Origin of the sequence: Fibrobacter sp. UWR3, from assembly GCF_900143055.1 — a bacterium.
In the GTDB taxonomy this organism is placed as follows: Bacteria; Fibrobacterota; Fibrobacteria; order Fibrobacterales; family Fibrobacteraceae; genus Fibrobacter.
Window position 1 is genome coordinate 1 of record NZ_FRCW01000012.1, and the last position, 56827, is coordinate 56827.

57 protein-coding genes and 4 pseudogenes (1 of these 61 cut by a window edge) are annotated in these 56827 nt (G+C 51.6%); 43 read left to right on the forward strand and 18 right to left on the reverse strand.

Annotated elements, in window-relative coordinates; all coding sequences use genetic code 11:
• Positions 1-81: 81 nt before the first annotated feature.
• Positions 82-597 (forward strand): hypothetical protein, encoded by a 516-nt coding sequence (locus BUA44_RS13220; RefSeq protein WP_072812945.1) that lies wholly within the window; start codon positions 82-84, stop codon positions 595-597.
• 72 nt (positions 598-669) lie between these two features.
• Here the strand turns inward: BUA44_RS13220 and pyrC are convergent, their stop codons facing one another.
• The 8 genes from pyrC to hisE form a co-directional block, all read right to left on the reverse strand.
• The gene (gene pyrC / locus BUA44_RS13225) at positions 670-1671 is read right to left on the reverse strand and encodes a dihydroorotase (protein ID WP_072812947.1); all 1002 of its coding nucleotides are present in this window, start codon (positions 1669-1671) and stop codon (positions 670-672) included.
• A 107-nt stretch (positions 1672-1778) separates the two neighbouring features.
• Positions 1779-2594 (reverse strand): ABC transporter ATP-binding protein, encoded by an 816-nt coding sequence (locus BUA44_RS13230; RefSeq protein ID WP_072812949.1) that lies wholly within the window; start codon positions 2592-2594, stop codon positions 1779-1781.
• The gene (locus BUA44_RS13235; protein WP_083579628.1) at positions 2594-3466 is read right to left on the reverse strand and encodes an MlaE family ABC transporter permease; all 873 of its coding nucleotides are present in this window, start codon (positions 3464-3466) and stop codon (positions 2594-2596) included. The genes BUA44_RS13230 and BUA44_RS13235 overlap by 1 nt, the downstream gene beginning before the upstream one ends.
• Positions 3444-4082 (reverse strand): ribosome biogenesis GTP-binding protein YihA/YsxC, encoded by a 639-nt coding sequence (gene yihA, locus BUA44_RS13240; protein ID WP_072812952.1) that lies wholly within the window; start codon positions 4080-4082, stop codon positions 3444-3446. The genes BUA44_RS13235 and yihA overlap by 23 nt, the downstream gene beginning before the upstream one ends.
• Positions 4079-4675: a recombination mediator RecR gene (recR, locus tag BUA44_RS13245; protein ID WP_072812954.1), complete on the reverse strand. Its 597-nt coding sequence runs from the start codon at positions 4673-4675 to the stop codon at positions 4079-4081. The genes yihA and recR overlap by 4 nt, the downstream gene beginning before the upstream one ends.
• Entirely contained in the window at positions 4665-5900 is a 1236-nt protein-coding gene (locus BUA44_RS13250; protein WP_072812957.1) for an EAL and HDOD domain-containing protein, read from the reverse strand. Before BUA44_RS13250 ends, recR begins: the two co-directional genes overlap by 11 nt.
• A gap of 1 nt (position 5901) precedes the next feature.
• A complete protein-coding gene (gene hisG / locus BUA44_RS13255; RefSeq protein ID WP_072812960.1) occupies positions 5902-6741 on the reverse strand; it encodes an ATP phosphoribosyltransferase in 840 nt (279 codons plus the stop codon).
• Positions 6738-6998 (reverse strand): phosphoribosyl-ATP diphosphatase, encoded by a 261-nt coding sequence (gene hisE, locus BUA44_RS13260; protein ID WP_072812962.1) that lies wholly within the window; start codon positions 6996-6998, stop codon positions 6738-6740. Before hisE ends, hisG begins: the two co-directional genes overlap by 4 nt.
• 99 nt (positions 6999-7097) lie before the next feature.
• Here hisE and BUA44_RS13265 point away from each other — a divergent pair, with 99 nt between their 5' ends.
• Entirely contained in the window at positions 7098-8057 is a 960-nt protein-coding gene (locus BUA44_RS13265; RefSeq protein ID WP_143152008.1) for a hypothetical protein, read from the forward strand.
• Between the two features lie 122 nt (positions 8058-8179).
• On the opposite strand, the gene BUA44_RS13270 is transcribed toward BUA44_RS13265, so the two are convergent.
• The gene (locus tag BUA44_RS13270) at positions 8180-9550 is read right to left on the reverse strand and encodes a chloride channel protein (RefSeq protein ID WP_143152009.1); all 1371 of its coding nucleotides are present in this window, start codon (positions 9548-9550) and stop codon (positions 8180-8182) included.
• Positions 9551-9639: 89 nt separating this feature from the next.
• Here BUA44_RS13270 and BUA44_RS13275 point away from each other — a divergent pair, with 89 nt between their 5' ends.
• From BUA44_RS13275 to BUA44_RS13300, 6 genes are all read left to right on the forward strand, one after another.
• Entirely contained in the window at positions 9640-11634 is a 1995-nt protein-coding gene (locus BUA44_RS13275) for an FISUMP domain-containing protein (RefSeq protein ID WP_143152010.1), read from the forward strand.
• A 12-nt stretch (positions 11635-11646) separates the two neighbouring features.
• A complete protein-coding gene (locus BUA44_RS13280) occupies positions 11647-13590 on the forward strand; it encodes an FISUMP domain-containing protein (protein ID WP_072812969.1) in 1944 nt (647 codons plus the stop codon).
• Between the two features lie 9 nt (positions 13591-13599).
• Complete coding sequence (locus BUA44_RS13285) at positions 13600-15705, forward strand: FISUMP domain-containing protein (RefSeq protein WP_072812971.1); 2106 nt, start codon at positions 13600-13602, stop codon at positions 15703-15705.
• Positions 15706-16059: 354 nt separating this feature from the next.
• Positions 16060-16938, forward strand: coding sequence for a diaminopimelate epimerase (dapF, locus tag BUA44_RS13290; protein ID WP_072812973.1), 879 nt, complete (start codon positions 16060-16062; stop codon positions 16936-16938).
• Positions 16939-17006: 68 nt separating this feature from the next.
• Positions 17007-18215 (forward strand): LL-diaminopimelate aminotransferase, encoded by a 1209-nt coding sequence (locus tag BUA44_RS13295; protein ID WP_072812976.1) that lies wholly within the window; start codon positions 17007-17009, stop codon positions 18213-18215.
• Positions 18216-18237: 22 nt separating this feature from the next.
• Positions 18238-19758 carry a sigma 54-interacting transcriptional regulator gene (locus BUA44_RS13300; protein ID WP_083579629.1) on the forward strand — a complete coding sequence of 507 codons (1521 nt, stop codon included), beginning with the start codon at positions 18238-18240 and terminating at the stop codon, positions 19756-19758.
• A 14-nt stretch (positions 19759-19772) separates the two neighbouring features.
• On the opposite strand, the gene BUA44_RS13305 is transcribed toward BUA44_RS13300, so the two are convergent.
• Positions 19773-21158: a vWA domain-containing protein gene (locus tag BUA44_RS13305; protein WP_072812981.1), complete on the reverse strand. Its 1386-nt coding sequence runs from the start codon at positions 21156-21158 to the stop codon at positions 19773-19775.
• Positions 21159-21311: 153 nt separating this feature from the next.
• A complete protein-coding gene (locus BUA44_RS13310) occupies positions 21312-22193 on the reverse strand; it encodes a LysR family transcriptional regulator (protein WP_072812984.1) in 882 nt (293 codons plus the stop codon).
• Positions 22194-22807: 614 nt separating this feature from the next.
• Between BUA44_RS13310 and BUA44_RS13315 the strand changes: the two genes are divergently transcribed.
• The 4 genes and pseudogenes from BUA44_RS13315 to BUA44_RS13330 form a co-directional block, all read left to right on the forward strand.
• Entirely contained in the window at positions 22808-23491 is a 684-nt protein-coding gene (locus BUA44_RS13315; RefSeq protein ID WP_072812986.1) for a hypothetical protein, read from the forward strand.
• Between the two features lie 701 nt (positions 23492-24192).
• Positions 24193-27390: a type ISP restriction/modification enzyme gene (locus BUA44_RS13320; RefSeq protein WP_072813186.1), complete on the forward strand. Its 3198-nt coding sequence runs from the start codon at positions 24193-24195 to the stop codon at positions 27388-27390.
• Between the two features lie 69 nt (positions 27391-27459).
• Complete coding sequence (locus BUA44_RS13325; RefSeq protein ID WP_072812988.1) at positions 27460-27732, forward strand: hypothetical protein; 273 nt, start codon at positions 27460-27462, stop codon at positions 27730-27732.
• 146 nt (positions 27733-27878) lie between these two features.
• Positions 27879-28118: pseudogene (locus BUA44_RS13330) on the forward strand (DUF1016 N-terminal domain-containing protein); the annotation flags it as partial.
• Between the two features lie 67 nt (positions 28119-28185).
• Here the strand turns inward: BUA44_RS13330 and BUA44_RS13335 are convergent.
• Both BUA44_RS13335 and BUA44_RS13340 read right to left on the reverse strand, forming a co-directional pair.
• Positions 28186-28494 carry a type II toxin-antitoxin system RelE/ParE family toxin gene (locus tag BUA44_RS13335; RefSeq protein WP_072812990.1) on the reverse strand — a complete coding sequence of 103 codons (309 nt, stop codon included), beginning with the start codon at positions 28492-28494 and terminating at the stop codon, positions 28186-28188.
• Complete coding sequence (locus tag BUA44_RS13340; protein WP_072812991.1) at positions 28495-28740, reverse strand: type II toxin-antitoxin system prevent-host-death family antitoxin; 246 nt, start codon at positions 28738-28740, stop codon at positions 28495-28497. It abuts the gene before it with no gap.
• Positions 28741-28937: 197 nt separating this feature from the next.
• On the opposite strand from BUA44_RS13340, the gene BUA44_RS13345 reads away from it, so the two are divergent.
• Complete coding sequence (locus BUA44_RS13345; RefSeq protein WP_072812993.1) at positions 28938-29477, forward strand: flavodoxin family protein; 540 nt, start codon at positions 28938-28940, stop codon at positions 29475-29477.
• An 80-nt stretch (positions 29478-29557) separates the two neighbouring features.
• Here the strand turns inward: BUA44_RS13345 and BUA44_RS16155 are convergent.
• A pseudogene (locus BUA44_RS16155) lies at positions 29558-29611 on the reverse strand (hypothetical protein); the annotation flags it as partial.
• A 135-nt stretch (positions 29612-29746) separates the two neighbouring features.
• On the opposite strand from BUA44_RS16155, the gene BUA44_RS13350 reads away from it, so the two are divergent.
• The 18 genes and pseudogenes from BUA44_RS13350 (at position 29747) to BUA44_RS13435 (ending at position 44651) form a co-directional block, all read left to right on the forward strand.
• Positions 29747-30892, forward strand: a complete 1146-nt coding sequence (locus BUA44_RS13350; RefSeq protein WP_369806420.1) for an alpha/beta hydrolase — start codon at positions 29747-29749, stop codon at positions 30890-30892.
• A gap of 187 nt (positions 30893-31079) precedes the next feature.
• Positions 31080-32198, forward strand: a complete 1119-nt coding sequence (locus tag BUA44_RS13355) for an AAA family ATPase (protein WP_072812999.1) — start codon at positions 31080-31082, stop codon at positions 32196-32198.
• Between the two features lie 3 nt (positions 32199-32201).
• Positions 32202-33437, forward strand: a complete 1236-nt coding sequence (locus BUA44_RS16010; protein WP_072813002.1) for a YecA family protein — start codon at positions 32202-32204, stop codon at positions 33435-33437.
• A 299-nt stretch (positions 33438-33736) separates the two neighbouring features.
• Positions 33737-33892, forward strand: coding sequence for a hypothetical protein (locus tag BUA44_RS15755; RefSeq protein ID WP_173352310.1), 156 nt, complete (start codon positions 33737-33739; stop codon positions 33890-33892).
• Between the two features lie 2 nt (positions 33893-33894).
• Positions 33895-34506 carry a GNAT family N-acetyltransferase gene (locus BUA44_RS13370; protein ID WP_072813006.1) on the forward strand — a complete coding sequence of 204 codons (612 nt, stop codon included), beginning with the start codon at positions 33895-33897 and terminating at the stop codon, positions 34504-34506.
• 108 nt (positions 34507-34614) lie between these two features.
• On the forward strand, positions 34615-35139 hold the full coding sequence (locus BUA44_RS13375) for a cyclophilin-like fold protein (RefSeq protein WP_255370564.1): 525 nt from the start codon (positions 34615-34617) through the stop codon (positions 35137-35139).
• Between the two features lie 166 nt (positions 35140-35305).
• Positions 35306-36103 (forward strand): hypothetical protein, encoded by a 798-nt coding sequence (locus BUA44_RS13380; protein WP_072813011.1) that lies wholly within the window; start codon positions 35306-35308, stop codon positions 36101-36103.
• 46 nt (positions 36104-36149) lie between these two features.
• A pseudogene (locus BUA44_RS13385) lies at positions 36150-36566 on the forward strand (Rrf2 family transcriptional regulator); the annotation flags it as partial.
• Positions 36567-36597: 31 nt separating this feature from the next.
• Complete coding sequence (locus tag BUA44_RS13390) at positions 36598-37419, forward strand: protein-ADP-ribose hydrolase (protein ID WP_072813013.1); 822 nt, start codon at positions 36598-36600, stop codon at positions 37417-37419.
• Positions 37400-38293, forward strand: a complete 894-nt coding sequence (locus BUA44_RS13395; RefSeq protein WP_218587617.1) for an SIR2 family NAD-dependent protein deacylase — start codon at positions 37400-37402, stop codon at positions 38291-38293. The genes BUA44_RS13390 and BUA44_RS13395 overlap by 20 nt, the downstream gene beginning before the upstream one ends.
• A 92-nt stretch (positions 38294-38385) precedes the next feature.
• A pseudogene (locus tag BUA44_RS13400) lies at positions 38386-38628 on the forward strand (ArsR/SmtB family transcription factor); the annotation flags it as partial.
• A gap of 92 nt (positions 38629-38720) precedes the next feature.
• On the forward strand, positions 38721-39728 hold the full coding sequence (locus BUA44_RS13405; RefSeq protein WP_072813018.1) for an IS5 family transposase: 1008 nt from the start codon (positions 38721-38723) through the stop codon (positions 39726-39728).
• A 299-nt stretch (positions 39729-40027) separates the two neighbouring features.
• Positions 40028-40267 (forward strand): thioredoxin family protein, encoded by a 240-nt coding sequence (locus BUA44_RS13410; RefSeq protein ID WP_072813020.1) that lies wholly within the window; start codon positions 40028-40030, stop codon positions 40265-40267.
• Positions 40264-40683, forward strand: coding sequence for an arsenate reductase ArsC (locus tag BUA44_RS13415; protein WP_072813023.1), 420 nt, complete (start codon positions 40264-40266; stop codon positions 40681-40683). Before BUA44_RS13410 ends, BUA44_RS13415 begins: the two co-directional genes overlap by 4 nt.
• Positions 40661-41650 carry a permease gene (locus tag BUA44_RS13420; protein WP_072813026.1) on the forward strand — a complete coding sequence of 330 codons (990 nt, stop codon included), beginning with the start codon at positions 40661-40663 and terminating at the stop codon, positions 41648-41650. The genes BUA44_RS13415 and BUA44_RS13420 overlap by 23 nt, the downstream gene beginning before the upstream one ends.
• A 26-nt stretch (positions 41651-41676) precedes the next feature.
• Positions 41677-42558, forward strand: coding sequence for a phosphatase PAP2 family protein (locus BUA44_RS13425; RefSeq protein ID WP_083579631.1), 882 nt, complete (start codon positions 41677-41679; stop codon positions 42556-42558).
• 158 nt (positions 42559-42716) lie between these two features.
• Positions 42717-44138, forward strand: a complete 1422-nt coding sequence (locus tag BUA44_RS13430; RefSeq protein ID WP_072813031.1) for an AAA family ATPase — start codon at positions 42717-42719, stop codon at positions 44136-44138.
• Between the two features lie 180 nt (positions 44139-44318).
• The gene (locus BUA44_RS13435; RefSeq protein WP_072813190.1) at positions 44319-44651 is read left to right on the forward strand and encodes a putative quinol monooxygenase; all 333 of its coding nucleotides are present in this window, start codon (positions 44319-44321) and stop codon (positions 44649-44651) included.
• 79 nt (positions 44652-44730) lie between these two features.
• Here BUA44_RS13435 and BUA44_RS13440 read toward each other — a convergent pair whose 3' ends face one another.
• Positions 44731-45486: a class I SAM-dependent methyltransferase gene (locus BUA44_RS13440; protein WP_072813192.1), complete on the reverse strand. Its 756-nt coding sequence runs from the start codon at positions 45484-45486 to the stop codon at positions 44731-44733.
• A gap of 186 nt (positions 45487-45672) precedes the next feature.
• On the opposite strand from BUA44_RS13440, the gene BUA44_RS13445 reads away from it, so the two are divergent.
• Together BUA44_RS13445 and BUA44_RS16015 are read left to right on the forward strand one after the other, a co-directional pair.
• On the forward strand, positions 45673-46755 hold the full coding sequence (locus BUA44_RS13445; RefSeq protein WP_255370565.1) for a DUF3943 domain-containing protein: 1083 nt from the start codon (positions 45673-45675) through the stop codon (positions 46753-46755).
• Between the two features lie 23 nt (positions 46756-46778).
• Complete coding sequence (locus BUA44_RS16015) at positions 46779-47240, forward strand: hypothetical protein (RefSeq protein ID WP_255370566.1); 462 nt, start codon at positions 46779-46781, stop codon at positions 47238-47240.
• Here BUA44_RS16015 and BUA44_RS13450 read toward each other — a convergent pair.
• Together BUA44_RS13450 and BUA44_RS13455 are read right to left on the reverse strand one after the other, a co-directional pair.
• Entirely contained in the window at positions 47229-48041 is an 813-nt protein-coding gene (locus BUA44_RS13450) for a LysR family transcriptional regulator (protein WP_072813033.1), read from the reverse strand. The two genes, BUA44_RS16015 and BUA44_RS13450, sit on opposite strands and share 12 nt — an antisense overlap.
• A gap of 66 nt (positions 48042-48107) precedes the next feature.
• A complete protein-coding gene (locus tag BUA44_RS13455; RefSeq protein WP_255370567.1) occupies positions 48108-49046 on the reverse strand; it encodes an aldo/keto reductase in 939 nt (312 codons plus the stop codon).
• 274 nt (positions 49047-49320) lie between these two features.
• Here BUA44_RS13455 and BUA44_RS13460 point away from each other — a divergent pair, with 274 nt between their 5' ends.
• From BUA44_RS13460 to BUA44_RS13475, 4 genes are all read left to right on the forward strand, one after another.
• On the forward strand, positions 49321-49599 hold the full coding sequence (locus BUA44_RS13460) for a nucleotidyltransferase family protein (RefSeq protein WP_072813035.1): 279 nt from the start codon (positions 49321-49323) through the stop codon (positions 49597-49599).
• A gap of 31 nt (positions 49600-49630) precedes the next feature.
• A complete protein-coding gene (locus tag BUA44_RS13465; RefSeq protein ID WP_072813037.1) occupies positions 49631-50029 on the forward strand; it encodes a HepT-like ribonuclease domain-containing protein in 399 nt (132 codons plus the stop codon).
• Positions 50030-50063: 34 nt separating this feature from the next.
• Positions 50064-50417, forward strand: coding sequence for an aldo/keto reductase (locus tag BUA44_RS13470; protein ID WP_072813040.1), 354 nt, complete (start codon positions 50064-50066; stop codon positions 50415-50417).
• A 192-nt stretch (positions 50418-50609) separates the two neighbouring features.
• Positions 50610-51122, forward strand: coding sequence for a flavodoxin (locus tag BUA44_RS13475; RefSeq protein ID WP_072813043.1), 513 nt, complete (start codon positions 50610-50612; stop codon positions 51120-51122).
• 173 nt (positions 51123-51295) lie between these two features.
• On the opposite strand, the gene BUA44_RS13480 is transcribed toward BUA44_RS13475, so the two are convergent.
• Positions 51296-52180: a substrate-binding domain-containing protein gene (locus BUA44_RS13480; protein ID WP_072813046.1), complete on the reverse strand. Its 885-nt coding sequence runs from the start codon at positions 52178-52180 to the stop codon at positions 51296-51298.
• A 221-nt stretch (positions 52181-52401) separates the two neighbouring features.
• Between BUA44_RS13480 and BUA44_RS13485 the strand changes: the two genes are divergently transcribed.
• The 6 genes in view from BUA44_RS13485 to BUA44_RS13510 are tightly spaced (at most 39 nt apart) and all read left to right on the forward strand, a layout consistent with a single transcriptional unit that may run on beyond the window.
• A complete protein-coding gene (locus tag BUA44_RS13485) occupies positions 52402-53418 on the forward strand; it encodes a hypothetical protein (protein WP_072813048.1) in 1017 nt (338 codons plus the stop codon).
• A 4-nt stretch (positions 53419-53422) separates the two neighbouring features.
• The gene (pstC, locus tag BUA44_RS13490) at positions 53423-54295 is read left to right on the forward strand and encodes a phosphate ABC transporter permease subunit PstC (protein ID WP_072813050.1); all 873 of its coding nucleotides are present in this window, start codon (positions 53423-53425) and stop codon (positions 54293-54295) included.
• Positions 54292-55125, forward strand: coding sequence for a phosphate ABC transporter permease PstA (pstA, locus tag BUA44_RS13495; RefSeq protein WP_072813052.1), 834 nt, complete (start codon positions 54292-54294; stop codon positions 55123-55125). The genes pstC and pstA overlap by 4 nt, the downstream gene beginning before the upstream one ends.
• Positions 55125-55883, forward strand: a complete 759-nt coding sequence (gene pstB / locus BUA44_RS13500; protein WP_072813054.1) for a phosphate ABC transporter ATP-binding protein PstB — start codon at positions 55125-55127, stop codon at positions 55881-55883. Before pstA ends, pstB begins: the two co-directional genes overlap by 1 nt.
• Positions 55883-56569 carry a phosphate signaling complex protein PhoU gene (gene phoU / locus BUA44_RS13505; RefSeq protein ID WP_072813056.1) on the forward strand — a complete coding sequence of 229 codons (687 nt, stop codon included), beginning with the start codon at positions 55883-55885 and terminating at the stop codon, positions 56567-56569. Before pstB ends, phoU begins: the two co-directional genes overlap by 1 nt.
• A gap of 39 nt (positions 56570-56608) precedes the next feature.
• Positions 56609-56827, forward strand: the 5' portion of a protein-coding gene (locus BUA44_RS13510; protein WP_014546373.1) for a hypothetical protein. The gene runs 6 nt beyond the window's last position; 219 of the gene's 225 nt are visible here — the first part of the coding sequence; it begins with the start codon at positions 56609-56611; its stop codon lies beyond the right edge, outside the window.

The following is a 56827-nucleotide window of genomic DNA, read 5'->3' on the forward strand; positions in this document are numbered from 1 at the left end:
AAAAGCAAATTTTTCCCATAAAAGAAAAATTTGCTACAACGCCTTATAAATCAAAGGGTTACGAGAAATTTAGGTACCCAAATGTCATATAGGCCGAATTTCGGTTACGAGTATAAGGCGACCCGTTATGAAGGCATGACGATTGAAGGTGACGGCATTTCGCTCGACGCAGATACCAAGATTGGCGGATGTATCGCTCCGAATCTCGCTTTACATGCGACCATTACGGAGGTTCAGAATTTTGCCTCGCTTGAACTCCATGATGATGATGGGAAAAAGGTGGACGAAAGCAACGATACCGAAAGTTTGCTTTTGTTCGGTATAGGTGTCACCTATTATCTGCCGAGCAATGTGTTTTTCACCGGAAGCATAGGCCTCGCGGATTTTACCATTACCCAGCCGGGTAGCAATTCCGGAGGATCTTCCAAAGCGGGGTTTGGTTTCCAGGCTGGTATAGGTAAGGAATGGTGGGCTGGCGATGAGTGGGGAATGGGCGTCCTGGGAACGTTCACCTACGGGAGCGCTGACGACAAGGACGATATCGGCGAAATGTCCGCATATGCCGTGAGCGTCAAGTTCACATTGACGTTTAACTGATTTGAGATTAGGGAGGGCATACACACGGCTAGCTTTCCCTAAGACCCTCCCGACGCGCGCACCTTCGGTGCGCTATTTTATTTTCCAGTCTAATGTCTGGCCGGCGGCGAGGGGGACGACGCCGTTCACGAGGGGCGGGACGGTCCACTTTTCCTGCACGACTTCGACCTGCTTGGTGGTCCGTGGGAGTCCGTAGAAATCGGCTCCGAAACCGGCGATAAAATCGGGCAGCTTGTCGAGGTGGCCGGCCCGGTCAAATTCTTGGACCAGCAGGGGGAGGGCCACCGGGGCGCTGTAGACGCCCGCCGCCCCGCACGGGCATTCCTTTTTGCCCTGCTGGTGCGGGGCGGAGTCCGTGCCGAGGAAAAACTTCGGGTTGCCGCTGAAGGCGGCCTCGCGAATGGCGGCACGGTCTTCAGGCCGCTTCGGGAGCGGCTTGCAGAAGTGGTGCGGCCTGAGGGCGTCGCCTACGATGTCATCGAGAGTCATCATCAGGTGGTGAACCGTGAACGTCGCCGCCACATTTGCGGGCAGCCGCTTCACCGCCTCGACCGACTTTGCGGAACTCAGGTGCTCAAAGACGATTTTCAATTTCGGGAACTTAGCCGCAAGTGTCTCTACGCGCTTGATGAATGCGGGCTCGCGGTCCAGGCAGAATTCTCCGGGCTCCTCGCCGTGCACGCAAAGCACGAGCCCGAGTTTTTCCATCATCGCGACTACCGGGAAAACCGCCTCGAAATCGCTGATGCCGTCTGCGCTGTTCGTGGTGACGCCCGCGGGGTAGTACTTTCCGGCGACGACGCCTACCGCCATCATGTCCTTCAAATCCTGCTCCGTGTAGTTCGGGTTCAGCTTGAAGGTCATCAGCGGTTCAAAATCGGGCCGCACGTCCTTTGCCGCTTCTAGAATTTGTTTCTTGTACTCGCTTATCGCCTTCGCGCTGGTCATCGCGGGTACGGTGTTCGGCATGATGATGGCGCGGCCAAACTGGCTCGCTAAGTCTCGCACATATCCGGGCATGAGTTCGCCCTGGCGCAGGTGTGCATGAAAATCGTCGGGTAAAGGAAGATGCATACTTTACAAACTCTTATTGATTATGGCACAGAAATTAAATGTGTGATGTGTAATGTGGAATGTGTGATGATTAATTTCTCATTTGTCATTTCACATTTCACATTTTTTTATCCACTGGTCCGCAAGTCGCGGAAGAGTTCCTTCGAAATAGCCGTATCGCTGTGTAGCCACTCGTCAAAGTAACGCGGTTCGGTCAACTGCTTGTGCGTGAGGAAGGTTATCTTGCAGTTCAGTTCCTTGGCCACCATGAGGTTGTGCGTCACGATGATGATGGTCGTCTTGAACAGCGTACGCATGTTGTCGATAAGCGGGAGCAGGTTGCGGCGGTTGTAGTTGTCGAGACCTGCGGTCGGTTCGTCCATCAGCAGTAACTGCGGGCCCATCGCCCAGCTGCGGGCAATCGCCACACGCTTCTGCATGCCCACGCTCAGCATGTGCGGGAAAAAGTCGGCATAGTCGCGCACACGCATCAGGTCCATTGCCATGCGGACCTTGTCCTCGATCTCGGTGGCGGTACCGACCTTGTGGTAGCGCAGCGGGAGCGCGATGTTGTCGCGCACGCGCAGGTTTGAGATGAGTGCCCCGTTCTGGAACACGAGCCCCACCTGGCGCTTGGCGATGTTCAGTGCGGTAAGCCTTTCGGGCGGAATGTATTCGCCGAAGATATACATCTTGCCGGCATTGGGGCGTGCAAGCCCAGAAATCACGCGGAGCAGTGCGCTCTTGCCCTGGCCCGAACCGCCGCCGATGCAGATGGTCTCGCCCTTCTGCACGACAAGGTTTGCGCCCGAGATAAGTTCCTGCTCGCCCGGCTGTATGCCCGATTCGAAGAACCCCAGCGGTCTCGGTTTCGAGATCGAGGTGCCGACCAATCCCCGGTAGGAAAGGTGCAGGTCTTCGAGTCTGAGGGCTTCGTTATACATTAGATGATCTTCGAGATTTCGTTAAAGTAATCGATAAAGTAGAACAGTGACAGGAACACGTCGGCACAGACAATGTAGAAGAAGGACTTGATGACGGACCTGCCGGTAGCCTTCGGCACCTGGCGAATGTCGCGCGGGATATTCATGGCCTGGTAGCAGGCGTTCGTGGTAATGATGCAGCCGAACACGATTGGCTTGACGACGATGAAGATAAAGTCCGTGAATGTCAGGGCTTTCAGGATTTCGGTAGAAAGGTAGTCCCAGGTGAGCTGGAGGTTGAGCGCGTTTCCGGTAAGGGCTATGGCGATTTTCGTCATGAGGTAACCCGCACAGATGGCACTCGTGCTGAACACGATGTTCATGATGAATGTGGCGATGGCGCTTCCGATGAGCCCCGGCATCACGAGGTAGCGCACGGGGTCCACGCCCATCGTGGCAAGCGCGTCCACTTCGGAATTGATGACCATGCCGCCGATGTAGGTGGTGAGCGATGAACCACTACGGCCTGCGATGAGGAATGCCGTGAGGATTGGTCCCAGCTCGCGGATGATGACCACCACCATGAGCCCGCCGACCACGTCGTCGAACCCCATCTTGCCCATCATGGTAATGACTTCGATGATGACGACCGTGCCGAAGAGGGTGGCCACCACAAAAAGAATCGGGAAAAATTCGACACCGGTAAAGAACGTCTGCAATATGATGTTGCGCGAGTCGGTCTTGAAACTACGGCTCTTGTTGAACAGCGACATGATGGCGCGGACAAATAACGCGATTTCTTGCCCCACGGGTCTGCGGAGCAGGAACAAACCCAAGGCGTGGAACTTTCGTCCCACGAGGGTAAGCTTCTTATCGTTCGTCTGTACTTCCATCTACAATGTTCGTCCCGTTTATCGCACTCAGTATGTCTTGCCAGAGCGTTGCAATCCCGTGTCCCTTGACGGCACTTACGCAGAGGGGCTTCTCGGGTAGGGAAAGGCGTTCCTGAATCTGCCTCAGCCCTTTGGCCAGTTCCGACTGGTTTACCTTGTCCCGCTTGCTGGCAATCACCAGCACCGGGCAGCCCGTATTACGGATGCTCTCCACCGTCTCGATGTCGGTGGGGGTGCCTCCGTGGCGTATGTCCACCAGGTACACAAGTCCGCGCAGGTCCTTGCACTTTTCCACGTACTCGCGGATAAATTCGGACATCTGGTCGCGCTTCGCGTTGCTCACCTTGGCAAAGCCTACACCAGGTAAATCTACAAGAAAAAACTGGTTGTTGACTTTGAAGAAATTGATTTCGCGGGTCTTTCCGGGGGTAGAACTGACCTTGACCAGCTTTTTTTGCCCCATGAGGGCGTTCATGAGCGATGACTTGCCCACGTTGGAGCGCCCGAGGAAGGCTACCATCGGGAGCCGTTCTTCGGGGAGGCCCTTGAGGCTGACTGCCGCCTTCACGAATTCTGCGGAGGTGACGGTGAAATCGCCGAACTTTACCGGGTTCACAGGCTTACCCTCCCTTCGAAGGCGCGGAGCATGGTTACCTCGTCCACGAACTCGAGGTCGCTGCCCATCGGGATACCGCGGGCGAGGCGCGTACGCTTGACGTTCGTGCCGGCGAGCATGCGGTCTATCATGAGCGATGTGCTGTCGGCCTCCGGGCTAGACCCGAGGGCAAGTACCAGTTCCTCGATGCCCTCGTCCTTGATGCGCGCTACCAGTTGGGGCAGGTGCAGGCTTTCGGGCCCGATTCCATCCAGCGGGGAAATCACGCCGCCGAGCACGAAGTACAGGCCCTTGAATACGCCCGAACGTTCGAACGGCATGATGTCTGAACTTTTTTCCACCACGCAGAGCGACTTGGCTCCTGCGCGCGATGTGCAGGTGGAGCACGTGTCAAGGTCGGTGAACGCGTGGCACTTGGGGCAGGGGTGCACCCTGTCGGCCGCGTTGGTGAGGCTCGTGGCAAAGCGCTCCACGTCGGCCTTCGGTTTGGAAAGTACGTGATAGGCGAGGCGGCGGGCGGTCTTGTGCCCGATACCCGGCAGGTTCGAAAACTCTGCGATCAATGCCTCGAGGCTTTCCGGTTCAACGCTCATGGGCCCACGTATACGCGTCGTTCACACAACGGTTCAACAAGGTGGAAGAAATTTTCAAGTCCTTCAGGAGTACGAGAATCTTCTGCTGGTCGTCCTGCTCGACGGCGTCGGCAAGCTGGAGCAGTTTGCCCAGGCGGCCGGAACGCTGGAGCAGCGCCTCGCGGATGTCCTCGTCTGCGCCGGATTCGGTAAGGATGCTTTCGAGCGGGGCTCCGACGAGTGCGTCCATGCGGCTGATGAGCCCGACCATGAATGCCTTTGCGGGCAGGTCGTTGTCGGTGCCGCTCACCACGCGGGCCAGTATCTCGAGGAACTTCGCGCGGTGGCTTGCATTCTGGAACAGCGGAGAACTCTGTGGCGTCATGCCCATCTCGGGGCGGGCGTACAGCATGAGCATCAGCCATTCCTGGATGTTCCGCATGCCGATCCACACGATGGCGTCGCGCACGTTCGCGATGTTCTGGCTCCTGAACTGCGCATCGGAGTTCACGAAGCGGAGCAGGTTTGCGGCCACGTCGCCGTATTCCGAGAGGCACTCGCACAGTTCGTCGAGGCTCGGGTGCGTACGGAGCAGGAGCAATATGCGGAGAATTGCCGCGGAGGTCGCGTCAATCTTCTTTCCGGTCACGAGTTCGGGCTTTGCGAAGAAGAACCCCTGGAAGTAGTCGTACCCTGCGGCGAGGCACTTCTTGAAGCTCGCCTTCGTCTCCACCTTCTCGGCGAGAATCTTGATGTTCTTCGCCTTGAAGAACGCGGCGGCCCGCGCCATGTCGTCGTCGCTGTTTTCCACCAGGTCCATCTTCACGTACGAGATGAACGGATAGAGCGGGGCGCAGCGCTTGAGGAACTCGTCATTGAAGATGAAGTCGTCGAGCGCGATTTCGAACCCGCGGGCGTGGTAGTGCGCGACGGCCTTCACGAGGGCGTCGTCGACTTCCACGTCTTCGAGAACCTCGAGCACAAAGCAGCGCGGGTTCAAGAGCCCGAACAGGTTGTCGAGCAGCATGTCGCGGCTGCAGTTCACAAAAGCCTTGTGGTCGCCGATGAGCTTCGGGAGGCCGATGTTGTTGAGCACGTTCTCGAGGACCTGCGCAGTCGCAAGCATGTCGCTCGCGATAACCGCGGTATCGCTCGTGGGCGAGTCGCGGAACAGAAGTTCGTAGGCGAAAATCTTCCCGTCCCGGTCGAGGATGGGCTGGCGTGCTAGGTAGGCAAGAGAATGCATACTAGATTCGTGCGCTCTTGATACCGAACAGGAGGATACTGCGGGCGCCAGCGTCCCAGAGCTTGTCCATGATGGAGTTCGCCTCTTCTTGCGGGACCATCGCCTTCACGGAGTACCATTCGCGGCCGTGCAGCTTGGTCACGGTCGGGGCGTCGAGCCCGGGCGTGAGTTCGCATGCCTTCTGCAGGAGTTCTGCGGGGCAGTCGTACTCGATCATCATGTACGACTGGGCCACGAGCTTGCCCTCGATGCGGCGGATAAGCGTGTTGACTTCTTCGAGCTCGGTCTTCTGCGGGTTGCAGAACAGGGCGGCGTTGCTCCTGAACAGCGGGTCGCCCACGATGCGGAGCCCTGCCTGCTTGAGGGTCGTGCCGGTTTCCACCACGTCGACGATGGCGTCTGCCACGCCGAGGCTCACGGAGATTTCAACGGCGCCCTCGAGCACCACGAAATCCATAGGCTTCTTGTAGAAACCTTCCACGATGTTCGGGAAACTGGTGGCGATGGTCTTGTCCTTCAGTTCGTCGAGGCTCTGCACCGGGCTTTCGTTCGGGACGGCGGCGCACATCTTGGAGGCTCCGAAGGGGAGGTCCAGAACCTTCACCGCGGGGCTCTTCGCTTCGGCGTTGAAGTCGATGCCGGTGATGCCCGCATCGATGATGCCACGGCCCACGTACATCGGGATGTCGCTCGGGCGGAGGAAGAAGAATTCGATTCCGTTCTTGGTATCGAGCTGAGTCAGAGTCTTGTAGGGCTTGGATGCCTTGTAGCCGCAGGCTTTCAGGAGTTCCTGCGTGGGTTCGAAAAGCATGCCCTTGTTCGGGAGAGCTACCTTGATCATAGTTTGGCGTACACCTCTTCGAGAGTTAAGCCCTTTTCGGCCATCATCACGGCCACGTAGTAGAGCACCTGCGAAAGTTCGAGGCACTGCGCGTCGCGGCTTTCGAAGCGTGCGGCCTGCCAGCTTTCGGCGGCTTCTTCCACGAGCTTCTTGCCGATGGCGTGCGGACCCTTCTTGAACAGTTCCGTGGTTCCCTTGCCTTCGGGCATTTCCTTCTTGCGCTGGCAAGCCAGTGCGTACATTTCTTCGAACGTCATGATAGACCTCTTTTATGTTTTCTTTTTTCGCGGTAAAAGATAGTTTTTTAGAAGGGGTGCGAAGGCTGCACGGGCCGAAAATCAAGTTATATTTTGAGCGTGAATAAACGAAACAACAAGAGATTTATCGGTATTGCGGTTGCGGCTTGCGTGGTTGCGGCGGTTGTCTTTGCGGTGCTATGCGCTCGGGGGGCTTCCGCCGACGAAGAACCGCACGAGACCAGGCCGCTTTTCGATGTGCTCGACAGCGCGAACATGATGCTCGTGACCCCGGTGGGGCTTGGCGAACACGCGAAGGGCAGGGTGATTAGCGGGCGCATCTACCAGAACTTTGTTCAGCTGCTGCGCCTTGCCGATGCGAAGGAAACGCTTCTCGATACCTTCCATACGGAATGTGCGACGGGTGTGCGCATACAGCTCTTTCATGATACTTTGTCTGTAGCGGAACTGCGTGTTGCCGACAAAATCGGGCGTGTCGGAGACGATATCGGCGTGTGGGAACCCGAGAAACCTGCCACCATGAAGAAAATCAACCAGTTCATGCGCAATCAGGGCGTGAGCTTCAGACCCTGCGCTATCAAGGATTCTTCCACGGATGTGTCGGGTGTGCTGGAAAGCATGATCCTTGAACAGGATACCGCTATCAGGACGCCGCTCTATGAAATTGCCAAGAATGCGGATCGTGCGGAAATCAGCTGGGGATTGTCCTGCACTCGCCCCAGGACAACGGAATTGACGGAGGAACAGCTTCAAGAGTTTATTTCGCTTTTGCAAAATACCAAGAGGGAATCTTTTTCCGGGGGCTGCCTTTGCCTGCCCCGTGTTACGGTCAGGATGTTTCGTGATTCCGTGGAAATCCTGTACCTGGAAAACTTCGGTGATGGCAAAGGTCTCGAAAAGCACCTTCTCGAAAGCGACTTCGGTGCAGGGGGCTTTTGGGAATCCTCGAATCCGCAGGCGGTCAAGGCGTTCTTTGACCGCCTGAAGAAACAGGTGAAGGACTGCAGGCAAAAGCCGGAGATTCCGGTAGAGCGCCCGGTGCTCATTTTAAATCGCTGACGGACGAATCCTTAAACCCGCAGGCGCTCCGGGCACTCTTTGACCGCATCAGGGCCCCGCTGGAAGAAGCGGAGCGGGGAAAACTCCCGATAGAGACGCCAGTACTGATACTAAAGTGAACCCTACCGAATTCGCAGCTTCTTCTGCTGGTAAATGGACTGCCCGCCGTTGCAGGTGTAAGCCGCTACGCAAACGACAAAGAATGCGGGGAGCATGTCGAACCCGAAAACTTCTGCGCCGATGAGCATCGGGGCAAAGAGCGTGTTGGTCGCAGCCCCGAACACGGCGGCGTACCCGAGTGCCGCGGCAAGCGGGAGCGGGATGCCGACCATTGTCGCGACAAATGTGCCGAATGTCGCCCCGATGGCGAATAGCGGGGTGACCTCGCCGCCCTTGAACCCGACGGCGATGGTCAAAATCGTGAGCGCGAATTTCAGGAACCAGTCAAACGCGTAGATGCCGTTTGTCGCATTCGCCGCAGAACCGGAGAAAATCATGTCGATGAGGTTCGTGCCGAGGCCTGCGTAGCGCCCCTGGAAGAATACGAGAAGCAAAACGCTTATCGCGATGCCCCCGATGGCGATTCGCTTGATGGGGTTAGGGAACTTCTTGCCGAAAAACGATTTCGCGAGCGAGAGAACCTTGGCAAACCCGCCGCCCACAATCCCGAATAGCGCGCCGAGGATTGCAAGTCTCAGAATGATGTTGATATCCAGCCCGTAATCGTTCCAGATGAGCCTCGTGATATCGTCCGGGAATATGCCGTTCATCGTGATGGCCATACCCTCGCCGAACATCTGCGAAACCTTGCAGGCGGCGAACGCGGCGACTGCCGCGGGCAAGAGCGCCGCCAGTTCCAGATGGCCAGCGAGCAGTACTTCGAGGGCGAGCGCTATTGCCGCGAGCGGGGTCTGGAAGAGCCCCGCGAAGCCCGCCGCCATGCCTGCGACAAGCAATACGCGGTTCGCGTTCTCGAAATGGAACTTTGTGCTGATGTTGTGCCCGAGAGTGGCGCCAATCTGCATCGCGACGCCTTCGCGGCCGGCACTGCCCCCGAACAGGTGAGTGAGCCACGTGCCCGCCATCACCATCGGAATCAAGCGGAGCGGAATCTTGTCTTCCTTGCCATGGGCGACCGCGAACACCATGTCCATCCCGCGTTCGGTTCCCTTGCCGAACTTCTTGTATGCAAATGCAATCAATACACCTGCAATTGCGAGTGCCGGAATCCAGTAAAGCGGGTGCGCATCGCGCAGATTGCTGAGATAAAGCAGCCCTGACCCGAAAAATGCGGTAAGCACGCCCACGATGGCACCGAGCACGAGGGCCACCGCCGTAAGGATGGGCGTGGAAAGCCATTTTTGAACAAATTCGCGTGTTTTCGCCTTCATCTGTTCCTTCGCCATCTTCATCATCTGCTCCTTCATCTCGGGAGACATGCCGGCGAATTGTTCCTTGAACTGGTTATACTTTCCAAAATCCCTAAAATTCATGGGTAGACCTCAATTGCGTGTGCAATTTAAAAATTTCGCCTATCTCAAATAATCAAAATTTTATAATTTGTACTACAAAAGGAGGACTTGTGAAAAAGTATCTGTTGCCGTCACTGCTCGTGGCACTTCTCTCTCTTTCTTGTTCAGATGAATCCAGTACCCCTGGGTCTCTTGATTTTCCCGAAGAACTCGACCCCTCCAAGGAAGCCTCTAAGGACACTCTCAAGGAAGGCGCTCTCGTGACGATTCTTGCAGGGAATGTGCAAGGGGAATCGCTCAAGGAAGCAAGTGCTGTGCTGTTTGAGCTTGATAAAAATCTGGTCCAGACGGGGACTGCCATGATGGGGATGCTTGACTCCAAAGACCATTACTCGGTTTCCACTACCGGCTTCACTTCCCCGTATGCAGAACTCATCGTGTCCGGCAAGTCCGTGCAGCCCTGTTCCGGCAAGGAAGTTGATTCCAAGATATCGGTCATTGTCGACCTGTCCAAGGATTCTACCGTAAACTTGAACCTGTTCTCTTACTTTTTTTCGGAACGGTTGAAGGAACTCGTGAAGAACGGAAATATGGAAATTTCGAAGGCCTGGGAACAGGCAGAAAAGGAAATGCGTACGCTCTTTGCCTTGCCCGAAGGTGACGCGGCTCTTGAAGCGTTTGCCGCCTCTGCGCTTATGGATCGTCTTGGAGAAAGGGCTATCGCGAAGAGCGCTCCTCAGTGGCGCAGCGAACTTGCCGAAACCTTCTCGCATGGTGGTGATTTTACCAAGAACGATACTATCCGCGTTATTGGCGGGGTTGCTCTCTTCTATGACATTTCTGCAGGCGAACTGGATTGGTGCCGCGACATCAAGAATAAAGTCTTTGAAAAAAAGGCGGTCCAGGCCTACATGCACACCCTTTGGCTTTCGATACTTGACGCGGAAGAATGTACGGAAGAACGGCAGGGCGAAATCCACCCGGTATTTGACCCGAAGAAATCGCTCACTTACGTGCAGGAGAGTTTTCCCGTCTATAAGTGTGACTCGGGAGCGTGGCACTATGCGTTCGGTTACGAGAGGATGAATGTTACGGATACGGCTGGTCGGGTCGACGGGGACTATCTCAGGCGGGAGGGCTACTCCTATGTCTATGACGAGGTAACAGGATGGCGGTATGCGGATCCTTCCGAGGACCAGTACAAGTCCGGTTGCACAAAGTCCCGCGAAGGGATTTACCTTTCGACTGCGGTATGCATGGGCGGGAGTTGGGTCTCGGTTCCCGAATCGACTTCGGATACCCAAGGTCTTGAATGCGTCGCGGATGACTCGCTGGTCTATGGCCGGTTTACACATGCGGCTTATGTGTGTGAAGGCGGTTCTTTTTACAAGGTTACGGAAATGGACGAGAAGCTTGGCCGCTACTGCACCAAGAAGACTCTCGGCGATACCGCGTATGCCGGGCTCACGCCCTTCCTTTGCAGGGATGACTGGACGCTTATCCCGCCGGATTCCCTGGACGAATGGCTGAAGGATTCCCGTGACGGAAACAGCTACCCGATCGTGCGCATGGGTAGCCAGCGCTGGATGGGCGCGAACCTCAAGTATGTGGATTCGACTGCGAGCCCGAACCTCGCGGGCAATCTCTGGAGGCCTGCGTTCTACTCCTGGACTGCGGCGATGGACCTGCCCGAAGGCACAGACCCTGCTACATACGAGTTCACGTTGCCGCACAGGGGCATTTGCCCCGAGGGATGGCACATGCCTACCAAGGCGGAATGGGATTCCCTCTTCGCGTTTGCCAAAGAGTTTGGCCCGCAGGGCAAGCTCGCGCATAGCCTGATGGGGGGCATCTCGTGGGGCGTCGTGAGCGATGCGATGAAACCCCTGGATACCTTCGGGTTCAACGTTGTCGCTACGGGCCGTCGCGAACTGGACGGAGCGTACAAGAACGACGCGTCGCATGCCTATTTCTGGTTCGTGACTCAGGAAGAGAACAAGTACCAGTACTACTACCTGTGGAACTCGAAGGAAGATGTCTTTGTGGGTAAGTCCGCTGGGCCTGACCTGGGCATAAGCGTACGTTGTGTGGAAGATGCCAAGTAGGGAGGATAGAATATGAAGAAGAGTTTCTTTGCGCGTATTAGTTTGTCGCTTGCCACTGCGGTGGCGCTTTCCGCCTGTTCCGGCGATTCTGCTTCCACGAAGGTTCTCGACAATCCCGAGACTCCCGAGAATCCAGATAATCCGGAAAAGACTTCGTTCTACGCCGGATCTGTCAGTGGCAGCGTCGAAGGCGAAAAGTACCTTGATAGTGCGAAGGTGGAATTGTTTGAACTTTCGGACGACATGGAACGGACTGGCAAGTCGGTTACCGGAAGTATCGATGCCGCGGGGAAATACATGGTCGTTGCAGATTCGTTCACCTCCCCGTATGCGGAGATTATCATATCCGGGATGGCCAAGTGGCCCTGTATGCGGCGTGAATACAAGTCGTCGATTTCTAGCGTTGTCGATCTCGCGAAGGATTCTTCCGTGAACCTGAACATGTTTACCGACCTCGCATCCGCGAAGGCGAAAAAGCTCGTGAAGGACAAGGGCGAGACTTTTGCGGAAGCCTGGGAACAGGCGGAGAAGGACGTGCGCAAGTGGTTCGCGCTTGGGAACGATAGCCCGTCGCTCAAGTCCCTCCACATTGACGGCAGCAACCGCTCGGTGGAACTGCTTACGGCAACGGTGTTGCTCGAGAAATTTTTCCCGACAACAACTGCGCTGGACTTTGGCGAAATCCGCCAGGGCGCATCTAGCCTCTTTGCAACGTTGGACAACCTTTCGGATGACGAGATTTTCTATTCGCTAGGGTTCCTCGCGTATGCGATTGACTTGGATTATGGTCGCGGTCAATGGTGTATGGATGGGTCGGATTTCTATCCGGAATCTAGCGAATTCCGGACGTATGCGCACTTGCTCTGGCTGTCTCTCATGGGCGAAACGGAATGTTCCGTCGACTTGAAGGATTCCGTGCACAAAACAAAATTTGCCGTAACTAATTCTGCCGTGCGAGTGCCGAAGTATTACACCTGCGATGGCACAAAGTGGAAATTTGCCGGGATAGAAAGCATGCCGCTGCGTTACCCCGATGCCGAGGACGGCCTGTTCGTGTACGACGAACTTGGTAAGGCATACGTGTTCGACAAGGAATCTGGCTGGCGCTATGTTACAAAGGCGGAACTCGACCTGGAAGTGGGTTGTATCAAGTCCCGCAAGGGCAAGATTGAAGACGCGTATTTCTGCTCTGACTCCGGCTGGGTAAAAATGCCCAAGCTCGACCAGAATCTCGGAGCCTTCTGCAACAGCGATACCCGCGGCGATACCGTGCCCGTCGGGTATTCTTCCTTCGTTTGCGACAGTGCCTGGAAGGTCTTCCCTGCCGACACGCTGGATGAATGGGTCGAGGACCCGCGCGACGGCAAGTCGTACCTGATTGTACCCATGGGGAGCCAGCGCTGGATGGGCGCGAACCTCAGGTACAGGGATTCCGTAAAGACGCCGAACCTGGCCGGCAACACCTGGTGCTTCGAGAACTGGGAATCGTACTGCTCCGGGCCCTACGGCGTGCTGTATTCCTGGACTGCGGCGATGGACTTGCCCGATGACATCAAGGCCGATACCGTGAAACTCAAGCTGCCGCACAGGGGTATTTGCCCCGAGGGCTGGCACGTGCCCTCCAAGGCGGACTGGGACACGCTTTTTGCCTTTGTCGAGAAGTACGGCCCCGAAGGGAAACTCGCCCTCACGTTGATGGGCAAAAAGGACTGGGCCGGCGGTGCGCATACGCCGACGCTGAACACGTTCGGGTTTGATGCGCTCCCGTCGGGCCGTCGCAAGGTGGACGGAACTTACGAGGGTGAATACCGGAATGCCTATTTCTGGTACACTGCCGAAACATTCAAGAAACTGCCGTATTACTACATGACATACGCTGAGCCCGATATCGGTGAAAGTTCGTTCGGCGATACGGACTGGGGTGCCGCTGTGCGTTGTGTGGAAGATGCGAAGTAGGTGAGGTGCATGATGAATTTGCAGAACAGGATTTTGCCGCTTGTGGCCGCGATGTTGCTTTGTCTGGTGGCCTGCTCAAAGTCGGGCGACGTGACCTCCGAAATCGACGACCCGAACAAGGATGCAGACAAGCAGGTGTCCGAGCAGGTGCCCGCCCGTAGCATCAGGGCTTGGTCCGAACTTTCTTTTTCGGGCCAGACGGCCTCGGTGCATGTCTTGGAACTGGATTCCCTGCTGAACGAGACGGGGCGAGAATTCAGTATGGAGAAGGAAGAGGGTAAGGGATTTTTTGTCGATTCCATCCTGCTGAGGGGGGACTATGCCTTACTGCGTTCCGAGAATTTCGAGATTCGGTACATCCGTGTACCCGGTGCGGAATACAAGTCCGACAGGAAGCTGTCCTTCGACATACTGGTAGACCTTTCGGATACGGTACCGGCGTTCATATCGCTTGCGGGGCATTTCGTGACCGGTCGTGCGCGTTTCCTCGTGGCGCAGGGCGTTTCTCCCGATTCTGCGGTGAGGCTCGCGAATACTGAACTGCTCAACGTGTTCTCTTTCGTTTCTGATTCCGTAGGGGACGAATCGATTCTGTCGTCCGCAAATTATTCCGATGCGAATGAAGCGGCGTATGTCATCCAGAAGGCCTTTGAACCGTTCATTCCGGCGGAAATGTACGACGACGTGAAGTCTGCGTTCGAAGAAGCCTTTTTCTCGACAGGCTCTTTCACGTATTTCGACGTGTTTACCGGCGCTGCGGACAATCTTGCAGATTCCTCCCTGCACAGCTCGTTTATTTACGGTTACGATGACGGAACAATAGAAAAGCGCGTTGTCGCCGGGGAAATTTTTAGGCGGCAGTTCTTCGCGAAGATCCTCGGCCTGGGGGCCTGCAAAAAGGACAACCTTTGTGAAATCAGGACGCTGAAGGATTCCCTGAGTAGGTTCGACGGTGGCGAGTTCGTCTGCGATTCGCTCGGCTGGCACATTTCTTCGAACCTGCTGCGCAATACCTGCAGTTACGGACCCGCGAAAGGCTACGAAATGCGCAGGGGTGCGCTCGATACCACCGAGTGGTTCTATTATCACGATTTTTTCGAGAGGTGGCAGGAATGCGATGAAATAGAAAGCGTCATAGGCATGTGCTATGAGGAACGTGAGGGCGAATACGGAGCCATAAACGACAGTGCCTTCTACTATTGCTATAACCGCTTGTGGCTGGATGTCCCGCGTGACGAGTACTACGCGAATTTTATCAAGTGCGATTCTGCCGAGAGGTACATCACGTTTGCGAGCGATTCCACGACTCCCTTCTACTGCGAGTACGGTACCCTGCGTTCCTTGACGGATGCTGAACGCACCTTGTATTACAACACGAACGGCCTCAAGTGCGATACCGTGCCCGACTTGATGCTGGGTAACGATTCCGTGACCAAGTATGTGTGCGATGCGGGCCACCTGCGCACTGTAACTGACCTGGAGGTGAAGGCGAATCGCGGCTGCACGAGTTACAACTACGACGAAATCGCGAAGATTGAATACTCGATCTACCGTTGCCGTGGGCAGTGGAAGTACTACAAGGATTCGCTCTACCGCGATACGGTTACCGATGCTCGTGACGGGCAGAAGTACCCGCTTATCGGCATGGGCGCGCAGCTCTGGTTTGCGGCGAACCTGAATTATGCGACCGACAGTAGCTGGTGCTTTAACGAGTCGGCTGAAAATTGCGACAAGTATGGTCGCCTGTACCGCCTGGCCGAAGCCGCTGCTGTCAAGGAGGATTCTCTGCTGTGCCCCAAGGGGTTCCATGTGCCGGACAAGGACGAGTTCGAGGCGTTCACTGATTTTGTGTCGCAGTGGCGCCCTTCGGGCGAATCGCTTTCTCCGGTGCTTAAGAGCAAGGCTTCCGGTGGCAATGACTACTTCGGGTTTAACGCGGTGATTCCGGGTTCGCTGGGCTCGGAAGGCTATGCCGGTGGAGCCTTGTACATGTGTTCGAAGGGGCTGCCTACGGCGAATTCCGTGCGCCGCTGGCGCCTGGCTACGGACCTCTCTTTCACCTACGACACAGTATCGAAAACAGCAACCTGCTATATCCGCTGCCTAAGCGATTAGGGGGGGTGTTAGACTAGGGAGGACATACGCACGGCTAGTCCTCCCTAAGACCCTCCTGACGCGCGCATAATAACCTTGAATAGGGAGGAGTGGTTTGGGTGGGGTTATTATACGCACGGGCACACCTTCGGTGTGCCTGGATTTTAAAAGAATTGCGGGAAGGGAATGTTTTACATAAAATGTAAAAGAAAGAGATGTATTTTACATAAAATGTAAAACATGCTGATGCTCTATTTTCATTTATTTTCCGAGAAATTGGCGATTTTTATAAAATTTCGCAATTTTTAACAAATTTTGTAAAAATGGCACGTTCTTTGCATTATAGGGGCAAAAATAGTGTAAAAGGACGTCTTTATGGAATTTTCAAAGTGGACCGGGCTGGGCAACGATTTCGTGCTGCTGGAGCCGGGTCAGAAGGTAGAGTTCGGGCCCGCATTTGAGAGTGAGGTCGTTCGCCTCTGTGACCGCCGTTTTGGCATAGGTGCCGATGGTGTGGTTATCGTGACGCCGATGGATGCCGAGGGTTGCCTGGTGCTTGGCGATGCGGGTGTCGGCGCAAACGTGGGGCCGGCATCCGGTTCCGTTCCGAACGGCGTGGATTTCGAGATGCGCATATTCAATGCCGACGGTTCGGAGGCGGCGATGTGCGGTAACGCTACCCGCTGTGTCGCGAAGTTCATCGTGAGCCGCGGGCTTGCAAAGCCGGGTCAGAAAGTTTTCAACCTGCACACCAGGAGCGGGCTCGTGAAGCCTGCGCTCCTGGACGATGGCCGCGTGTGCGTCGACATGGGAAACCCGAGGGATTTTCTCGGGAGTATCAAGCTTACGGCGGACTGCTATGACTTTACCGCGGAGACGGTTTCGATGGGGAACCCGCACGCGGTTATTTTCGTGGATGACATCGAGAAGATTCAGCTGGAAGACTGGGGGCGCGTGCTCGAATGCGACAGGCAGTTCCCGGACCGCTGCAACATTGAATTCGCGCAGGTTTTGCCAGCAGTTCAGGGGGCGCCCACCCAAATCCGCATGCGGGTTTGGGAACGGGGTTGCGGCGTCACCATGGCCTGTGGAACCGGGAGCTGCGCAACTCTCGTTGCGGCCCAGCGCACGGGCCGCGTGGGCGTAGAAGCCGACGTGATTCTCGATGGCGGAACGCTACACATCAAGCACGAAAACGATGGCCCGGTTCTCATGACCGGCCCCGCCGCAGAGGTTTTCAAGGGAACAATTTGAGTTAACGTGTCATCCTGAGCGAAGGCGCGTAGCGCCGAAGTCGAAGGATCTATTTGAATGGAAAAATTATGAACGAGGCAATCATCAATACAAACTACGACTTGCTGCCTGGTAGCTACTTGTTTTCTACCATCGCAAAGAAAATTTCCGAATACCAGGCAAAGAAGCCCGATGCCGACATCGTGCGCCTGGGTATCGGCGACGTGACTACGCCGCTTATCCCTGAGGTCATCAAGGCCATGCACAAGGCTGTTGACGAGATGGCCGAGAAGGGGAGTTTCCGCGGGTATGGGCCCGAGCAGGGCTACGACTTTTTGCGCCAGGCGATTGTCGCGGGCGAATACACCTCCCGCGGTATCGAGATGGATCCGGACGATATCTTCGTGAGTGACGGTTCCAAGTGCGACGTTGCGAACATCCAGGAACTTTTTACAGAAAATGTAAAAATTGCCATCCCGGACCCTGTCTATCCGGTCTATCTCGACTCGAACGTGATGGCAGGGCGCGCCGGCGTGTTGCAAGATGACGGACATTTTTCTAAGGTCACCTACCTTGCATCGACAGCGGAAAACAACTTCCAGCCCGACCTGCCCAAGAACCCGGTGCAGATGATTTACCTGTGCAGCCCGAACAACCCGACGGGTACGGTGCTCAGCCGCGAGACGCTCCAGAAGTTTGTGGACTACGCGAACGAGAACGGCGCGATAATACTCTTCGACGGTGCCTACAACTGCTATATCCAGGACGAAAGCCTCCCGCATTCCATCTTCGAGATTCCGGGGGCCCGCACCTGCGCCATCGAGTTTAGGAGCTTCAGCAAGACTGCCGGATTTACCGGCGTGCGCTGCGCCTACACGGTAATCCCGCACGAACTTTCCAAGCTCCGCTCCATGTGGAACCGTCGCCAGTGCACCAAGTTCAACGGCGTGAGCTACGTGACCCAGCGTGCAGCCGAGGCCATCTATTCGCCGGTCGGCTGGCAGCAGACGAAGGCCGTTATTGCGGGCTACATGAAGACCGCGGGTGTTATCCGCAAGGAACTTGCCGCGGCGGGCTACACGGTGTTCGGCGGCGAGCATGCCCCGTACATCTGGTGGAAGATTCCTGACGGCGAAAAGTCCTTCGACTTCTTCGACCGCCTGCTTGCCACCTGTGAGGTTGTGGGCACCCCAGGCAGCGGCTTTGGCCCCTGCGGCGAAGGGTATTTCCGCCTGACCGCCTTCGGTGACTACGAACGCACCTGCGAGGCCCTCAAGAGAATCCGGCAAAAATTGTAGGAATTGCTATCTTATGTCACATATGTCAACACCCATAGGTCCAGAAATCTCGGTTATCCAAAAGATTAGCGTTGCGATTATTCACGAACGCAACGTGGAGAAGTTGTTGGAAAACGTTCTTGGTATTCTGGAAACGGAACTCGGCATGTTGCGCGGCACGTTTGCGCTCCTGTTCGGCGACACCCTCAAGATTGAAGCCTCGCGCGGTCTTGACGAATCCGAAAAACAGAAAGGCCTGTACCGCATGGGCGAGGGCATTACGGGCCATGTTGCCGAACGCGGTGTGAGTCACGTGATTCCTGACCTGCGCAAGGATTCCCGCTTCTTGAACCGCACGGGGAGCCGCCATTACGACTTTCAGGTGGCGTTCATCTGCGTGCCGCTCGTTCACGATGGAGAGGTTATCGGAACGCTATCGATCGACCGCCCCGTGGACGGCACGACTGACCTGGACCGCGACGTTGCCCTGCTCGAGATTATCGCGAATATCACGGGCGATGCGGCGAACGAATGCCTCGAGATGCACAAGGAGCACGAGGCCATGCTCGAGGAGAACCGCAAACTCCGCGACATGCTCTCGAACAACCCGGGCGACCTCGTGGGCAACTGCAGCGAGATGCGCCATGTGTACGAGCAGGTGCGCCAGGTGGCCCCGAGCGATGCGACCGTGCTTATCCGTGGCGGTAGCGGTACGGGTAAGGAAATGATTGCCCGCGCGATTGTGAACTTGTCTGCAAGGAAGGATAAGCCTTTTATTACTCTCAACTGCGCGGCTCTTCCGGAAAACCTTGTGGAAAGCGAACTCTTTGGCCACGAGAAGGGCGCGTTTACGGGCGCGGTGAATCGCCGCATTGGCCGTGCCGAAGCGGCAAATGGCGGTACGCTGTTCCTTGACGAAATTGGCGACCTTACGATGCAGACCCAGGTGAAACTCCTGCGTTTTTTGCAGGAACGTACCTTCAGCCGTGTGGGCAGTAACGAGGAACTCCGTTCCGACGTGCGGTTCCTTGCGGCGACAAGCCGTAACCTCGAGGAACTCATCGCGCAGGGCAAGTTCCGCGAAGACTTGTTCTACCGCCTGAACATCTTCCCGATATCGATGCCCGACCTGGCAAAGCGCAAGTCCGATATCATTTTGCTCGCGGAACATTTTATCGAGAAGATGAACCTGCGCTACGGCAAGAAAATCGTGCGTCTTTCTACGACTGCGATTAACCTGCTGATGAGCTACCACTGGCCGGGCAACGTGCGCGAACTCGAAAACTGCATGGAACGTGCTGTACTTACTGCGACGGACGATTGCGTGCACAGTTACAACTTGCCGCCTTCGCTCCAGACGAGCCTGAGTACGGGCAACGTGGCGCGCTTTGGCGAAAAGAACGCGACGCTCGAGGTTCTCATGGAAAACTACGAGCGCGAAATAATTACCGAGGCAATAAAAAGCAACGACGGAAATATTTCCGCCGCTGGCCGTGATCTCGGGGTTTCCCCGCGTATGATGAACTACCGCATGAATAAGCTCGGAATCAAGTCCGGCCGCTAGCGGCTAGATTCCGGTTATTCTGTGTACTTCTTGATAAGGCGAATCATCAGGTCGGCGAGTTTTTCCACTTCGTGGTCACCGACGCTGGCATCGATATGGTCGTTGCCGATTCCGCTGTCGTTGGTGATGAACACGTACGTGCCGCCCGTTGCGACTTCGAAGAAACGCAGCATGAATTCCGTATCCTTGTCGACACCGCTTGCCGCCACCGGGATAATCTTGATACCGTTTTTCGCGAATTCCTTGATGGATTTCTGGAGGCTTTCGATTACGTCGCTCTCGTGGTGCGCGGGTGCATCGAGGATGAGGAACGCGATGCGTGCACGTGCGGATTCGTTCCACGAAAGGTCTTGCAGTGCAGATTCTAGTGCGGAGTGGACTGCTTCGGGGTAGTCGCCGCCGCCGTTTGCGTACTGCTTGGAAATGTATTCGCGGGTCGTGGTGACGTCGCTGGCGAAATTCTGGCCGCGTGTGATGTATGAATCGGTCTGGTCGCGGTAGAAAAGCGCCGCCGTGCGCAGATTCACATTGTTGCCGGTACTGGCGTGGTCGATGATGTATTCGAGGTCGGACTTGAGGAAGGCTATCTCGTCGCCCATAGACCCCGTGGCATCCACGATGAACGCGATGTCTGCAGAGGCTTCGGCCTTCTTGGCGTCGCTCGTGATGATGTTGACATTGATGGTTTCGTCGTCCTTGCTGGTCACCTTGACTGCTGCTTCAGAAACCTTGCCGTCGACCTTCAGCGAGAATTCTTCTTCTCCTGTGGCCTGTGCGTCGTTGCTGAACAGGCTTGCCCAGCAGTAAGCGAACCCGGAGTTGTCGGTCTTGGTGGAGAATTCCACCTTGTCGCCCTTGAGGAGTTCTACACGCACGTTCGCGATGCCCGACTCGCTGCCGTCTATGACCTTCACGGCAACTAGTTTGTTCGGGAAAAATTCCCAGTAATCCGGCATTGTCTTGTAGTTGGTGCTGTCGAGGGTCGCGATCCAGGAATTCCAGTTGTCCAGGTCGTTCCACTCGCCGGCCGTGAGCAGTCCCGACATCCTTTCGTTTGAAACTCCGCCCCAGTGCCCTTCAATGTCTCCAGGCTCTCCAAGGTCGAGGCTAGGTTCAGCAACATCAAAAGAGTTCTTCGCGTCGGTCGAGGGCGCGGCTCCGGCAATATCCGCATCCCTGGACGAGAAATCCGATGTAATTGATTCGCTTATCTCGCCGCCCCAGTCATATTCTTTACCGGTGCCGGGAGTCTCGAATGTGTTGACGGTCTCATTGCCTGCGATTACGGAGCCGTGATCGTCATCGTTGCCGGTAATTGCGTTGCTGGTGCTGTCGTCGCTGCATGCGGCACACAACAACGTGAATGCTGTTGTCAGTATGGGTAGGATTTTCGTTTTCATAAGGCTTCTCCTTCTTGCGTTTTTTATAAATATACCTTGCTTATGAAACAAAATCAATGATTTTAAAGCAAAAATTATGATTTCATTTGTGAAAAATTGATGAAAATGCCTTTGTATGAAACAGTACGTTTCATATACCGGCGAAGGGGGCGCCTATTCCCCCAGCACGTGCCGGAGCGTATCGAGGAAAAGTTCGCCCGCCCGCGTGAACTGCTGGCCCCGCCGCCAAATGATGTACATGTTGGTGGTGAGCTCGGGCATGAGCGGCCTGAAGCACAGGCGCGAACTGCGGCTCGTATCCACCAGGCCGTCGAAAGTGAGCAGGTAGCCCGTGCCCTCTTTGGCAAGCACCGAACCGTTGTACGAAAGATCCAGCCCCACAATCACGTTCAGCTTCGAAATATCGTCGCCGAACCACTTCGGCAAATCCGCCACCATCGCCTGGCGCGACGCCAACAGCGGCTTGTCGAGCAAGTCCTTCGGCTCAATAAAATCCCGCCTGGCCAAAGGGTCGTCACGACGCATCACCACGCCCCAGCGGTCCACCGAACGCACCGCAAGGCAGTTGTACTTCTCCAAATCAACGTTGTCTACAACCACCGCGAAATCGAAAATGCCCTTGTCCAGCTTTTCCAGGGCGCGCTCGCTGTCGCCCGAATATAAGTTGTACTTAATCTTCGGATAGTCGTCCCGGAGAATCCCGATGCACTTCGAAAGAAAGCTCACGTTCCGCGATTCCGCGCAGGCAATGGCGATTTCACCCACCACCTCGTCTTCCTTCAGCGACTTGAAATCCTGCACCGTCCTGTCCGCCATCGAAAGGATATCCTCCGCACGCTCCCGCAAGAGTTCCCCCGCAGGCGTGAGCCGAATCGCGTAATTCGTGCGCTCGAAAAGCTTCTCGCCCAGTTCCTCCTCCAACTCCTTGAGCTGGCGACTCACCGTCGGCTGCGTCACGCAAAGATTATCCGCCGCGCGCGAGACATTCCCCAACCGCGCCGCCTCCAGAAAATACCGTAAAACTCGAAGTTCCATACCCGAAAACTAATAAAATTCAAGCCCCGCAGGTATGAAATTGCGAAAATAAAGCCCAAAAGGAATAACTGATTGATTTGGCGGGGGAGGAGTCCCCCTGCTTGCAGCCTTGCCCTGTTGTCACCCTGGAGCGCAGCGATAGGGTCCAGGGCAAGTCTTCTAGCACCCCCTCGCCTAAGGGGCTCCGCCCCCTAAAACCCCCGGCTTGACCAGGGATCTTCTTTCCATACGTCATCCCCGCGTCTTTTCTCGTCATCCTCGCGTAGGCGAGGATCTTCCTCTCGCATATTTATATATATTTCCCACAGACATAGCCCCTTTCCTTGCGGTCTGGGGCGCGAGTTCAACTTAGAGTTAGCTCTTATTCTCGAAGTGGAAATCTGGTAAATTTTCAAAATACACGAGAGTAAGACGAACACTCACACCCTTTCGGGCGTGGGTCGTTTGTGCTTATTGTGTATTAGGTTTACCAGAGCCTCCATTTCGGTAAGTGCATTCGACGCCACGCCTTTTTTACTCCTAAAAAATGCGCGTGAATAAGGGCAATTCACCCAAACGGCAACATTGGACCTGTTGCTGTTAGGTTTCACAATGGTCCGATAAAGGAGCCTGTTATGGCTGATTATGCAAACTTTCTTAAAGAAGTCGTAAGGAATTATGCTTGCAGAAAGCGAATCGAAGATATTGAGAGCTATCTCGCTAAGCGCCTGTTGCAAGAATTACATATAAAGTATTTAAAACCTCTGATTACGGAAGTTCCCGCGTTTAGGTCTCTTCCGCATCCTTTTGGAGGAGAAATGAGGAACTGGAGTGTCAATCCTGCGGCGGAAATGCTTGATGTGCATGATTTGGCTCAAAGCGTCCTTGATAACGGTAAAGACAGTTCTTTAGTTCAGCTGACGACATATCCCGGTCTGGGAAGTAGGCAATATCTCGATCCTTTCAATTATTACTATCTCAAGCCCATGGTTAAGGGGCATGAATACAAGCATTTCTTGGCCCATAGCCTCCCGTACAATCTTGCATACATTTACGGTCAGAAGGTGTATAATCATGCTAGGCAATCGGAACAGCAACTGTCCAGAAACGATATTGCCATGAAGATAAAGGCTTGGCTCGACTACAAGTATGATCCGGACTACTCCAGATTTGACTTCATGAAGGACCGTGTGGAAGACTTTGACGAATACTTGGATGACATGGAAAACGAAGAAAATATATATTATGGTTGTCCTAGCATTGAAGAGGAACTTTTCGATGATTACAAGATGTTCATTGACGAAATGGATCTTGAGTGAGGCTTTCTTGCTTGCACTCGCCGTGCATCCTGTCGTGAATCAAAAGGACTCGTCTGCTTGCTGCTATACGGATGCGCAAAGCGAACGTTCCATCTTGCGCGATTCATCTTTGACAGACGAACAACGAAAAGTCCATTATCAAAAATTACGCTATCTAAGAGACGAAAAACGGAAGAACTCGGCTACGGACACCTCCAGTGTTCGTAACGACAATTCCGCGAGTCACAAAAAGCCTCAAAAATAGCGGTTGCCGTCCATTTTTGTCGTCCTCGCGATTTCTCTCGTCATCCCCGCGTCTTTTCTCGTCATCCTCGCGATTTCTCTCGTCATCCTCGCGTAGGCGAGGATCTTCCTCTCGCATATTTATATATATTTCCCCATGACATAGCTCCGTACCGAATGGTTCGGAGCGACCGGAAATTTTGAGATTCGTCTCTTATTCTTGGCTCTAAAACTACCACTTTTAAGTCGTACGAGAATAAGACGAACGCTCACGTCCCATCTGGGGCGTGGGTCGTTTGTGCTTATTGTACGACGGGGTGTGGTAGCCCTTAGAGCCAGTAAGCCTACGACTCCACGCCTTTTTTGTTTATGGAAAAGTGTGGAATGTCATTCTGGAGCGAAACCGTTAGGCGTAGCGATAGAATCCATTGCTTAATTATGGCTTAGAATGGAACGACTCTCGCAACGCTGGAGCCACCATGGCCGATTTGGACAAGAGCAAGATTCAAGCCGTCGCACAATACATCGACGAGGTTTCCAAGCAGTTTTCTACGGGCAAGGCGACAGAGCACAGCTACCGCCCGGCACTTGCGAAACTCCTTAGCGACTTGCTCCCCAAATTCACCATCACCAACGAACCGAGCCGCATCCAGTGCGGAGCTCCGGACTACATTATCGCGAAAGGGAAAGGTGCAACATCGATTCCTGTTGCCTTCGTAGAGGCTAAAGACATTGGCGATAGTGACCTGGATGGCAACCGCCAGCACAAGGAACAGTTCAACCGCTATAAGAACTCGCTAGACCATATCCTTTTCACGGATTACCTTGATTTTCATCTTTATGAAAACGGCGAATTCATCAATAGCATTCGTATTGCGGAAATCAAAGGAAATAAGATTGCGCTGATAGACACCAATGTCCCGATGTTTTTGGAAATGGTGGCGCACATTGCAGAATCAACGCCACAGAAGATTACGAGCTCTACGAAGCTGGCGCAAATGATGGCGGCCAAGGCGCGCCTCCTTGCCGAGGTAATTGAAAAGACTCTCGAAACCGATAGCGAAAAGACGAGCGAACTGGCGGGACAATGGAAGTCTTTCCAGAAGGTGCTGATTCACGATTTGACGGAACGGCAATTTGCCGATATTTACGCACAGACAATCTGCTATGGAATGTTTGCGGCAAGACTCCACGACGACACTCCCGACACGTTCAGTCGCGCTGAAGCGGCGGAATTAATCCCCAAAACAAATCCATTCTTACGCAAGGTTTTCCAAAATGTGGCAACCTTTGATGTAGATACAAGCATCGCATGGATTGTAGATGACCTGGCAGAAACATTCCGGGTGACGGATATGCCGAAGGTCATGAAGAATTTTGGAAAGGCTACGGGTCAAGCCGACCCCATGATTCACTTCTACGAAGATTTTCTGCGCTATTACGACCCCAAGCAGAAAAAGGCGTGTGGCGTTTATTACACGCCCGAACCCGTTGTCCACTTTATCGTCAATGCCGTTGATGAAATTCTGAAATCCCGATTCAATTTGAGTGATGGTCTTGCCGACACGAGCAAGGTGACGATTCGTCAAACTTCGAACCTATACACGGACAATCGCACCAAAGACCACAAGAAATACGAAACGCGGGAATACCATAAAGTTCAAATTCTCGACCCTGCAACTGGAACGGGCACATTCCTTGCCGAAGTGGTCCGCAAGATATATTCCGGTATGGAAAATCGGAAGGGCGCTTGGCAAAACTATGTGGAAGAACACCTACTCCCGCGCCTGAACGGTTTTGAATTCATGATGGCTCCATACGCCGTTGCGCATTTGAAATTGGACATGGTGCTGGCGCAGACGGGTTACAAGGCAAGGCAGGACAAGCGACTCCGCATATTTCTTACCAATTCCCTTGAAGAATGTGACCACGATACGGGAACATTGTTTGCACAATGGCTGGCGCAAGAAGCGAACGAGGCAAACCTTGTCAAGCGCGATACACCCGTAATGGTGATGATTGGAAATCCACCGTATAGCGGAGAAAGTTCCAATAATGGCAAATGGATAATGCATTTGTTGGAGGATTATAAAAAAGAGCCTGGTGGAAAGGAAAAATTGAATGAACGAAATCCAAAGTGGATTAACGATGATTATGTAAAATTTATACGTCTTGGGCATTATTTTGTAAAAAAGAATGGAGAGGGTGTTCTTGCATTTATCAACCCTCACGGATTTTTGGATAACCCGACATTTCGTGGAATGCGTTGGAGCCTTTTACAAGCGTTTGATGAAATCTATACACTTGATTTGCATGGCAATTCGAAAAAGAAAGAAACTGCACCCGATGGGGGTAAAGACGAAAATGTTTTTGACATCATGCAGGGTGTAAGCATTAACATTTTTGTTAAGAAAAAACAGAGTGTCATCCTGAGCGAAGCCCGTAAGGGCGAAGTCGAAGGATCTCTAGCTAAAGTATATCACTACGAACTCTTTGGCAAACGCTTTGAAAAATACACATTTTTAGCAGACACTCCATTCAAAAATATTAAGTGGAAAAAATTAAATCCTCAAGGCCCGCAATATTTCTTTGTGCCTAAAAGTGAAGTTGGAAAAGACGAGTACGAAAAAGGATTTGCCGCAAATGAATTGTTTAAGATGAATTCAATGGGCGTTACAACAGGCAAGGACAAAATTCTTGTAAGCGAATCTATAAAAGATTTACAGGATAATATTTCCACTGAATATGGATATTATGGTAAAGAATTTGTGAGAAAAGTTTTGTATAGACCTTTTGACAAACAATATCTTTATTATGATACATCAAAATTGGCAAGAGCAAGAGAATCTCTAGCAAAAAATTTTGAAAAAGATAATTACGGTCTATGTCTTATACGAATTAATAGCCGCGATGAAGGCCTAACCGTCTTTATTACTGATAAAATTACAGATAAAACATTGCTTTCTTCTAAAGATAACGCCAATGTTTTCCCGCTCTACCTTTACCCTACCGAAGGTGAAGAACAACTCGGCGAAACCCGCAAGCCCAATCTAGACGAGAAAATTTGGCATAAGATCGACGCATGCCTAGATGAATGTCATTCTGGAGGCCGAGGGCCGATAGAATCCATGGACCCTATCGAGGCGTCGCCTCTCCAGGGTGACAATCGTTCGCATATTACAACTCCAGAACAAGTATTCGATTACATCTACGGCGTTCTCCATACACCGTCCTATCGTGAAAAATATAAGGAATTCCTTAAAATTGATTTTCCGCGTATTCCTTATCCTGAAAACAAGGAGGATTTTGAACGCATTGCCTCCATTGGCAATAAACTCCGCAAATTGCACCTGATGGAAGAAATTCCACCGCAGGCGACCTCCTTCGACATCGAAGGCGATAATGTTGTAAGCGATATTCGTTTTGAAAAGGAGATCCCCGACCAAGTCGGGGAAGATATTGGCGGAAAAGTCTACATCAACAAGGCGCAGTATTTTGCGAACGTTCCTGAACTAGCCTGGAACTTCTACATCGGTGGCTATCAACCCGCACAAAAGTGGCTCAAAGACCGCAAAAACCGCACCCTTACCTTCGACGATATCTCGCATTACCGCAAAATCATCGCTATCCTTATCGAAACCCACAATTTGATGCAGGAACTCGATAAAAAAGCGTAATTACTTTTTGGAGGAAAGATGAATACTAGCCAAACAAGGCCTGAAAATGTTATATTGCCATCAAGCAATATGATGTACCCCTTCATGACACTTGACGACAACGCGGAAATTGTCCATTCCGAAATGGGCAAGGATGGCCGCGTTAAGGTGTACATCGAAAAGCCCGACGCAAAAGACGGCTTCCATCGGGCGACATGCTATTTACCCTCCTATACATGGGAAGATATATTCGGTTTTTCAGATGAGGAAATCAATCGCTATAAGAAGGTGATTGAATCTACGGCTCATTTGATAATGGAATTTTCTCAGAGAGGTGGGTTCAGCAATGCCGCAAATCTTTAAGATAGGATCTTTCTGGGTTTATTTCTGGTCCAACGAAGGTGTTCCTCTGGAACCGGTACATGTCTTGCAAAATATTCTTCGGATTATTGAAGCTCGTCATGAGGATGTTGTTGCGAAATGGATTGCTCATTTCAACGAAATATCGTATTTCTGCTAGACTTACTGCAAATTATGGTAAGGGATTTTCTATGACGAACTTGAAGCAGATGCGGGATTTCTATCTGACTTATCAAATTGGTCAGACGGTGTCTGACCAATTCGTCTTGAGCTGGTCCCATTACTTGTTCCTGATGCGTATCGATAATCCCGATGAACGGAAATTCTACGAAATTGAGGCGAAAAACTCGAATTGGAGCCTGCGGGAACTCAAAAGGCAGTTCGATTCCAAAAAGAAGGCTCAAAGATGGTGTGTCGTTCCGTAAAATTCTGCCAGTTTTTTTGCCGTTCCCGACATTACAATCCCAGAATCTTCAGGTAATCCATTCGACTGTTCAAAATTCGAATGACAAAAACTTTATCACGTTCGTTCCGGTAAAAGACCAAATACCCGCTGACAGAAAGGCAACGAAACTTCGTCAAGCTATTTACCTTACCTCTTAACGAAGGGCCGATCTCAGGGAAGACGGCTAAGTTGTCAATGGCATCAAGAATTTCAATGAGTTTTTCGTTCGCCGCCTTGGGACTTCCCAGCTCGGTTTCGATATAAGCTTTGATACCGTCTAAATCTTCGACGGCTTTTGGCGAAAATACGACGGAGGGCATCTAGACCTCGTATTTTTTCCGCACATCAGCGGCGGAAAGCCATCGTCCCTGTTCGGCGGAGCGTTCGCCTTCGGCAAGAGCCTTCTGTAGCTTTAGTTCGGCGACCATGCGTTCGTATTCCTTGATATCAATTACAACGTAACAACCGCGGCCGTTCTTAGTCAAAAAGACTGGAGAATCTTCGGTCACGTTCTGAAGAACTTCGTTATAATTGCGCAAATCAGAAACTGGCAAAATACAGGGCATGGGGAACCTCCTTTCCTAAAATACAAAATTTTAAGAATAATTGCAAGTAAAATTCAACGAAGTACGCGCCGTATTGCGAGTTTTCTGCCTTAAATCTATGTCTTGCAGGCATATCTAGTTATGAAAACAAAGTATTTGCAATATCTGAAAAATGAAGGTATATTTGAACATGTAAAGAATTCAACCGAGAGGAACCTATGAAAAAAGTATTGGTCTTGTCCAGCAGCTTGCGCAAGGGAAGTAACTCCGAAACCTTGGCGCAGGAGTTCGCGAAGGGTGCCGCCGAGGCGGGCAACAAGGTGGAATTCGAGTCGCTGCGCGGCAAGAAGATCGGTTTTTGCATGGGCTGCCTCGCTTGCCAGAAGAAGGGCAAGTGCGTCATCAAGGACGACGCTCCCGCCATCACCAAGAAGATGGAATCGGCGGACGTCATCGTGTTCGCCACACCCATTTACTATTACGAGATGAGCGGCCAGCTCAAGACGATGCTCGACCGCGCGAATTCCCTCTATTCCAGCGATTACAAGTTCCGCGAAATATACCTGCTCACTTCTGCCGCCGACACCGACGCGAAGGCCATGAACATCGCGAAGCGCGGCATTGGTGGGTGGATAGCCTGTTTCGATGGCGTGAAGCTCAAGGGCGCCCTCTGCGCCACGGGTGCCGAAAGCGCAGGCGACGTCAAGAAGAATTCCGCGCTCCTGAAAAAGGCGTTCACCATGGGAAAGAAAGTGTAATACAATAAAGTCATTCTCACGAAGGCTGGATTGCTTTTTGTCATTCTCGCGAAGGCGAAATTGCAGTTCGTCATTCTCGCGAAGGCGAAATTGCAGTTCGTCATTCTCGCGAAGGCGAAATTGTAGTTCGTCATTCTCGCGAAGGCGAGAATCTTAAGATGTCCGCCTGCGCGGACATGACGAGATGAGTTGAATTTTTAAATAGGAGATAAATCATGAAATCCAGATTCTTTAAAGCGGCGTTTGCCGTGGTTTCCGCATGCACCCTGATGGCATGCTCCCCCGAAAAAGAAAACAATGCTGCCGCGCAAGGTGCCGCCACGCCGGCCGCGCAGTCCGCAACAGAAGCAGCACAACAGACAAAGGAAGAAAATATGAACAAGCTTACGCTCACCGCCGAATGGGATAAGGTTTTCCCCAAGAGCGACAAGGTCGAACATTCCAAGGTCACATTCAAGAACCACTTTGGCATTGAACTCGCCGCCGACATGTTCGTGCCCAAGGACACGAGCCTCAAGGTGAACGGCAAGTTCCCGGCGATTGCAGTCTCGGGCCCGTTCGGTGCCGTCAAGGAACAGTCCAGCGGCCTTTACGCCCAGCAGATGGCGGAACGCGGATTCCTGACCATTGCGTTCGACCCGAGCTTCACCGGCGAATCGGGCGGCGAGCCGCGCTACATGAACAGCCCGGACATCAACACCGAAGACTTCATGGCGTCCGTGGACTTCCTCTCGACCCGCGACAACGTTGACCCGGAACGCATCGGCATCATCGGCATTTGCGGCTGGGGCGGCATGGCGATTAACGCCGCCGGCATCGACACCCGCGTAAAGGCGACGGTTGCCTCGACCATGTACGACATGAGCCGCGTAACCGCGAACGGCTACTTCGATTCTGCAAACAACGCCGACGCCCGCAACGAGGCTCGCAAGGCTCTGATGGCCCAGCGCACCAAGGACTTCAAGAACGGCACCTACGACCTGGCCGGCGGCGTGGTGGACCCGCTCCCGAACGACGCTCCTTACTTTGTCAAGGATTACTACGCCTACTACAAGACCCCGCGCGGCTACCACAAGCGCTCCCTCAACAGCAACAAGGGCTGGGCCGCCTCCGCAGGCACCTCGCTCATGAACACCAAGCTTCTCGCATACGCCGACGAAATCCGTAACCCGGTGCTCATCATCCACGGCGAAAAGGCCCACAGCCGCTACTTCGGCGAAGGCGCATTCGAAAAGATGACCGGCAAGAAGGCGGACGTCCCCGCAAAACTCGACGCCACCAAGAACTGGAGCAAGACCGTCGGCAACAAGGAACTCCTCGTCATCCCCGGAGCCTCCCACGTGGACCTCTACGACAACCTGGAAAAAATCCCCTTCGAAAAGCTGAACGAATTCTTCAAGACGAACTTGAAGTAAGCAAAAGACACAAAACCGCGACGATTCTCGCTGCTGTCCAAGGTCACAAATGTGACCTTGGTTGCTTTTTGTTGAATTTAAGCCAAACGCCTGGTACACAACCTTGTGGACCACAACTTTGTGTACTTTTTGGTGCACAACCTTGTGTATCGATGAAAAATAATGTATATTATAGGCGGAGGTTCCCATGAACGACGCTTTTATATATGGTTATGCGGTTGAGGGCGAAAACTTTACGGATCGCGAAGCTGAGACCAAAAGGCTCAAGGCGAATTTTGAGCATGGGGTAAACACCTTGCTTATCTCTAATCGCCGTATCGGCAAGACCTCCCTGGTTCGCCATGTCGGCCGCTTGGTGAATCCGAAAAAGGCCCTCGTCGTTTATTTAGACATTTTTGACTGTCGCAGCGAATACGATTTCTACAATAAACTTGCGACCGCAGTCTTGCAGCAGACTTCGTCAAAGATTGATTCTATCCTGCAAAATGCAAAGAATTTTTTGAGCCGGGTTTCGCCTAAAATCAGCATGGGGCCGGATCCGACGTCTGAATTTTCGCTTTCGCTGGGTATCACTCCGAAGGAATACGCTCCCGAGCAAATTTTGGAATTGGCCGAAAATATTGCGAAAAAGCAAAAGAAGCGCATCGTTGTTTGCATTGACGAGTTTCAGCAGATAGGCGAGTTTCCGGATTCGCTCTCTGTCCAGAAACGGCTTCGCGGTGCATGGCAGTTGCAGCAGAACGTTTCGTATTGTCTGTTTGGCAGCAAAAAGCACCTGCTCACAAACATCTTCCAGAACAAGAGCATGCCATTCTATCAGTTTGGCGACGCGATTTACCTGGGTGTCATTTCTACCGAAAATTGGGTTCCCTTTATCTGCGATAAGTTCAAGAAGCATGGACTTCGTATCGACAAGGAACTGGCTTCAAGAATTTGTGGCGAAGTGGAAAATTATTCTTCTTACGTGCAACAGCTTGCCTGGCTGGTAATGTTGCACACGGAACGCGAAGTTACTTCTGAAATAATTGATACCGCCATGAATGAACTCATCGCCCAGAATGCGGCGCTCTTTATGCAGCAGACAGAGGGGCTTTCCAGTTACCAGATGAACATGCTTCGAGCGATAGCCGCAGGAATTCATAACGGTTTCCTGTCGCAGGAGGTGCTGGAGACCTATCGCCTCGGGACTAAATCGAATATTCCCCGAATAAAGAAGGCCCTGATAGACCGAGATATAGTGGAACAGCGTGAAACGGGCCTCTATATCAGCGACCCCATATTCAACAAGTGGTTCAGGAGATTTTAAGAAATGAACATCAATTCTCTGCCGAAAGACTACCGTAGCCGTTTACTCCGTGAAACGAACTGCATCCACAAAGAACCGATTCCGTCTAAGACTCTTGCAAAACTTCTGAATGCTTGCCCAAAGGATTCCGTCCAGGATATTCATTTCTGCACGACGCCGGAACTAGAAAAAGACGAGGTTTGCGAAGAACAATTGCGCAAGGCCGAGTACATCGAAATCCTTAAAAAGCGAATTCCTAAAATATTCGAGAGCTTTGTCAAGTATTCCGGAGACTTTGAATTTTCGCTGTTCTTGGACCTTATGTTTAATGAATACGCAGGTGAGTCTCCCTTCAAGGAAATGTTCCCGGAAGGTTATCCTGCAAGATTCAATTTCCCGAACATTGACGAGCGCATTTTCAAGTTCGTAGAACAGAATTTGTCTATTGGGTTTATGTTCCTTTTCGGAACGGATGAAGACAACTTGACATTGGTTGTTCCTGAGGAATTTATTGAAATTGTGGATGGAACAAAACGGTCTATGGCAGGGTTCCATGACTATTGCAAGGTTTACGCCAACCTTTATGGCGTATGCAATCCCGAGACGGTCATCAGCAAGTGGAACATGGACCATGTCGACCGCACCCTGACCAAGAAACAAGGAGTTGCGGCAATCAACGAGTGCAGTTTGTTTACCCGTTATTTTACGAGCTATGGCGTGTGCCTTTGCGCCTGGAGTGTCGAAACATCTGTAGTGATTGAGCACATTATTGAAGAGCGCAAAATCCATCGCCCCTATAGGCCGACCAATGAGGAATTTAACGAGTGGCTTGACTATACGGACGATATCAATGAAAATCTTGCGGAATTCAAGACCATCCGCGATCACTTTAAAAAGTATTCGGATAAACCCGCCTTTGCTGATTTTGATGCTCACTGCCTTCTGGACGATTTGCGCATGGCTATGGAACATCCTGCTGCAATTGTTGAAAGGTATCGTCGGCAACTCGGCTTTACCCGTATCGATATGGACAAGATTACGCCCATTATCAGTGCCATTATGGAATTGAACAACAAGGCTAGACTTTGGGTTACTTACGGAAATGTTCCAGATGAATTGTCTTCGTCTCAAGAAAGTGGCTTTGGAATGAAGCAGAATATCGCCGTTGTTCGCTCGACGCCGAAAGTGGGGCGCAATGATCCTTGCCCTTGTGGTAGCGGCCTCAAGTACAAGAAGTGCTGCGGCAAAATGGTGAATTAGGGTTTGTTGAAACTTATTTTACTGGGATTTGGTTTATTGGCGGCTGTTTTTGTGCTGAAATGACATTATACCGGATTTGGAAACTGCAGATGAAATGTTTTGTCTTCAAGACGAACTTGAAGTAAGCAAAAGACACAAAACCGCGACGGTTCTCGCTGCTGTCCAAGGTCACAAATTGTGACCTTGGTTGCTTTTTGTCATTTTTTGCCATTTTTAAATGCTATTTTAGGGATATGTGCGTAAATGCCATATTGACAATTAGACATTCAAAACCTATTTTTTAGCGGAGGAATAAACCTATGGCAGTGGCAATAAGATCCATACCGACGCTTCAAGGGGAAGACGCTGAACGTTTTCTCAAGGAAGCCGAATACGCCGAAAAGAACGAGCGTAAACAGGATTTTGGAGATAAAATTCTGCTCGTTAGGAATTTCCTCCGCGAACAAGGTTTCTAGACATGACCCTTGCCGAATTTTTGAACCGATGCTCCTTTGCTCGGCTTTCTTCGGAATTGCTGCAAAGTTGCAACCCCTTCAAATGCGGAAATGAAGACCTTGACGAATTTTTCAGAGAGGATTTTCGACTATACGGTGAAAAACTTTTGGGAAAGACTTATGTCTTTCGTCTAAGAGAGCGTCCCGAAAGCATCGTTGCTGCATTTACAATATCAAACGATTCAATTCGAATCAAACAACTTGCTCCTGAAGACAAGGCGAAGATTGAATATGTCACGGAGAATGGCGAGAAGAATCTTCGCCGCTATCCCGGAGTTTTGGTCGGTCGCCTAGGGACGAATATTGAATTTGCCAAACAAGGTTTTGGCTCTGCAGTAATGGACTTCATCAAGGCTTGGTTCCGTAGCGACGAAAACAAGACCGGTTGCCGGTTTATCATCGTTGATGCAATCAATAAACCGGAAGTCATTCATTACTATCAGAAAAACAATTTCAAATTCCTTTATAGTTCCGAAATTAACGAAGCAAGGGCTCTTGGAATAAACGTGAAAATGCTGGGAGAAAAACCTTTGCATACACGTTTGATGTATTTTGATTTGATTGATATTAAATAAAGATGTTTTACTTCGGTGTTTATTTCCGTGAATTCATGCGCAAAAGGCATAGTGAGTCATAGCAAATAAGTATTTTGAATAGCTCGCATAATTATTTATATTGTGTATATGCGAAACTTTGTCCTTGTAGCGTTGTTCTTTCTGGTAGCTTGCAGCGATGCCGCGAGCCATTCGACGCAACCCGAAACCCAGACGCCAAAATCGTCCGCCGGTAAAACGCCCGGCGCAGTACCAACAAGTTCATCTGCCGGTTCAACATCTAAAGCGGGGGAGGCTCCCGTGAAACTCAAAATCCATGTGAACGACACCGCCTTCACGGCAACGTTCGAAGAAAATTCCTCGGCCAAGGCCTTCGCCGAATTCCTTGCGCAGGGCGACCTTACGCTCGACATGCACGACTACGGCAGTTTCGAGAAGGTGGCCGACCTGCCGCGCAGTTTTCCGCGTAACGACAAGCAAATCGACACCGACGCAGGCGACATCATCCTTTACCAGGGCAACTCCATCACCATCTACTACGACAAGAACTCCTGGAACTTCACGCGCTTGGCCCGTATCGACGACGTGAACAAGAAACGCCTCCAGCAGATCCTTGGAAAAGGGAACGTGAAGGCGACATTCTCGGTGGAATAAACAGCGAAAGCTCTAACTAACCCTTGTTTTTTTTTGTAATCAAATTTTTACCTTAAATTTCTAGTTGTTCTATTGACATTACAACAATAATTGGGTATATTTTGTGTTGTAACAATTAAAGAACAACAGAGAAATAAAAAACGGGCTTGGCCCAAGGAGACTCAAAATGGAAAAGAACAACTTTAAGACCGTAAATCTTGGCAAGGGCGTCGTGGAAGTCTACGATTTCGGCGCGGTCAAGCTGCATGCCTACAAGACAAACGACCTGATAACCGACGAATGTTTCTTGCTGGAAAAGGGCGGCAAGATGTTCATGGTCGAAGCCCCCTGTTTTTTCGACAACATTAGGGAACTGGAAGCCTACATCAAGGGCCTTTCGGTAGAATTCGTGGGAACGGTGATTGCCTACCATGGCGCGGGCGCGACCTTCATGAAGGAAGCTCCCGTGTACAGCACCCGCCATGCCGACGATTACAACCATAACGGAGGCGGTGCGGCCCTGATCAAGAATTTCACGGCGGCTTTTGGCGATGCTTTTGACAGCTCCATCTACGCGACGACGGACTTTATCGAAGGCGAGACTTTGAATTTGGCGGGCATCGACATGCGCATTGTCGCAACCCAGGAGGCATTCGATATCGAGTTTCCCGAAATCAACGTGGTCTACACCCACATGATGGGCCACGACGTCCATTCCATCGTGGCAGGGAGCAAGCACGCCGATGCCATCATCGCACAGCTCACGGATTACATCGACCGCGGAATTTCCCTGATTCTCACGTCACACTACACGGTGGAAAATCTGGAAGATGCCCGTGCTAAAATCCAGTACCTGAAGGTGATGAAGAATATTGCCCCCAAGAACGTGAACCCGGCGGCATTCAAGAGCGCCATGAAGCAGGAATTCGCGAACTACTCCGGCGAAAACTACTTGGACATGACGGCGGGAATGTTCTACAAATAGGCCAAGGCACGCGTGAACGCAGGCAACAATTGTTAAATTGTGGATTATGAAAGTCAGCGTTCGTTTTACGGCGGCGGTCCATACCTTGCTTTGCATCCACTTCTTCGAGGGTGCGGAACGGGTGACCTCGGAATTCATATCGGGTAGCACCGGCGTGAATGCGGTCATCATCCGCAAGGTCCTTTTGCAGCTACAAAAGGCGGGCTTGGTTGAGACGGCTCCTGGCGTAGGGGGCTCTCACCTTGCGCGTCCTGCCGACAAGATAACGCTCCTGGATGTCTACAAGGCCATCAACGATAACGACGAGGAACGGATCGTCTTCAGTTTCCACCCGGAACCGAATCCGCTGTGCCCCGTAGGCAGGAACATCCACCGCCTGCTGGATCCGGCCCTGAATTCGGCGCAGACGGCTCTGGAAATGGAACTGGAGAAGACGACCCTGAAGGGCCTCGCCGCACAACTCAAGACCGCCCCTGAACCGTCCGGGAGGAAACATGAACCAAGCAGAGCGCAGATTATTCCTGATAAAGTATCTATTGGCGGAAAGTCCCAGGTACAGCGGCACGACCATCCCCGCGGACGCCGAAGGACAGAAAATCCTGCTACGTTCCTTGATGAACGTGCGGGAGGCAGCCCCCGCAAGCGATGAATTCTACAGGATTCAGGACGAATACCTACAGGAATCCATCCGTGACCGCGGAATAACGGATGTCGCGGACATCGAAAGTGTTGGCAGGCGGTTCAGTGCGGGTGCGCCAGACCTGTTTGGCGATTCATTGTTCCTGTGGCGCGGCGACATCACCACCCTCAGGGTGGATGCAATCGTGAATGCGGCCAACAGCGGCATGACGGGTTGCTGGCAGCCTTGCCACAGCTGTATCGACAACTGCATCCACACTTTCGCGGGAGTTCGTCTCCGTAGCGCTTGCGACGCCCTGATGAAACGGCAAGGGCACCCCGAACCTACGGGACAGGCGAAAATCACGCCGGCCTACAACCTGCCCTGCAAATACGTGCTGCATACGGTGGGGCCAATCGTGGGCTACGGCCTTACGGAACGGGACTGCGAGTTGCTGGAATCGTGCTACAGGAACTGCCTCGAAGTTGCGGCCCGGAACGGCGTGGAATCGATCGCCTTCTGCTGTATTTCTACAGGCGTATTCCGTTTCCCGCCGGAACGCGCCGCCCAAATCGCGGTGGATACGGTGCTGGAATGGAAACGCCGTACGCAACCCCCCATGAAGGTTGTCTTCAACGTTTTCAGCGAAAAGGATGAGGCTATCTATGCGCGGATTTTTGAAAAAATCAACGGATGATTTTTCTGCCGAAGTATCGAGACTGAAAAAGGCGCTGGCAAGGGCGGATGCCGTCGTCGTGGGCGCGGGCGCCGGACTTTCGACATCGGCGGGTTTCACCTATTCCGGGGAACGCTTTGTCAAGTACTTCGCCGACTTTTCTGTAAAGTACGGCTTTTCGGACATGTATTCCGGCGGCTTTTTCCCTTACGGGACTCCCGAAGAAATGTGGGCCTTCTGGAGCCGCTATGTCACGATAAACCGCTACATGTCCGCCCCGAAACCCGTCTACGAAAATCTCCTGAAAATCCTACGGGATAAGGATTACTTTGTCCTTACCACCAACGTGGACCATTGTTTCCAGAAAGCGGGCTTTGACAAGGAACGGCTCTTTTACACCCAGGGCGATTTCGGGCTTTTCCAATGCAGCAAGCCGTGCCACCCCTGCACCTACGACAACGAAAAGCAGATTCGTGCCATGTTCGATGCCCAGGGATTTTCAAAAGAGACGGGCTTGTTCGGCGCCATGACCGTCCCTGCGGAACTGTTGCCCAGGTGCCCCATTTGCGGCCGCCCCATGTCCATGAATCTGCGTTCCGATTCCACCTTCGTAGAAGACGACGGCTGGCATCGTGCTGCAAAACGTTACCGCGAATTTCTCGACAGATGTAACGCCATGTGCGGCGGAAACGTGCTGTTCCTGGAACTGGGCGTAGGCATGAACACCCCCGGAATCATCAAGTACCCGTTCTGGCAAATGACCGCCCTGAATTCGAACGCCACCTACGCCTGCATCAACTACGGACAGGCCTACGCTCCCGGCGACATCGGACCCCGCTCGTTATGCATCGACAGCGATATCGGCGAGGTGGTGACGTCTCTCTCGGTGGAATAAACGTTTTCTTGTCACCTCAAGAAAAAAAACAATAATTCCCTTGCTGTTCAAAAATAATGTTTGTATATTTACGAACAACAAACAGGAACGAAATGGCCCAAAAGAGCAAATACTGTGAAGAAACAGAGACCTTGGCGAGGTATGCCAAGGCTTTGGCGCATCCCGCACGCGTAAGTATCATGCAGTTCTTGGCCAAGCGCAATACCTGCTATTTTGGTGATATCCACGAAGAACTGCCCATTGCGAAGGCCACGGTTAGCCAGCATTTAAAGGAGCTAAAAGAGGCCGGTTTGATCCAGGGTGAAATCGAAACGCCCAAGGTCAAGTACTGTATAAAGGTAACCTCTAAAAATTCATAAAAAAGTGTTGAAAAAATCGTCAGATTATGGTATAATAAAGATACTATAATAAAGGCGGTTGAAATGAAATGCAGATCAATCTTTTTGCGGAAGAAACACAATTACAGAGATTATCCGAACTCGGAGATTCATTGGAAAAACTGAATGTTATAGACTTTGAATCATTCAGACCTTTGCTTGAAAAGGTAAATTGTAAAGAACGTAAAAGCAAAGCCGGCAGACCGTCGTATGATGTTGTAATGATGTTCAAAATACTCGTATTGCAACGATTGTTTAATTTATCTGATGATCAAACTGAATACCAGATAACTGATCGAATGAGCTTTCAGCGTTTTATTGGCTTATCATTGGGAGAGCGTGTACCTGATGCAAAAACAATCTGGCTTTTTAAGGATACCATTACGCAAAAAGAAATAATTGAGCCTTTATTTAATCAGTTCACAGCGCAATTGGAATCGCAAGGTATTATAACGCATACAGGAACAATTGTTGATGCGACTTTTGTGGATGCACCGCGTCAGCGCAACACTCGTGAGGAAAACAATCAAATTAAAAATGGCGAGACACCCAAAGAATGGGAGAAAAATACCCATAAACTTGCGCAAAAAGATACAGACGCCCGTTGGACAAAGAAAAATGATGAAACTCATTACGGATATAAAAATCATGTAAAAGTGGATGCCGACAGTAAGATTATTACGGATTACGCAACCACATCAGCAAATATACATGACAGCAATGAATTTTCAGAATTTCTCGGAGAAGATGACAAGGTAATATACGCTGACAGCGCCTATGTGGGAAAAGAAATTCCGAAACATGTAGAAAACCGCATATGTGAAAAAGGATATCGCGGCAAACCGTTGACTGATGAACAAAAAGAAAGCAATCGAAGAAAATCAAAAATTCGATGCAGAATTGAGCATGTGTTTGGATTTATTACCGTATCTATGCATGGTCTTACTGTGCGTTCCATTGGCATAAAGCGAGCAGAGTTTAATATAGGTCTTACAAACCTTGTTTATAACTTTTGCAGATATACTATTTTAAAACGAAAAGAGGTGTACATGGGATAACTATGCCCAAATGAGAATAATTCTGAATATTTAGGGCTTATCCTCCCTGAATATTTAGCGAGAATCAATGGCAATCGGCTATTTCTTGCCTTGATTTTTGAAAAAATAATCGAAATAGAAAAATATTATGATTGGGAATCAATTTTTAGAGGTTCCCTAAACAAAAAAAACTGGAAAAAGGCCCAGGCATTGTTCAGTGATTTTTTCAATAAAGATTTTTGCAATAGGGAATGCGACTGCTAAAAAATTTTGCCATATATGTTCGTTATTCTACGAACTACAAACAAAAAAGAGGAAAAATGAAAAACATAAAAATACTCATGAGTCAGTGTGGCTGCAACATTGCTTTCGCCGAATCTGTCGAAAAAATCGTTAAGGAATCGGGCCTAGAAGCTTCAGTTTCCCGCATTGACGATGTTGTCCAAATGCTTCCGTACAATGTCATGACTTTACCCGCGCTTGTTGTTGATGAACGGCTTGTGTCCACAGGTAAAATTAGCGAAGATAAAATAAAAGAACTTATCAAAGGTGAAATATGAAGATACTCTTTCTTTGTACAGGCAACAGGTGCCGTAGTCAAATGGCCGAAGGATTTCTCAAGGCTCTGGATTCGTCGTTGACCGTATGTTCTGCAGGAACGTTTCCGGCAAAGAACGTGCATCCGACTGCAATCGAAGTGATGAAGGAACGAGGAGTTGACATTTCCCTTAATAAGCCAAAAAATGTATCGCAGTACCTTGATACATCGTGGGACTACGTTGTCACCGTCTGCGACAAGGCGAAAGAAAGTTGTCCGATTTTTTTGGGGGGTGTCAAGAACAGAATTCATCTTGGCTTTGATGATCCTGACGCGTTCAGAGGGACTGAAACCGAAATTCTGCAGGAATTTCGTCGTGTAAGGGATGAAATCGACACGGCAGTAAGGGCTTTCTATGATACAATCATTCACCGATAATCTTGTTTACAACATCATTAGATTGGATGGCTCGTCTCCTTTAGGCTCGACGATAAATTTCTTCGTTTACGACAGCCTCAAAATTATCCTGATATTGCTTTTTATTAGTTTCCTGATGGGGCTGCTGAATACATTTTTCCCGATTGAGGCGATTCGCAATTTTTTGTCGTCGCATCGTTTGTACGGAGTCCAATATTTCCTCGCCGCAATCTTCGGAGCGATTACCCCTTTCTGCTCATGTTCCAGTATTCCCCTGTTCATCGGTTTTGTCAGGGGCGGCATCCCCCTTGGCGTCACGTTCAGTTTTCTTATAACATCGCCACTTGTAAACGAGGTCGCTGTTGCCATGCTTGCGGGAACATTCGGATTGAAAGTGACTGTGATTTATGTAGGTTCCGGCGTGTTTCTTGGAACATTTTTAGGGATGTTCCTGGAACGGTTCAAACTGGAAAGATTTCTAAGCGAATGGGTGAAAAATTTGCAGCGGACAAACGAATCCGTCAATAACGATTCAAAGCCATGTAGCCTTAAGCAAAGATTCGTTCAAGTACTGCAGAAAATACCCCAAGTAGCAAGGGATGCCCTTGGTGTAACGCGTTCGGTTTTGCCCTATGTGCTTGCTGGCATTGCAATCGGCGCATTAATGCACGGTTATGTTCCTTCGGGATTTTTTGAAGAATACCTGTCAAAAGACAAATGGTTTGCCGTTCCCCTGGCGGTAATTCTTGCCGTTCCCATGTACGCAAATGCAGCTGGAGTTATTCCCATTGTCGAGGTTCTTGTTCAAAAGGGTGTCGCTCTTGGCACGGCTCTTGCCTTTATGATGGCCGTTGTGGGACTCTCGCTCCCCGAAGCCATGCTTTTGAAAAAGGTCATGACACTCAAGCTGATATTTGTCTTTTTCGGAACGGTTACAGCGGCAATCATCGTTCTTGGAATCGGCTACAATCTTTCTATAAGTTCCTGATTATTTAGTTTGTATATTTTATAAGGATGTATTTACGGAATATAGCGACATTTAAAAAGATATTGGTGCTTGTGCTGTTCACGGTATTTGCAAGTTTCGCACATGCTGAAACGCCCGCAGCCGATTCGACAAGCGTGGATTCCGCAGCCATCGATAGCGCACAAAAGCTTTCTCCGTTCGACCATCTGGGACACAACATGTTGCTGAGTGCGTTCGGCTGGCCGCTCGGATTTCACATGCTCGGCGGTGCGCTCACGTACAAGTTCTCGATGGAAAATAACGACTTGATGGTGGCGCGTTTTGCGGCCCGTCAGGACCAACTTGTTTACGGCATCGCGTTCACTCCCGGCATGATGATGGGGACGTTTTTCCCGATTCTTGTTCCGGGATACATGTACTTTATCAGCGACAACCGCGCGCTGAACAACACCGGCGCCGTCGCCGTGCAGGCCACCGCCGTAGCGTTCCTCTACAACAATATTCTCAAGGCGATTTCGGCTCGCGAGCACCCTGACGCGGAACTCAACAGCGGCGAGCGTTCCCGCGATTTCAAGTGGGGATTTTTTAGGCGCGGAGTATTTTACGGCTGGCCCTCGGGGCATTCCATGACCAACGCTGCCATGGCTATGAGCATCGCAAGCTACAACCGCGACAAGCCCCTCGTCGTGGCGGGCTGCGCCCTGTATGCGGGCTACATCGCGACAAGCATGGTGCTCGGCGCAAAAGGAGAAGCCCACTGGTTCTCCGACGCCGTCGCGGGCACCTTGATGGGGGCCTCCATCGGCTGGTACATCGGCAGCGTGTTCTACAAGGAAAAAGTCGGCGAAAAACAGACCCCGCCCAAATTCACCATCGCCCCGCTATTCTACGACGACACCAAAGGCGCCGTGCTCAGCGTGAGAATATAAGTCAAACGCCTGGTACACAACCTTGTGTAACGATGAAATTTACTTTTCTTTCGCCAAAACTCATCGTTTGAGCGAGTTTTGGCGAAAATAAAGATGATGTCTCGCCAAAACTTAAATTTTTATTGACTTTTGGCGAAAAATGTTATAAATTTAAGATCATGAGTATAATTGGAAGAAATTCTGAAATCGAACTGCTAGAGCGATATATCGCCTCTAAAAATGCAGAATTCATCGCTTTATACGGTAGGCGCCGCGTAGGGAAAACCTTCCTCGTCAACCAGACCTTCAAAAGCCAATTCGCTTTTTCAATGACCGGAGTCCTGGAAGGTAAAAAGGACGACCAAATAGACGCGTTCCTTGACGCCATGGACATCTTCGGTTACAAGAGCAATGAACGTCCTAAAAATTGGATGGAAGCGTTTTCTCAACTGCGCAAAGCCCTTTCGGACAGAATTTCTAACGGCAACCCCTGTATCGTTTTCATTGACGAAATTCCAAGCCTCGATACACAAGGTTCTGGTTTTACAAAAGCCCTTGGGCATTTTTGGAATAGCTGGGCTTCGACCCAAGACAACTTTAAACTCATCGTATGTGGTTCCGCAACATCCTGGATGATAAAGAACCTCATCGACAGCAGAGGAGGGCTGCACAACAGGATTACACACGAGATAAAGCTTCTGCCTTTTACGCTCAAGGAAACCGAGGAATATCTACTCTCAAAAAACTTCACTTGGTCCAGGCAAATGGTCTTGCAGTCGTACATGTTCACAGGCGGTGTTGCCTACTACCTCAGCCTCTTCGACGAAAGCGAAAGCCTTGCCCAAAACATAGACCGACTTTACTTCTCCGAAAACGGGGAAATGCGGCGCGAATACAAGCGACTTTTCAAGACTCTTTTCAATGCGGCAGAACCATACATGCGTATTGTGGAAACACTCGCTCAAAAAAAACAGGGCATGACCCGCAAGGAAATCATCTCGTCAATGAAGGCTGAAAAAGGCGGAACCCTCTCCGAGCAGATTCAAAATCTCATCGAATGCGGATTTATCCGAAAATACATGGTGCGCGAAAAGAAGGTCGTCAAGGAAAACAGCGGCATTTATCAGCTGGTCGATCCGTTTACCTTATTCCACCTATACTTCAACAGCAAAGCCAAGGGCGACACCCGCTTTTGGGAGAACCACATCAATACCCCCATCGTGAATACTTGGCTTGGGCTCGCTTTCGAAAAAGTCTGCCTGCTCCATACTCAACAAATTAAAGAAGCTCTCAGGATTGATGCGATTTCGACACAGCAGTATTCTTGGCGCAGCAAAGACAAGAAAACACCTGCCCAGATTGACCTGATTATTGACCGGGCCGACGGAATGATAAACCTTTGCGAATTGAAATACTCCGAAATAGATTACACCCTTACCGAATCGGAATTCAACAAGATGGAACGCCGTTTTGCAGCGTTCGTGAGCGAAACCGGAACCCGCAAGGGAATATTCAAAACGCTCATTACGGCAAGTCCTTTGAAAAAGAACCAATATTCAGAATCAATTCCCGTTAAGCTTACTGCGGATTGCTTATATTGAAAAGCATTTGTTTCCATTATGCGTCCCGCGCATACTGAGCATGAAAATTAAGCATTTTGCGCAAGCTCCGAAAAAATTTATATTATATGCGAAACATTTCGGAGTGGCAAAATGAAACTCAAGTTTTTAACGCTATTTTCAATCCTTGCGCTCGCTGCGAGCGTGTTTGCGGAGAGTGCCATGAGCAACATTACGGTAAACCTGCGCTATACGGGTAAGAACGGGGCGGCAAAGAAGTTCGCCGAAGAGATGGTCTCTAGCGGGACGGTGGCGAAAATCCGTGCCGAGAAGGGCAACATCCGCTACGAATATTTCCAGTCGCTGGACGATCCCGAGACCATCTTGCTGATTGACGCGTGGGAAAGCCAGGCCGCCATCGACGTGCACCACGCTTCGCCCATGATGAAGACGATTGCGAAACTCCGCGACAAGTACGACCTGAAAATGACTGTCGAACGCTTCACGCCCGACAACACCATGCCCAAGACCGACGAAAAGTTCATCAGGAAGTAAGTCGCGACCATGTAACGCCCGCGCGCTGTTTGTCGAGAAGGCGTCCAGCGGGAAATAGGTCGACATTTTTCTCGGCACATCAGCCTTTTACAAACAAAAGATTGTTTACATGCTCCGTAATGTAAAGTTCCGTGTCGGTCTCCACCAAGTCGTAACTATCTACAACAGCCTTGTCGTGTTTCTTAAGCACATCCCGATAGCCGGCGACAGTTTCCTTCTTTCTGGCGAAGCGCATGGAACTGTCAAAACAGTCCCGCAGTTTCAAGCCGCAATTGGCGCATTCGCTAATCCATTCTTCCTTTGTATAGAACTTGACGTGTCCGTCTTTTCGGAGTTTCATGTAGTCGTCGACAAAACCGTCTTTGTCGCAGTCGTTTGGGCGGGGGTCCGAAACAAAAAATTGTCCGCCTTGCCTTAATACCCTGCTCACCTCGCCAATGCCGTGCCCAATGTCAGGGAAATGGTGCATCGCGTACCTTGTCACCACGACATCGAACGAACCCGCCTCAAACGGGAAATCGACACCGTCATAACTTACAAACGAGAGGTTCTTGGCTCCTTCGGCCTTTGCCCTTGCGCGGTTTGCTTCGAGTGCGTCGCAGACGATGTCCAGGCCGATGATTTCGCAACCAGGATTGTCTTTCGCTAGCGGAAACGAAAGATAGCCGCTTCCGGTCCCGAGATCAAGAACCCTCATACCTTCAACAATTTTTACGAATTCGGTTATTTTCTCAAGATGCTCGGAATCCTGTGTTTGCCTGTTGTAAAAATCGCCAGTGGCAAAACATTCCTCAAAACCTTTCCGAGTATCATTTATATTTTCTTGAATATCCATGATACCAGTCCTTTCGTTAGCAAAGAAAATATACATTTTTGGAACGACAAATTCTTGAGGCTTAATTTGGGGACTTGAATAATCAAGATGTGCATGTATGTTTAATCTGCAGAATTTGTCGCTCCGTCAGAAAGTTGCGAATATGCCCTTTTTAAACGACGTGATAATTCTTAAAATTGTGCCGTCATGCGCCCGCGTCTTTTTAAAATCCTTGCTTCGCTGTTGCTGTTCTTAAGCGTTTCAGCCTTCTCACAAAAAGCAAATGGTGAAATTCCGCAGATTCCGGATAGCCTCCGCAAGAAAATCGAAAACGAAAATGCTGTTTTCAGTATTCAGGAGGCTCGCGAACTTCGGAACGCTATCCGTGGTGATTCGGCAGACGCAGCCGATGCCATTGAAGCACCGATCATTCCCAAAGACAGCCTGTTTGGCACCCACGTGAATCCGCTTATCGTCGGGACCGAAGTGCTCGGGCTCAACGCCTTTGTGTGGGCATGGGATTACTGGGTCCTGGACAAGAGTTATGCACATACGGGCCCCAGCTATTGGAAACGCAACTTCCGCGAAGGCTGGGAATGGGACCATAACCATTGGGCCATCAACTTTTACGGACACCCGTATCAGGGCTCCATGTATTACGCTACGGCCCGTGCCAGCGGTTACGGTTTTTACGGAAGCATGGCGTTTGCCGCCCTTGGGAGCTCCACCTGGGAAATGTTCTGCGAAACGGAATACCCGGCGCCGAATGACTTAATTTCTACGACAGTAGCTGGCTCCATGTTTGGCGAAGTCCTCTACAGGCTTTCCCGCGCATCGTACAACGGTTCCAAGGTGCCCTGGTACAGGCATCTGCTCGCTTTCGCCCTGGAACCCGCCGGATATGCCCAGCGCAGGGTGTTCGGCAACAGGGATTTTTACACGGGCTGGACACCAATCGAGTTGACGGTTGCCACGGGTATTGGCTCCAGGTTCGGTTCTGACTATCGGTTCGGTGGCGAAGATGCCGACGAGCTGGATGCCGAATGGAACGACCGTCACGGAATGATGGCGGTTTCCCTTGAGTATGGTCGGCCCTACACGAGGGTAAGGCGGCCGTTCGATTACTTCACTTTAAACTTCTTCGGCGAAGGCGGACTTGAAGGGGATGTGTTGCAGATGGATATCATGGGGAAACTTGTGAACAGAGGTATCCACGGGCGAGGCCATTGGCTTGATTTTTCGGTGAATCTGGATTATACGATACTTTTTACGGGGACCTTGCCACGGTAAGCACGCTTTCGCTTGGCGGGGCCATGGACATAGCCCTTTGGCTGACTCCCAACTTGCGGTTCCGTGTCATGAACCAGGTTTACTGGATTATGCTTGGCTCTGCCGACATGGGCTACGATGACATTATCCAAGAATTTCACCCGGATTACAAGCCCGACATGGATAGCTACCAGTACAATTCCGGCGTGAAATACAGCCTGATGATAGAAACCCTATACAAGAGGTGGAGAATCTACAACAAGACGACGATAGATGCCATGAAGACCATCGAGGGAACGACTGCGGAATATGGCGTTTCGGGCTGGGATTTCTTGCTCCTCAACAACACCGCGCTGGAATACAGGCTGTTCTCCTGGTTGGATTTGGGCCACAGGCTTGACACCTACGTGAAAATGGCTGCCTATTCCTCGGAATATGCTGAACCCATGTCCAGGCGCATCCACGCCTTTTCGTGGTACCTGAATTTCCACCTGCTAGGGAGTTGACGCCAGCGTCACCTTGAAAAATTCCACGTTCATTTCGCGGTCGGCGAGCGGCACAATTTTGCGGTCCTTGGGAATTTCGTAATCGAACTGGTGGTCCGAAACGAAAGTCAACAGCGAAGACTGCTCGATAAGCTTTGAAATGCCCTTCACGCTGTCGTGCTTGATGAAGGTGGCGTCGGGAATCTTCTTGCGCTTGACCTGCTCCCAGAACCCCACGTTGCTGCGCTGGATGATGGTCTCGCCCTTGAGTTCCCGGAGCCGGATGGACTTGCGCTTCGCAAGCGGGTGCTTCTTGGGGAGTGCAATTGAGAGCCGTTCCTGCATGTATTTTTCGGCACGGTATTTCTTTGCGCGTGGGGCCTTGAGGGTGATGCCGATATCCGCCGAGCCCTCGTTCAGCGCCTTCAGCACGCCCGCCTCGTTGTCGATAATCTTGTAGGTGACCTGTGCCCCCGGGTGCTTTTCTTGCAGTTCCTGCACCATCCGCATGGCGGGGAGAATGGCCACCGACGCGATAGAGAACGTGCGCGCACCCGCTCCCTGCGGGCTCACCTTTTCCATCATCTCGCCTTGCAAATCCATGATGCGCTTCGCGTATTCGGCAACCGTGCGTCCCTTCTCGTTCAGCTCGATGCGGTTCTTTTTGCGCTCGAAGAGCGGAGCACCGATTTCGTCTTCCAACTTTTTGAACGCGCGGCTCACCGCCGGCTGCGAAGTGTAGAGCTTGTCCGCTACGGTAGAAAGGGTCCCGTATTCCAGGAACCCGGCCAGCAATCGCAAAATGTAGGTCTCGACAAACATAAAAAGCCCCTTTTGGGGGAGAATATAATAAATCCGCTATGCGTCAAGTGAATAGTGGGGCTATTTTCACCAGTTTTCGTAGCGGTGTCCTGTATCAAGGGCGGCGATTTGCTTCATTTCGTCGTCTGTCAACTCAAAGTCGAAAATCGATATGTTTTCTGCGATGTGGTCAGGGTTCTTGGAGCCCGGAATGGCAATGTAGCCCGATTGCACATGCCAGCGCAACACCACCTGTGCGGCCGATTTCCCGTGAGCCTTCGCTATCTTTGCGACAACCTTGTTCCCCAAAACATCTTCGTTGTGGCCGCGCCCGCCCAGCGGGTAATAAGATTCCACCACAGCGCCGTATCGTTTTGCGTATTCCTTGAATTCCGTGTTCTGGTAGAACACATGGTTCTCGTTTTGCACCACGGCAGGCTTGATTTCGAAATCGGCAAAAAAGCGCTTCGCCGTCTTTTCGGTGTAGTAGTTCGAAATGCCGATGGAACGGATCTTCTTCGCCTTCACCGCACGTTCCATAGCTTTGTAAACCGCCTTATCTTCGGCGTCGCTCCCGTGCTGGTGCAACAGCATCAAGTCAATATATTCGAGTCCCAGCTTTTCGAGTGAGTCGTCGATGTCTTCGTCTAAGGAGTTGCTCCACGGCACCAGTTTCGACGTCACGAACAAATCTTCGCGCTTCACAAGCCCCTCGTCAATCGCCCGACGAATACCCCTACCCACGGCTTCTTCGTTGTCGTAATATTTTGCCGTATCAATCAATCGATACCCGTTCTTGATGGCGACATAGACAGCGTCTTCAGCCACCTTGCCGCGCAAAGTCCACGTGCCAAGTCCGAGAACCGGCATATCGAAACCCGAATTCAACTTGACCGTTGGGGCCGCCCCTTTGCTATTCTGCACGCTTGAATCTCCTTTGTTCGAAACTTTCGGCATAGCCTGCGACGCAGCATCGCTCGAACACGCCATGAACAGGAAAACGAACAAGAAACTGAACCACCTCATGCCCTAAAAATAACCAAATCCCGTCATAAATCAAAATACTTATTTCGCATAAAAGATATGCTTTGAAGGCATAGGCGGGGGAGGTGTTCCCCTCGCTCACCTTCGGCAGGCTCAAGGACCGGGCCGGGAAAATGCCCATAAGACATTGGTTACGGTGGTAATTTTTTCTCTGTAGATTCGCAAACATTACTGAAATCAGCCCTAAGTCACACTAGTCTTGTTGCACAAACGGACAGAAAAATGTATATTGGAAATGTAATAATAAGGGAAAACTATGGTGTTCGCCGAAAACATATTACGGATATTCCGTGAAAACAAACTTCTTGCGAAGTATCGCCTGAAGGATGTCTTTGTTTTCGGTTCGTCTGTTCGAACAGCAACTCCCAACGACATCGACCTGCTAGTCCGTGATTTCCAGGACTACAATGACCTGTTGTCCTTGCGAAAGGAACTTTCCGAAAAAACTGGCAAGTCCGTGGATGTCGTCATAGAGAAGTTCGCAAACCCCATTATCCTGTATCGAGCAAGCAAGGAGTCCATCCGTGTCGAATGACCCTAGGAACGACCTTTTCCACTTATTGGGAATGCTCGAATCCCTGTTGAAAATTCAAAAATATACACGGGATATTCATTCCACCGAAGAACTTCTTGAGAAAGAAGACCAGATGGTATTCAATGCGTGTCTGACCCTGCTTGCAAACATAGGCGAATCCATCAACAAACTCTCGGACGCCGCCAAAGCGGGAATCGCAAGCGAAAACATTCAGGCAATTCGCGGTATGCGCAACAGGATTGTTCACGATTATGCGGGGCTCGACTCGTTTGTTGTTTACAACACTATAAAGAACGATCTTGATCCGCTAAAGGAAACCTTTATCAAAATCATTAGAGAAGGTCTAGCAAACAAGTCCTTTGACGAAGGTGAATTTGAAGCAGCGAAAAACGCGGGCTTTTACAAGTTCATTGATTTCAGCGTAATTTAAGAGCTGTCGTACCGACCTGGCCCTTGACTGGGGAATGCCCAGCTTTTTACTCCCTGTTTGCGAAAGCCTTGATGCCGCCTTCCATGAGGGTGGCGGCAAGTTCAATCATTTGTTTAAGCGGGATTTTGCGGCCGTCTTGCACCCACTGGCGGCAAAGTACAAGAAGTCGCCCGCGCAGATTATCCTCCGCTGGCACGTGCAGGAAGGATTCTCCACGATTCCGGGGGCCCGCAACCCGGATTATATCAAGGAAAACATCGAGGTCTATAACTTCAAGCTTTCCGAAGACGACATGAAAAAGATTCGCGGCCTAGACAAGGAAAAGCGCTTCTTTACCTCAACCCTTGCCGAAATCCAGCATTTCAAGGACTGGAACCCCGGCGACTAAAGGCCTTCATTGTCGCCGACCGTTTGCTCACTATGCGCCACACGCATAGTGGGCATAAAAATTACGCATTACGCGGCCGTCCTGAAATTATTTATATTAAAGGCAACCGGTTCAAGGAAATTTTTAACGAAAAAGGCGGATCCCATGAAAAAAATCACCTTGATTCTTTTATCACTTCTTCTAGGAGTCTCTATGGCAGCAGAAAAGAAAATCCTCGTCGTTTACTATTCCCGTGCCGACGAAAACTACACCGTCGGGAACATTTCCAAGGGCAATACCGAAATCATTGCCGAGATGATTGCGAAAAAGACGGGCGGTACGCTCCTGCATGTGGAACCCGCGAAGGAATATCCCAAGGGCTACGACGACTGCATCAACGTGGCCAAGAAGGAACTTGCGCAGGACGCGCGCTCGGCCATCAAGCCGGTGAACGTGAACCCCGAAGAATTCGACGAAATTTACGTCGGTTACCCGGTGTGGTGGGGCGAAATGCCCATGCCCATGTTCACCTTCTTCGAGAAGTATAACCTGAAGGGCAAGACGATTCACCCGTTCGTGACCCACGAGGGCAGCGGCCTCTCGGGTGTTGCCCGCCTCAAGAAGGTGACCGGCGCGAACGTGACCCCCGGCCTCGCCATCTACGGACACGTGGCTCAGAACGAACGCGACAAGGCCCAGAAAGAAGTCGATAAGTGGGTGAAGTAGGCTGATTGCGCCTCACTTAGGATTGCTAGTCCTCTTCTTCAATTCAGTCCAAGAGCTAGCTTTCTCTAAAATCGGCCTTGGAGAGAATGTCTCTGGCCTGTTCAATTTGCTTGAATAAAAAAAAGAGATGAATCCTGTTCACCTCTTTTTCTTTTTTGTAGCCTTTTCTTTTTTTACTTTACATCGTTCCACTTGCGGATGAGGCCGGTGTAGATATCCCGCAGCTTTGCAAGGGAAATGTTGGAAATCTGGTTCTGCTTGTTGACAATCACGGCGATGCCGTCCCGGGCGATGGTCTGGGGAGTCAGGGCTTCCAGTTCGCTGGGTTTCAGGTTGCGGCTAGCCATACCGATATCGCAGGTCCCTTCCTTGGCGGCCAGCATTCCCGAAGAGGAATCGTTGGTCTGGATTTCGATTTCCATTTCCGGATTCAGGGCCATGTAGGCCTCCTTGAGCTTTTCCATGACCGGGGACACGCTGGAAGAACCGGCGATGACGATCTTGCCCTTCAGTTTTTTGGCCTGGAACTTTTTGCCGTCGGAAACTCCGATATAGCCGTTGCCTTCGATAATGGCCTGGCCATCGGCACTCAGGATAAAGTCCACGAAGTCCTTTACGGCGTCGTTCATCTTGCCCTTGGTGGCGATGTTGAAGGGACGGGCGATGGGGTACTTGGCGGCCTTGATGTTTTCCTTGGTGGGGGCGAATCCGTCAATATCCAGGGCCTTCACGGAACCGTTCAGGGAACCTAGGGAAATGTAGCCGATGGCGTATTCGTTACCGGCTACGGAGCTCATGACACCCTGGGTGCCGTCGATGGTGATGGCTTCCTTGGTGGTATTGTCCTTCTTCTTTCCGTTCTGCTTGATAAGGGTGCCCACCAGTTCGGTAAAGGCGTCCCGGGTGCCGGAACCTGCTTCTCGCGCGATGACGGAAATATCCATTTGTTTGGCGGCGGGGGCTTCGGCGTTCTTTTCTTCGTTGTTCCCGTTGCAAGCGGCGGTAATACCCATTACGGCCAAACTAATTGCACAAACGGTTAAAGCCATTTTTTTCATTCTTGAATCTCCTTAGTTGGTTTTGAATGATGGCCACAAGTTAGACAAGGCGTGTAAAGTCCCAATAGTGGGTTGGGTAAAATCTTTGTAAAGCCTTCGCCCCTCTTTTATTCTTTTCAAGAACTTCACAAATATTTTACTTGGCCATCCCTTCAGTTTTTACAATGACAATCTAAGTTGATGCCGTCATTCAAACAGGGCTTGTCCCAAAGGAGTTCAAAATGACGATTAAGAAATCTTGCATCATCGCAGCTGTTGTTACGACTATCGGCATGGCTAGTGCCGCCGAAGAATCCAAGGCCAGTGGCTTTGACCTGACCGGAAATATCCAGACCCAGGCCTACAAGGCCCTTTACGATAACGAAAAGGAAAACACCCTGGATAAGTTCTGGTTCCGTGCCAACATCGGCGGAAAGTACAGCTCTGAAGATTTCGATGCCCAGGTGACTATCCGCATGTATGCCCCTCACTTTAACGGTGGCGCTGACCGTTTCCAGGCCGATACCTATTACGGCAATTACAAGTGGGCGGCTTCCGGACTGAACTTGAAACTGGGTCACTGGAAGACGGATACGGAAGGTGCCGGCAACTTCGGTGCTTACCTGGACAAGAACCTTTCTACGCGGGGCTTCCTCGCTCGTGACTATTCTCACGATGCCGTGGAGCTGGGCTGGAAAAAGGCCGGTAACCAGCTGAACGTAATGGTGGGTACCGATGACGAAAACTTCAACAAGGGTTACCTCCGCGTGAACGACGACTTGAAACTGGGAGATGCCCTGAAGCTCGGTCTGGGTTACCGTGCCAACGTGCTCGATCCGGTGCAGTATAGCGCTGTCCTTACCCATGTGGTGGATTTCCGGGTCCGCTACCAGGCCTCCAAGCAGCTGGCGGTATATGCAGAAGCGGCAGCTATCATGACCGGCGAAGACGACGAGGTGAATGCAGCTTCCATTGAAGCGGGCACTGCCGTAAAGCCCCTCTACGGTCAGGATACCCAGTACTTCCCGGTGTACGGCGGCGTGGAATTTCCTACCGGTGGTATTTTTGACAAGGCCTTTGCCGAAGTGGAATACGTCGCTAATCGTGACGAACTGAACACCGATGCCGATGAATTGGGTTGGGCCGTAGGTCTCGTGAAAAAGATCGGTTCCCACGGAAAAATCCAGGCGACGGTCTATAGCGAAAACGAAATGTCCGATGTAGGCTTCAGCGCCCGCCTCACGACTACCATCAAGTAATCCTATGAAACTCAGTTTATCCAATCCATTTAAGGAACGGGCCGCATCCACCATCTTCCTGGTCTCTGCGCTGGCAAGCATTCTGTTTGTGGCCCTGATCTGCGTGTTTCTTTTTGCAAATGGTGTCCCCGCCATTCTAAAGATAGGCGTTCCGGACTTTTTGTTCGGAAAGGAATGGGCCCCCACGGACGAGCCTGCGGTCTACGGGATTTTTCCCATGATTCTCGGCAGCCTCTACGTGACACTGGGGGCCCTAGCCATCGGTGTCTCGGTGGGGCTCCTGTCGGCCATATTCCTGGCCCGGTTCTGCTCCGAAAGGCTTCACAGGACCCTGAAACCCGCCGTGGAACTCCTGGCCGGCATTCCCTCGGTAATCTACGGCTTCTTTGGCCTGGTGGTTATCGTGCCCTTTGTGCGGCAGCACTTTGGCGGGAGCGGTTTCAGCATCTTGACGGCCTCGATCCTGCTTGGAATCATGATTTTACCGACCATCATTTCCGTTTCCGAAGCCGCCCTGCGGGCGGTCCCCAACAGCTACTACGAAGGTTCCCTGGCTCTCGGGGCCACCCACGAAAGGAGCGTGTTCTTCACGGTACTTCCGGCGGCCACGTCGGGAATCGTGGCGGGCATTATCCTGGGCTTTGGCAGGGCTATTGGCGAAACCATGGCGGTGATTCTCGTGGCCGGTAACCAGGCCCGAATGCCCGACGGTATTCTCGGGGGTATCAGAACCTTGACCGCCAACATCGTGCTGGAAATGGGTTATGCCACGGACCTGCACCGTGAATCCCTCATTGCCACCGGCGTGGTGCTGTTCATCTTTATCCTCATTATCAACCTGCTGTTTTCCATTCTCAAGAAGAGGGTTATCAAATGATCGGATACTATAAGCGTTCGCCCCTTTCGCTGTTCCTGAGAATCCTCGTGACCCTAGCTATTGCCATTACGGTTTGTTCCCTGGGGTTCCTGGTCCTCTATATATTGGTGAAGGGTATTCCTTTCTTGAAACCCTCCCTGTTTTCCCTGACCTATACTTCGGAGAACGTGTCTTTCCTGCCCTCCATCCTGAATACGGTTATCATCGTGTTAGGCTCCCTCCTGGTGGCAGGCCCCCTGGGAATCTGTGCCGCCATCTATACGGTGGAATACGCCCGTCGCGGAAACAAGATCGTGGGACTGGTGCGGCTCACTACCGAAACCCTTTCCGGAATCCCCTCCATTATCTACGGCCTTTTCGGAATGCTGTTCTTCGTGACCGCCCTGCACCTGGGATATTCCCTGGTCTCCGGTATCTTGACTATTTCCATCATGATTTTGCCCCTGGTCATGCGCACCACCGAAGAGGCCCTGCGGGCAGTTCCGGATAGCTATCGCGAAGGTTCCTACGGCCTCGGGGCAGGTAAGCTCCGTACCGTGTTGTCGGTAATCTTACCGGCGGCCGTTCCGGGAATCCTTGCAGGCGTAATCCTTGCGGTGGGCCGCGTGGTGGGGGAGACTGCCGCCCTTATCTATACGGCAGGTACGGTGGCGGATTTCCCCAAGGGAATATTCTCTTCGGGTAGGACCCTGTCTGTTCACATGTACGAACTTTCTCGAGAAGGTTTCCATACCGGCGAGGCCTACGCCACCTCGGTCATCCTCATTCTAGTGGTCCTTCTCATCAACTGGATTTCTAACAATTTTGCAAAGAAAATCGGGAAAACCTAATGACCCCTAACGAAAAAATTTCTATTCGCGGCATGGACCTGTACTACGGTAATTTCCATGCGCTGAAAGACGTGAACCTTAACATTATGCCCAACGAGATCATGGCCTTTATCGGGCCCTCCGGCTGCGGCAAGAGCACCCTGCTCAAGTCATTGAACCGTATGAACGATCTGGTGGAAGGTTGCAAGATTACGGGCCACATCCTCCTGGATGGTCAGGATATTTACGGGAAAATGGACCCCAACATTCTCCGGAAAAGGGTGGGCATGGTGTTCCAGAAACCCAATCCCTTCCCCATGAGCATCTACGACAATATCGCCTACGGCCCCAGGACCCACGGTATCCGCAACAAGGCGGAACTGGACGAAATCGTGGAAAATTCCTTGCGGAATTCCGGTGTGTGGGTCGAGTTGAAGGATCGCTTGAAAAAGAACGCTCTAGGCCTTTCCGGCGGTCAGCAGCAAAGGCTCTGCATTGCCCGTGCTCTGGCGGTTTCGCCGGAAGTGCTCCTGATGGATGAACCCACCAGCGCCTTGGACCCCATTTCCACCTCCATTATCGAGGACCTGGTTCTGGAACTCAAGAAGGACTACACTATCGTCATGGTGACCCATAACATGCAGCAGGCCACTCGCGTTTCCGACAGGACCGCCTTCTTCCTCTTGGGGGAAGTCATCGAAGTCAACAAGACAGAAACCCTGTTCTCGCTGCCCAAGGACAAGCGCACCGAGGACTACATTACCGGGAGATTTGGTTAATGAGAAACCGTTTTGATTCGCAACTGGAAGCCCTGAACAGGGGCATTATAGAAATGGGCGCCCTGGTGGAAGATTCCCTGAAGGCCTCCATCGACGCCTTGTTGGCCTTTGACCGCGAAACTGCCAAGAAGATTGTGGTGGGCGACAAGGAAATCGACCAGAAGATGAAGGAAATCGAGACCCTTTGCCTGCGGCTTTTGCTGAGTCAGCAGCCCGTAGCCCGGGACCTGCGCCTAATTTCGGCCTCCCTCAAGATGGTGGGGGACCTGGAACGCATTGGCGACCAGGCTGCAGATATTGCCGAAATCGTGGCGGAGTGTACAGACCTGGATGGGGCTCCCCTGAAACTGGCCGCCATTCCGCCCATGGGCATTGACGTGCTTAAGATGCTGGCCCAGAGTATCGATGCCTTTGTCCGTAAGGACTTGAAGCTGGCCAAGATTGTAATTGAAAGTGACGATGACGTGGATTTCCTTTTCCGCTCTGCCAAGCGTGAACTGGTGGAAACTATCAGGAAGACGGAAAGCGATGCCGAGAGCATTATCCATTCCATCATGATCGCTAAATACCTGGAACGCATCGGCGACCACGCCATGAACGTGGCCCAGTGGGCCATCTTTGCAGAAACCGGTACTCATCACGGTGTCAGCCTCTTGAACGGGGTCGACGATTTCGATGATAAGTAACTAGAAATATTATAAAACTGACTTTACCAGGGCCTGTTTATGGGTAGCCGTAGTTTCAATATCGGAACCCTGCGGCTGCTCTGCGGCCTGGTGGACATGGATTCCGTAGATGACATGTGCGACGAAATCCGCATGATGATGGTGAACTGGGGGCCCGTTTCTATTATCGGTTCTGGTGGATACATCAACAAGCTTTACCGGCTGGTGCCCAAGAAGGTGTGGCTGGACAATCGCCTTTCCCTGGTCCAGCTGGAACGG

Bases quoted from the DNA above. Each gene is read 5' to 3' on its own strand.
- BUA44_RS13220 (WP_072812945.1), top strand. From the start codon at position 82: ATGTCATATAGGCCGAATTTCGGTTACGAGTATAAGGCGACCCGTTAT.
- pyrC (WP_072812947.1), bottom strand. From the start codon at position 1,671: ATGCATCTTCCTTTACCCGACGATTTTCATGCACACCTGCGCCAGGGC.
- BUA44_RS13230 (WP_072812949.1), bottom strand. From the start codon at position 2,594: ATGTATAACGAAGCCCTCAGACTCGAAGACCTGCACCTTTCCTACCGG.
- BUA44_RS13235 (WP_083579628.1), bottom strand. From the start codon at position 3,466: ATGGAAGTACAGACGAACGATAAGAAGCTTACCCTCGTGGGACGAAAG.
- recR (WP_072812954.1), bottom strand. From the start codon at position 4,675: ATGAGCGTTGAACCGGAAAGCCTCGAGGCATTGATCGCAGAGTTTTCG.
- BUA44_RS13250 (WP_072812957.1), bottom strand. From the start codon at position 5,900: ATGCATTCTCTTGCCTACCTAGCACGCCAGCCCATCCTCGACCGGGAC.
- hisG (WP_072812960.1), bottom strand. From the start codon at position 6,741: ATGATCAAGGTAGCTCTCCCGAACAAGGGCATGCTTTTCGAACCCACG.
- hisE (WP_072812962.1), bottom strand. From the start codon at position 6,998: ATGACGTTCGAAGAAATGTACGCACTGGCTTGCCAGCGCAAGAAGGAA.
- BUA44_RS13270 (WP_143152009.1), bottom strand. From the start codon at position 9,550: ATGAATTTTAGGGATTTTGGAAAGTATAACCAGTTCAAGGAACAATTC.
- BUA44_RS13280 (WP_072812969.1), top strand. From the start codon at position 11,647: ATGAAGAAGAGTTTCTTTGCGCGTATTAGTTTGTCGCTTGCCACTGCG.
- BUA44_RS13285 (WP_072812971.1), top strand. From the start codon at position 13,600: ATGATGAATTTGCAGAACAGGATTTTGCCGCTTGTGGCCGCGATGTTG.
- dapF (WP_072812973.1), top strand. From the start codon at position 16,060: ATGGAATTTTCAAAGTGGACCGGGCTGGGCAACGATTTCGTGCTGCTG.
- BUA44_RS13295 (WP_072812976.1), top strand. From the start codon at position 17,007: ATGAACGAGGCAATCATCAATACAAACTACGACTTGCTGCCTGGTAGC.
- BUA44_RS13300 (WP_083579629.1), top strand. From the start codon at position 18,238: ATGTCAACACCCATAGGTCCAGAAATCTCGGTTATCCAAAAGATTAGC.
- BUA44_RS13305 (WP_072812981.1), bottom strand. From the start codon at position 21,158: ATGAAAACGAAAATCCTACCCATACTGACAACAGCATTCACGTTGTTG.
- BUA44_RS13310 (WP_072812984.1), bottom strand. From the start codon at position 22,193: ATGGAACTTCGAGTTTTACGGTATTTTCTGGAGGCGGCGCGGTTGGGG.
- BUA44_RS13315 (WP_072812986.1), top strand. From the start codon at position 22,808: ATGGCTGATTATGCAAACTTTCTTAAAGAAGTCGTAAGGAATTATGCT.
- BUA44_RS13320 (WP_072813186.1), top strand. From the start codon at position 24,193: ATGGCCGATTTGGACAAGAGCAAGATTCAAGCCGTCGCACAATACATC.
- BUA44_RS13325 (WP_072812988.1), top strand. From the start codon at position 27,460: ATGATGTACCCCTTCATGACACTTGACGACAACGCGGAAATTGTCCAT.
- BUA44_RS13335 (WP_072812990.1), bottom strand. From the start codon at position 28,494: ATGCCCTCCGTCGTATTTTCGCCAAAAGCCGTCGAAGATTTAGACGGT.
- BUA44_RS13340 (WP_072812991.1), bottom strand. From the start codon at position 28,740: ATGCCCTGTATTTTGCCAGTTTCTGATTTGCGCAATTATAACGAAGTT.
- BUA44_RS13345 (WP_072812993.1), top strand. From the start codon at position 28,938: ATGAAAAAAGTATTGGTCTTGTCCAGCAGCTTGCGCAAGGGAAGTAAC.
- BUA44_RS13350 (WP_369806420.1), top strand. From the start codon at position 29,747: ATGGCATGCTCCCCCGAAAAAGAAAACAATGCTGCCGCGCAAGGTGCC.
- BUA44_RS13355 (WP_072812999.1), top strand. From the start codon at position 31,080: ATGAACGACGCTTTTATATATGGTTATGCGGTTGAGGGCGAAAACTTT.
- BUA44_RS16010 (WP_072813002.1), top strand. From the start codon at position 32,202: ATGAACATCAATTCTCTGCCGAAAGACTACCGTAGCCGTTTACTCCGT.
- BUA44_RS15755 (WP_173352310.1), top strand. From the start codon at position 33,737: ATGGCAGTGGCAATAAGATCCATACCGACGCTTCAAGGGGAAGACGCT.
- BUA44_RS13370 (WP_072813006.1), top strand. From the start codon at position 33,895: ATGACCCTTGCCGAATTTTTGAACCGATGCTCCTTTGCTCGGCTTTCT.
- BUA44_RS13375 (WP_255370564.1), top strand. From the start codon at position 34,615: ATGCGAAACTTTGTCCTTGTAGCGTTGTTCTTTCTGGTAGCTTGCAGC.
- BUA44_RS13380 (WP_072813011.1), top strand. From the start codon at position 35,306: ATGGAAAAGAACAACTTTAAGACCGTAAATCTTGGCAAGGGCGTCGTG.
- BUA44_RS13390 (WP_072813013.1), top strand. From the start codon at position 36,598: ATGAACCAAGCAGAGCGCAGATTATTCCTGATAAAGTATCTATTGGCG.
- BUA44_RS13405 (WP_072813018.1), top strand. From the start codon at position 38,721: ATGCAGATCAATCTTTTTGCGGAAGAAACACAATTACAGAGATTATCC.
- BUA44_RS13410 (WP_072813020.1), top strand. From the start codon at position 40,028: ATGAAAAACATAAAAATACTCATGAGTCAGTGTGGCTGCAACATTGCT.
- BUA44_RS13415 (WP_072813023.1), top strand. From the start codon at position 40,264: ATGAAGATACTCTTTCTTTGTACAGGCAACAGGTGCCGTAGTCAAATG.
- BUA44_RS13420 (WP_072813026.1), top strand. From the start codon at position 40,661: ATGATACAATCATTCACCGATAATCTTGTTTACAACATCATTAGATTG.
- BUA44_RS13425 (WP_083579631.1), top strand. From the start codon at position 41,677: ATGTATTTACGGAATATAGCGACATTTAAAAAGATATTGGTGCTTGTG.
- BUA44_RS13430 (WP_072813031.1), top strand. From the start codon at position 42,717: ATGAGTATAATTGGAAGAAATTCTGAAATCGAACTGCTAGAGCGATAT.
- BUA44_RS13435 (WP_072813190.1), top strand. From the start codon at position 44,319: ATGAGCAACATTACGGTAAACCTGCGCTATACGGGTAAGAACGGGGCG.
- BUA44_RS13440 (WP_072813192.1), bottom strand. From the start codon at position 45,486: ATGGATATTCAAGAAAATATAAATGATACTCGGAAAGGTTTTGAGGAA.
- BUA44_RS13445 (WP_255370565.1), top strand. From the start codon at position 45,673: ATGCGCCCGCGTCTTTTTAAAATCCTTGCTTCGCTGTTGCTGTTCTTA.
- BUA44_RS16015 (WP_255370566.1), top strand. From the start codon at position 46,779: ATGGACATAGCCCTTTGGCTGACTCCCAACTTGCGGTTCCGTGTCATG.
- BUA44_RS13450 (WP_072813033.1), bottom strand. From the start codon at position 48,041: ATGTTTGTCGAGACCTACATTTTGCGATTGCTGGCCGGGTTCCTGGAA.
- BUA44_RS13455 (WP_255370567.1), bottom strand. From the start codon at position 49,046: ATGAGGTGGTTCAGTTTCTTGTTCGTTTTCCTGTTCATGGCGTGTTCG.
- BUA44_RS13460 (WP_072813035.1), top strand. From the start codon at position 49,321: ATGGTGTTCGCCGAAAACATATTACGGATATTCCGTGAAAACAAACTT.
- BUA44_RS13465 (WP_072813037.1), top strand. From the start codon at position 49,631: ATGCTCGAATCCCTGTTGAAAATTCAAAAATATACACGGGATATTCAT.
- BUA44_RS13470 (WP_072813040.1), top strand. From the start codon at position 50,064: ATGCCCAGCTTTTTACTCCCTGTTTGCGAAAGCCTTGATGCCGCCTTC.
- BUA44_RS13475 (WP_072813043.1), top strand. From the start codon at position 50,610: ATGGCAGCAGAAAAGAAAATCCTCGTCGTTTACTATTCCCGTGCCGAC.
- BUA44_RS13480 (WP_072813046.1), bottom strand. From the start codon at position 52,180: ATGAAAAAAATGGCTTTAACCGTTTGTGCAATTAGTTTGGCCGTAATG.
- BUA44_RS13485 (WP_072813048.1), top strand. From the start codon at position 52,402: ATGACGATTAAGAAATCTTGCATCATCGCAGCTGTTGTTACGACTATC.
- pstC (WP_072813050.1), top strand. From the start codon at position 53,423: ATGAAACTCAGTTTATCCAATCCATTTAAGGAACGGGCCGCATCCACC.
- pstA (WP_072813052.1), top strand. From the start codon at position 54,292: ATGATCGGATACTATAAGCGTTCGCCCCTTTCGCTGTTCCTGAGAATC.
- pstB (WP_072813054.1), top strand. From the start codon at position 55,125: ATGACCCCTAACGAAAAAATTTCTATTCGCGGCATGGACCTGTACTAC.
- phoU (WP_072813056.1), top strand. From the start codon at position 55,883: ATGAGAAACCGTTTTGATTCGCAACTGGAAGCCCTGAACAGGGGCATT.